The following is a 57,671-nucleotide window of genomic DNA, read 5'->3' on the forward strand; positions in this document are numbered from 1 at the left end:
ATGAAAGATGAGATCCTTGATCATTATGCCAGAGCAGTCTCTGATCTTAACGAGTTGGAACGATTTCAGAAGGTCATCCAGGAAATCATGGATCTTCTGGGGCAGGCTGGCGAAGTCTATACTGTTCATCAATTCAAAAATCAAATGCAATCCCTGCTGACACAAATTGACAGCTTTATTGACGCTTCCTCAGTGCATATTGATGAAATAATTGATGCGAACACTCAAGCCTATCATAAGGCAATACAAGAGGAACAAAATTTACCCTTCTGGAAAAATTGGTTGACTAATGAAAAAGAGAAACTAAAGATTTTTATTAAAAATCAGGACACTCTCTCTCAATTTCCATCCAGTTCTTCTGATCTCAAAAAAACAAACAAGGCTTTAAAAAACCGGGTCAATGAAGTCGTTAGCCATTTAAATCAGCCTAAATTAAAAGAAACGTCCTTTGAAGCAATAGCTGGACAAACTCAAGCACTTAATAAATTGATGTTATCAATGCATGACTGGATGAAAATCCAACATGAATTGAAAGGGCTTCCACCTCCCCAACCACCTGAACCCCTCAAGATAATGCCAACTCCTATACCAGCAGTTGATGTGTTCTCTTCTCCCCCGCCTCCACTCCATGCATATAAGCCTCTATTTATTGCCCTGCCTGGGAATACAACAGCTCCTTGTATGCCTGACAATAATCAATGCAAAACAACCCCCAGTTCACCCACACAAAATTCTTTAGGTTATTTAGGATTAATTGCCCTGATACCTATTGGTGTCATAGCCTTATATTTGGTTATTAATTGGATGAATAAAAAAGACACTCAAATACGAGTATCTGGCACAGAAGAAGAGTTCAATAAGATAAAAGAAAAATTTGAAGATCTATTAGCAGAACTTAAAGGTTTCGAGCATTCGGAGGAGATTGATCTCTCAGACGACTATTATTTCATTGTTCAAGACTATGAGGAATTGATAAAAAAGACAAAATCAAACCATTATGATGTAGAAGCATTACAAGATACTTATCAAGAATTGGAAGATCTCTATGAAGAGTATTGTAACCCCGAGAAGGAATCACTGAAATTTTAACTCCATTTTAAATATTATATTTCATATTGCCCCTCAATCTACCTCCAGGGGCAATAAGTTATGTTTTAACTATATGTTTTATATAAAAAATGACTCTCAGTTGAAGATAAAAATTCATTTAATTTTATTAAGTTACTGCCTGCAATCAAAGGAATTTTTTCGGTACTGGTCATATTTTGTTGAGGAAGCCAAGGATTATCAATGACCATATTTGAAGAAATCATATGGGTAGCGACATATCTAAAAAATCCTGCCATTTGATTTTTTTTCGCAACATGGGCATGAGATGATGATCTTTTTCTATCAACTATATCTCTGTCTTCCTTCCTTGTGTAATTGTCATTTATTTGATTGGATTGTAAATAAATTTTGAGTTTTTCTGTTTGATTTCTTAAAGAGGATAAATACTCACCAGCAAAAATTCCTTCGACAATAATGATATCAGCAGGAATAATTTTCATTTCCCCATTCAATACTCTGTCACTGCTTGCCATATCATAGGTCGGTCTGAATATGGTTTTACCAGCCTCTAAATCCTGCAAATGCTGTTGAATTAATGTTTGTTCCAGAGCTTCAGGGACATCAAAATTCTTTGGTTTGTCCGGATCCATCATACTTTGTGGCAAGTAGTAATGATCCAGACTTAATATCGTAACCGTGAAATTTTGTGCTTCTGCTATTGTCTTAATTTCTTCTGAAACAGTCGTTTTTCCAGTTCCAGTTCCTCCAATGACAAAGATAAATTTAGACACGTAATATTCTCTTGCGGTCAAAAAAGGCATTATAATAACTGGGGAGCAAATTACAAGAGAACCTATCAATCTGTACCTTGATAAGCTCTCGAGCCAAATCCAGTACTCCAAAGCTTACAAAGCAAACCATTTTAAATGGTTGTAAATAAAATGATTACGGCGAATGCTGGCATTAAAAACATTTATTTTAATAACCAATTGATAAAAAAGTATTTTTCTTTAAAACCAACCAAATTTCATCTAATTATATTATCCACAAAAACTGTGTATATCTTTGTGAATACCTTATAAAAGTGCTAGTAGAATCAGCATCAAATACCGATGATTTTTTACTTACCAATCTGATAAAACTCAAAAATGAGAGCGCAGTATATTGATTATAAATTCCTCACATAATCGTAATTGCTCTACTTCAACATATTCATTTGCTCTATGAGCTTGTTCGATACTACCTGGACCACACACAATAGTAGGAATTTCTGCCTGCTGAAATAGTCCGGCTTCTGTAGCGTAAGCTACTTTCATCAGCTTATCGCTCTGGCAAACTGTTTGAGCTGCTCTGACAAAAGGATCTGTAATCGGCATATCCAAACCAGGAGCTTTTGCTATGGTATCAAGATTAACATTAGAGTCAGGATGATCCTGATGCAGGTTAGGAACAAGCTGATCCTTAACATAAGAGATAATTTTCTGATTTAAATCCTCGGAGCTATCAGTAGACAGATTTCTAAATTCAAAAACAAACTCACACAAGTTTGGAATAGTATTATAAGCATTACCTCCTTTGATCAGATTGGTGGTAAGTGTTGTATATGGAACATCATAAGAAAAATCTCGATTTCCATATTTTTTAAATCCATTAGCCATCCCTCGAAGATAGCTTATAAAAGACGCGGCATGTTCGATCGCATTACATCCTTGATTCGTTAATGAAGAGTGGGCAGCTACACCATGTATTTGGCAGCGATAAGAATATTTGCCTTTATGACCTACAACTGGCTTCATTAAGGTTGGCTCACCTACAATGCAAGCACGCGGTTGATAATTAAGCTCCACTATTTTATCGATCAGAGAAGGCACACCAAGACAACCAATTTCCTCATCATAAGAAAATGCAAAATGAACTGGAAAATCCAGGTTCATTTCTTTCAATTGTGGGACTAAAGCCATCACGACTGCAATAAATCCTTTCATGTCACACGCGCCACGACCATACACTTTGTTATTTTTAAGAGTGGCTTGAAAAGGATCACTATCCCAAATTTGACCGTCAACAGGAACAACATCAGTATGACCAGACAGAATAATACCCCCTTCCAAACGCCCTTGTTTTCCTGGCAAAGTAGCTAACAGATTAGCTTTCTGCTCTTTACTATCGTGAATTAGGATAGGATTAACCTTGAAATCATTTAACCCATTCGCCAAATATTCAATCAATGATAAATTAGAGTTCCGCGAAGTAGTATCAAAAGAAATGAGTTGTTTTAACCAATCTAAAGTTGTCATATTCCTACCTTTTAAATTGCAACGAGATGTTCTGGCTGATTCTCAGATAGCTTCCTTTCCTCCTGATAAGCAAGGACTGCTAGCAAACTGATAAAGACTGTCGTCATTTGATAATAAGTAAAAACCATAGGGTTTTTAGTGTATTCAATCAACGCCGTTATAATAAATGGAGCAAAACCACCAAACAACAGGACAGCTGAATTATAACTGATGGCTAAACAAGTAGATCGTACTGATGCTGGAAATAAGGAGCTAACGGTAATGGTCAACACTCCAAAATAAGCGCCGATACACAAACCTAAAATGTTTTCAACCAAAATGAGAATAGTTACACCAGGGTATTGGTTGAGTAAGAAAAGTAAAGGATAAATTAATCCAAAATAACAAGCCAAAGCCCATAACATAACTATTTTTTTGCCTATTCTATCCGACAATGCGCCAAAAAAAGGAATAGTAAGAATACTGACTAATATTCCAGATGCAGTGCCTAAGTACGCCTCTGTCAGCGATAAATTCAAGTACAATTTACAATAGGTAGGCATATAGCTGAATAAGGTATAAATCGAGCCTGTACACCCGGCGACAAGACTAAAAGCTATCAACAGCGAACGTTTTTGTTGCTTTACCAAGATAAGTAGCTTTCCTGTGTCCTGTTGCTCTTTCTTCCAGGTAAATTCTCGTTGCAATCGACGTCTTAAAATCCATCCTAAAGGTAGAATCAACAGTCCTAAAGCAAAAGGTATTCTCCAGGCATATTGATATAGAGCTTCATTGGAAAAATAGAAAGTTAAAATAAGGCACGCTGAAGATCCCATTAATATTGCCAAAAGCTGGCCTACCATTTGTAAGGAAGTGTAAAACCCCTTTTTATCGCTTGGCGATAAGCTAACTAATAGAGCGCTGGATATGCCAAACTCGCCACCAGTAGCAAGCCCTTGCAACAATCTTGCAAATACAATGACACAAGTAGCAGCCAAACCTATTGTGGAGTAGGATGGTGTAAAAGTAATAAGCATGGTTGCGACAGCCATCAAATAAAAAACGAACATTAATGCTTTATGATGCCCATACTTATCTGCCCAAACTGCTAAAATAAAGCCACCAAGAGGCCGGACTACCAGAGCCACTCCAGAGCTTACCATTGTAGTCAAGAGGGAAGTCACAGGACTATGATTGGGAAAAAAAGCTTGGGCAATAAAAAGCAGCATGAAATTATAAATCATGAAATCATACCATTCCATAGCATTACCAATACATATTGCTCCCAATGTTTTAAAGGAGGTATTTAATGTATTCATGTTTCCTTACAAGGGTAAATTTAGAGCAAAGCACATACTAGTAGAATATAAAAAAAATTACCATGCTTTATAAGAAACTAATATCAATATTAATTTTACTGGTAATTCCCTATCAACTGATTTAAATTATTGACTTTTACAATAATAAACATGGAATGAGTTACTAAATCATGAAAAAATTTATCCTGTTCCCTTTAATTTCCGCCCTGTCCAGTACTTTTGTCCATGCTGGTGGTATGGGTGATTCCAACGCTTGTTGCTCTACTTTTGTGTCACTTGAGGGTGGATATACCTGGAGTTCCATTGATGGATACAATTTTACTATAGTCGGTACCAACAATACCCTCACCTCGACAGAAGATAAACAAGGTTATAGTGGCCGTCTCGCTGTCGGCGTGCTTAGTATGATAGATGATCAATATGGATTCACAGGCGAAGTAGGCTGGGGTTACTATGGTAGAACGACCATTAATCCAAGTGTCGCGGGAGCTTTAGGGCAGGTTCCAGCTGCCTTGACGATCAAGCATACCTTGAGCGGATTTGATGCCCTGCTAGGCGTTACCTATTTTCAAAACTATTTTAGCTGGTCTGTCAAGGCGGGTGCGCTCATTCAAAATATGCAAGTAGACACTAGTGCCTTTTTCACTCCCCAAATATTTCCTATAGTGGATAATTTCGATATGAAAACGAACAGGACTGCTGTTTTGCCAGCAGCGAAGCTGGGAGTTGCCTATAATTTTGATTCTAACTGGGCTATTACCGGCTCTTATTTGTTCGCGCTTGGAGCAAATCCAGGAACAACTGCAACTTTTAATCCTAACACATTAAGATCCAGTCTGAGCATTGACGATGAAAATCCAATGATGAATGCTATTTTATTTGGGGTTCAATATACCGCTTAGTTTAATATTATTTAAGAACGTCACCTTTTATATCGGGTCAAGTATTTACAAACTTATAAAAGTCTTTAATGCTTTTCAAGTTTGATAATAAAGACGTTGGCCCCAAAACTTTTTAACTTATTCCTTCAACAGGTCTTCACAGGACTCAAAAGAAAGGAGATAAAAGCTTCTGCCTTTCATTTTGTCATGGTTTGTTATTTGTTATTTGTTATTTGTTATTTGTTATTTTTAGAATTTTCTATCGTATACTTTTCCAAGTAAATATAATACTTCTTCATCCTCAGTCTGGGAGAAATCTTCATACCAAAGACCCACAGCGTTAAAAGACATGGGGGATATAAGACAAAGGTATTCATCCGCAACACTTTTCATTATCTCATTCATATCTTCAGGTGCTACAGGAACCGCTACTATAATTTTTTTAGGTGACTCCTTACGTAAAGCAAGAACAGCTGCACGCATACTAGCACCTGTTGCAATACCGTCATCTACCAGAATTACGATTTTATTTTTTAAATCAGGAAAAGGTTTGTCACCACGATAAGCTCTATTCCGCCTTGCTAATTCGTTTTCTTCTTGAGAAAGAACCTGATTAATGTCTTTTTGAGAAAGTTGCAAATATTGCAACAGCTCTTCATTATAAACTTTTATTTTATTAATGGCCAAAGCACCGAAAGCTAATTCTTCATGCCCAGGAACACCCAATTTGCGAACAATCATTAAATCTAATGGAGCATTTATAGCCTCAGAAATCATTGCAGCTACAGGCACTCCTCCACGAGGTAGTGCAAGCACTAAGACATCATTCCGGTTCGCGTAATGCTTAAGCTTCTCTCCTAATAATTGTCCAGCTTGATAACGATCTTGAAAGCGATCCATTTTCCTACTCAATTATCTGTCCTGCTACTTTTATTGTAGTTCAGATCTGGAAATTATCCTGCTGTCAGCAAGAGTTTATAATGATTAATCTTCTCTGAATTTAAGCTAATAATTATCAGTACACTATTTCATCATTTGAATCCATTTCAAATAAAGTGAATAGCTGTGTACATCAAAATAGTGCATCAAGGAATGTAAAGAATGAATTAATTGATAGAGTTTAAAGATCACCAACCAAAAATTATGATCATATTTTAGGCATAATTTAAAAATTGACTCTATACTTATGCTGTATGCTAAAAAATAATTGAAGCAATATAAGGAGAGTACAATGAATGTGCATACCATGTGTTTTACGAGGGTGTTACGTTATGCTGTTGTGACAAGCCTTCTGTTTATGGCTGTGTCTTTTACATCAGTGGCAAATGCGGCTCAGGGATGCGGGGAAGGTTATCACAGGGCCATTCATAATGGTACTTGTGTTCTAAACTATCCAGGCGCCTTTGCAACCCCTGCACCAGCTCATCCAGGCTGCTGGCGTAATATGTGGGGACAATTGCGTTGCTACAGATACTAATTCAAACTTGGAAATACAAACATAGCAAACCTTATTTCTTGCTGTTATATTTTTGATGTAACTAGCAAAAATAAGGTTTTATTCATAGAAAAATAGTCATTCTAAACACCTGAGAAACCCGAAGGTCTTTCTAAGACTTTGGTTTTCTCGGGAGCCTGCAATTTTCCTGTTAAAGCAACGTATATCCCTAACAAAATTAAACTTCCACCTATGATTTGCGAAATACCGGGAACTTCACCTAATATCAAATAGGAAAAAATAATAGACATCAGAGGAATTATTGATGAACTGATTGCAACCTCTGCAACTTTTGCATGTTTCATGCCCAGCATACTGAAATAATATCGCAAAGCAATAATAACACTCCCATAAAAGAGCATCCACTCCCATAAAAATGGGGAAAAAAGATCAGCAAAATGATGCCAGCCAAACATAGAAATCACTATAAAAAAGAATAAAACAAGACCCAATAACATTTTTAAAATACTAAACAGATAATGGGGTAATCTTCTAAGTGCATGAAAACCAATAATAGTTGAAGCAGTACTTGAAACTACTGCCAAAAAAATACAAATTTCACCTGAACGAGGAATAGAGCTGAGAAAAATAAAAAGAGGACCTGTTTTCATTTCAGGGTTTGGAGTTAAAGCACCTGCTCCCCCCAACCAATATTGAAGAATAACTATTGCAAATACTCCCAAGGTAGCTAAAAAAGCCCCTATGGTTACTCGAATATTAGGCACCTCTCCCAAGAAAATCCAGCCGGCTAATAAAGTCATAGGGATCTGTAAATTGGAAATAAGAACAACATTAATCACATTGGTGTACATTAATCCAAAAAAAAATAAGGTGGGCGTTAAAAAACCTGCGAATAAAGCAGCCAGAAAAATTAAGCACCAATTTTTCGCTGTTAAATGTTCTGGTTGAAATTCTTTTAGCTCTCTAAAATGAATTAAAATCAAAGTGAGCACTGCAATGAAGTTTCCGGCAAATAGGACATTACAAAACGAAATTGGATTACGACCATTGACCAAATGCTCATTCCCAAGCGTGATAAGTTTTGCTATGACAGGGTTAGCAGCACTTATTATGAGCGAACTCAGGAATAAATATAGTATTTCCTTATATCGAAACAGCATCTTAATTTCCAAAGGATTATATTTCCATTTACAATATTCCTCTCCTGAAGAAGATGTCGGTAATGGTTTAAATCGATTTAGCAGTTCTGCAGCATGCTCGGCATAAAACGAAAAAACCTTATTAAGCCAATACTAGCCTCTGACTAAAACTAAAAAACTATTCAAATTTCCCTTTTTCTAAAAAGCTCAGCACAAGTTTTTTTACTTTTGAATCATACATAATAAAAGTATGCGTATTGTTAATAATAACCTGCTCTGTTTGTCCTTGCAGACGAGCATAGTCTGGAGGAACTTTAGCGTCAAACCGCCCAGCGATTATCCCCATTTTGATATCAGGTACAGGAACTCGGTGCACATAAGATGTTTGCTCAGAACTTAATTCAGCCAAAGGTTTTATAAAGTAGGAAATCATCGGAAATAGTTTAACAGATAATTTTGCCAGCTTCGAACCTTGATTAGGAGGAGCCAGCATAATGAGATAACCTACTTGTTTTAATTGCTTTTGAGATAATTTGGATAATGCTTCCCTTACAATAATGCCACCAAGGCTATGGGTAACGAAATGAATTTTTATCGCCGGATTATTCTCAAGTATTGTTGTAATAAATTGATTTAAATAAACTCCATGCTCTTGAATATTGTATCTGGCGGAGGGGTATTTGTACAAATAGACCTGATATCCCTGAGCCTCCAGATAGGCTTTTAATGGCTTCATACTCACATAGGTACGCATTAGACCATGAATTAATACAATAACCTCTCCAGGATGCCTGGAGTTTACTTCTGTTAATGAACGGTTTATCTGAATTGGATTACTGGTATCAGGGGAATAAGCATAAGCCTTGACAAATGTGGATATTCCAATGAATATCATCAGAATTATTTTTATGCTTCGATTTTTATTGATAATGGAATAACCCATTATTATCTCTATTATTGATTTGAATAAAATTATTCTTTCTATAGATAAACTTAAAATGATTATTAATCAAGAATATCCATTCAATTATTGCATTGAGTTGAGTGCAAACTAATTCAGAATGAAAATAAAACCAGCAAATGAGCTTATGATCGCCTTATCAGATAAAATAAACTCCATATTTCCCAACTAAACGCTGAGAAATTTATTCAAGAAAAAAGGTGTTAATTTTGTTAATTTTGTAGTATATTTGCCCACGCTATTTTGGAGATAAAACACATGACAAGTAAATTGGTCATTTACAATATATAGAATAAATAACGAACTCTCCAAAATTATTTTTTAATGCATAGAATAATGTGCTTTGCCCATGAATCGATTCGGATTCTACAGTTATTTAGGAGTGTAAATGCTTGAATATTTGACATGGATTACTGCAAATATTGTATTAGTGAGTAATTCAATTTTCGGAACACCACATCCAGTTCATGCTCAATTACAAGTACCTCAATGTCTTGCTGCAAAAATGACGACTGCGCATGATGTCCTGGCTGAGAATGAGCAATTCAAAATCATTGATCTGCCTGGCAGCGATATTGAGAATGTAACTCTTTTAGCAGAACAAGTGAATTGTGGCGATTTTATCGACGTAACGGATAAGTTCTCGGATACCCTGTTGACCTCCAAAAGAAAGTCAGCAAAAAATATTCTGCAAAGCAGCGCATTAACGGCCCTTAAAAAATCCCAAGAAGACAAGAACATCTATGAGATTAAACACCAAAAAGAAGTCAATGCTGCAATAAAAGAGGTAGTTGCAGACAACATTTGGCAAACATTAAATCACTTGACCTCCTATAGTAATCGTTCAGCAACCAAAGACACAGGAGTTGCTGCAGCGAATTGGTTAAAGTCTGAATTCGAAACAATGGCAATGGAGTACAATCGCAGAGATACTGCCACATTCCTTGTGAAAGCAGGTTGGTATAAACAACCCTCCCTGGTGACAGTCATTGGTAAAGAACTGAAAACACCCGCCATAGTCATTGGTGCGCCAATGGATACTTTAGATGGGAACATGCCTGGCGCTGATGAAGGTAGCGGTGCTGCTGCCATTATGGAAAGCACTCGTATTTTGTTAGCCTCCAAGCTGAAATTCAAGCATCCGATTTATATTATCTGGTACGCTGCCAGCGATAGAAATTTGGCTGGGTCTCAATATGTAGTCCAATATTTTCAAGAAAAATCTATTCCTGTTAAAGCTGTACTGCAACTCAACAAGACAGGGTTTCGCGCTAACTCAGATGATTCAACCATGTGGGTATTTACCGACAATACAAACAAGGATCTGAACCAATATATTGCAAAATTAATAAAAAATTACATCCGTACACCAGTTAATTTTTCGCAGTGTAATTACGAATGCGGTGATCATATTTCCTGGAGTCAAGAAAATATACCCGTAACCTATGCAGTTGAATCTGATTTTAAAAACCTTAACCCCTATATCGGCAGTTCTTCAGATACAATGGATTTTTTGAATCTGGAACATTTAGCTAACTTTTCAAAGCTGGCCATTGCCTTCTCAATAGAGCTGGGCTCCAAATAAAAACACGTCAAATTATTAATATCAGGGTAGGCGATTCTTATAATTCCTACCCAAGATCTATCTACGAGGAGGACGGCTATTATAATTTGCCACTCTTGAGCCCCATTCCAACAAGTTTTTATTGCAATCATCCTTGTCCAGGAACACTTCAATAAAACAAAGCGCGTCTGTTTTTTCTGCCTGTTTAATTGCAGTGAGTAGTTCCTTGTTGGTTTTAATTACAAAAGATTTTGCATTACTCTGTTCCCCGCGGAATACATTAACCAGTTCAGCGTAACGCCAATTATTAATGACATTATAAGGACCATCATGAATTTGTACTTCAATAGTGTAACAAGCATTGTTCATTAAAAAAATAATTGGTTTATACCCGTAACGTATCATGGTTGATATTTCCTGGGCAGTCATTTGAAATGAGCCATCTCCTATGCAGGCAATCACTCTTTTTTGATTATGCAAAGCAGCTTGCATGCCTAGCAAAGCACCTACTGACCAACCAATAGAACCATACTGCATTTGAATTTCAAACGGACAACCTTCAGGCAAAGACAGGCGCATACAATTAAACCAGGAGTCCCCTGTTTCAGCCAACAAAGCTTTTTTGTCAGAAAGCATTTTCTGAATTTGGCCAAACAAATAACGGCTGCTTAATGGCGCGTCTGGTTGATCTAACTCAGGATAAACGACAGTTTCTTCAGCAATTCGTTTATAAGCTTTGTATGAAGCATCATTGAATTTTAATTTTTTACTTAATTCCCTGAGAAAATCATTCATGAAGATATTGGTATAAACTGTTTCACCAATAATAACCCCTCCCTTGGTGGTCTTTATTGATTTGTGGGGGTTGATTCCCCATACATACCCAACTGTAGTATAGTCATTCTCATTAGGCCCAATAAGCAGATAGGCATCACTGGAATCGATAATTTCGGCGCATCCAGAAGAGCTGACTGGTCCCCAATAGATACCTATAAAGTTAGGATGCTGTTCTGAGATAAATCCTTTCGCATCGGGCATAGCCGCCATAGCATATCCAGTACACTTTGCCAACTCGCTGACAGAATTGATTGCATTACAATGCCTAACCTTACTACCTACAATCAAGCTGGGCTTTAGAGCGGAGTTTAATTTTTCAGCAGCATGCTCTACTGCTGCAGCCAGAGACGAACTGTCGCTAATTTTATAGGTGTTGAATGCGCGTTGAGTAGGCTTGGAGATAGGATAGTTAGCAATATTACACGCTATTTCAATATAGACCGGCTTTTTTTTAGCGATTGCGATTGCTATAGCCTCGTCTATCTGCATGGCAGCCTGCTCTGGCTTTCGAATACAAACGACATGGGCAGTAATTCGAGAAAAAATGTCTCTTACATACAAATTATCTTCAGTCGCCAGCGTGTGATGGAGAATTTCAGCATCCTGTATGGAATTAGTATTTGGGCCACCCGATATAACCAAAATGGGGAGATTTTCGGCATACGCTCCTGCAACTGCATTAACAACACTAAGTCCACCCACACTATAAGTAACGAATAAGGCGGAGACCCCTTTTACCCGGGCATAGCCATCCGCAGCGTATCCTGCATTCAACTCATTACAGCAATTTATCATTTTTAATTTTTCGTTTTTCAGGACTTCATCGAGTAAAATAAGATTGTAATCACCCGGTATAGCAAAATATTCAGAAATATTTAATTCCTCCAGCCGCTTTGCCAAATACTCTCCAATTGAGCACATGTTAATCCCTTATTAAATAAGAACTTTTTAAATTATAGCACAGCCAAAAATCAGTAGGTGGCAAGTGAATACCTGCTAGAAAATAGAGTTCACAAAGCATCAAATTGCAAATGATAATTTAAATATTCTATCTTGGAGTCTGTTGACAATTCGATCCAGAAACTACATCCCGCGTCTTAGTCGCGGGATTAAGTGATGCTGTGAACAAAGAGGTAGGCATTTTTGTTAACATATCTTAAAGGCTAAGCACAAATTCACCATTTTTCGATGTCAAAATCTCATTTTGAATGTCCATTATTTTTGCCAAATACAATTTGATTTTGCTCTTTTCATCCTTCTCACAAAGCGCCTTTTCTTCTGATGTCATTCTAAGTAAAAGTTGGATGTAATCATCAGAAGCGCTTTGTGTGCTATCCGAAAATGTGGTTAATAACGTGCCATTAATAACCAAATCAACCAAGTTTGGGCTGATGAATTTTTTCCTTATCAATGAATTCTGCAATAGTACAGATTGATTTTCGCTTGCTGCTTCTTCTTTAAATTTTATTAAAATATCTTGCATCATTTTTAGGAAAAGGGTTAATCCTTCCATTGGATTGATTCTTCCAAGTGATACTTCATGCAGGATTTTCAAGCATTTTTTCCTGCAAGTCTTTTCCAGGATATCATCGAAATCATTCACAAAGGGAGGTAATTCTACCGTGGCATTTAGACTGTCCATGAAATGAGTTCCGGAAAGAAGACTTTTATGTTTTAATCTTCCCTTATTTTGATAGATAGTACTATCAAGCAATGATGGAATAAGACTGCTATGGCAGGCTTCAGTGATAGTTCTGCCCCTGGTGGTATTACGCCCCCTGCCATGCTGAAGATCGGTATACCCATTTGTTGGAACGATTTCTGTATTATAATAAGCTATCAATGTATAAAAAAATAAGTCAACACGACGGTTAGCATGTTCAATGACATACTTTTTCACCATTGACAGCAGTGTATCTTCTTCATCCCGATGTACATCTAATTCTTTTCTTGAGTAAGGTAGCGAGAGCGCTGCACTAAAATTCTTTTGATAATTAAATCGTTTACGTTTTCTGTGACTAAATTGATCCTGTTCTGCCAATTTTAATTTTGAAAAAAACCTTGAATCCGGTAATGTTTCAGTAAATTTACGCTCTTTTAACTCTTTATTTTTCACAGTGTTTTGAGAGTTAACAGTACTCTTAAGCAGCGGCGCCTGGAGTAAAGGGCGGGAAGTTAAAGAAAGATCTTTGCGCATTACTGCGTAAGGGTTTCTACGAACACTAAACATTCTCATCATGGTCTTCTCCCTTAATAGCCATTATGTCACCGTAGTACCTGCTCAAAGCATCAAGCGTCTGTTTTTCCATAAAGACACTTAAACTTACTTAGTGAGAGTTCACAGTCTGGATGATCTTCAAAGCCAGCTCCCTATCTAAGCCAGAACATATACTGTCTTTTTACAGTACATAATAATCTTTAAAAAAGCAAACATTAAAATAACTTAATATTGAATACCTCATGCAGACAAGTTAATTGCTATGCTGATTATTATTTACAAATATTGATACTTTTTTTAATATGCGCCAATTCAACAACAAGGATTTACTGTGCTATACCAGATTTTTTTTCTCGACTTGCTCATAGTTCAATCTTCTGAGATCGCATGCAGCAAAACTTACACAAGGTTTTAGTTAATCCATTCAGGCACATAAATAAAATAGCGATGTAGGAATAAAAGACATGCAAACCAAATTATTACAGGTTATTTGCATCAAAATATTGTGCAAACAAAAAACTTATCATAAATCAAAAATAAAATTTGCCAGTTTGCTTTTAGCAAAGAAACAAATTATCTGCACCATCGCATTACTCTCCATTATAAAATCGTCTTGGGCAGCTCATCATTATGACACAATAATTATCGGCGCAGGCGTATCCGGATTAACTGCAGCACATCATTTACATAAAGCGCAGCAAAAAGTACTGATTATCGAAGCAAAAAACCGTCTTGGAGGCAGAGTATATACCAGCTATGATTGGGGTTTCGCCACTGATTTGGGAGCATCCTGGATTCATGCGATTGAAAATAACCCGTTAATGCCATTGATTGGCAAACAATCGATTATTATCAATAGTTACAGTAACTCTGATCCAGTAGCCATGCTAACCAATTATGCCCTATATGAGAGCGAAGGAAAACCAGTATCAAAACAGACACAGGATTTGTTTTCAAGTTTAACCAGGGAATTCTTAAGATATTGTCAAACTCGCAGTGCAATGATCTCTTTTGCACAAAACCTCACCACCTTTGCAAAACAAAAAAAACTTAATGATGAACAACTTGCCTTACTACGTTATGCCTTGGAAAATATCTATACTTATGAATTTGCTGATAATTTGACTAAATTATCACGCAATGTCCATTCAGTATCCGAAGCATCCATCGCTTCTGGAAAGAATGCCGTTGTGCCTGAAGGTTATTTCCAACTTTTCCGCCGATTTACTCAGCATATTCCCATTCATTTAAACCAAATAGTGAGCCAAATTAATTACGGGCCTGATGGTGTCGACATCATAACTCAACATGATAACTACCATGCCAACCAGGTCATTATTACCGTACCCTTAGGCGTACTCAAAGCTAATACCATCCGATTTAATCCGGCTTTACCCAAGGATAAGTGCGCAGCAATCTCCCAGTTAGGGATGGGAAGTTATGAAAAATTGTATTTATTATTTGACAAGGTTTTTTGGGATAAAGACAAGGAATGGATTGGCATGCTCCCCCAAAATGAGCAAGAAGCATTCAATATTTTTAATTATTACAAATACACTAAAAAACCTGTACTCATCGTATTTACCAGTGGCAAACTAGCGCGCGATATGGAAAAAGAACATTTAACAGAGTGGGTAATGCAACATTTAAGACGAATTTATGGAAATGACATCCCTAAACCAATTAAAAATAAAAAAACTCATTGGGGTAGTGATCCATTCACACGTGGCAGTTATTCTTACTTGCCGGTAAAAGTTGATAAAAGTGTCATTGACACCCTTGCTCAACCTGTAGCTAAGCGACTCTATTTTGCTGGAGAGGCGACCTCAACCACAGATCCCAGTACTGTACATGGTGCTTATCTATCCGGGATACGCGCAGCAGAAGAAGTACTGGCCAGCATCAAGAACTCTGGAAAAAAATAAGAAAAGAGATAACGTGGTCAATTCACAAACTCGTTTTGATTTTGGAGGAAGTCATGTACACCAAAAGAGGTAATCATTTGTTAATTAATAACGAGCTAACGATATTTTTGCTTTTGTAGACAAAATTAGTCTATCAACCTTGATTATGCCGTCTTTCATGCTCAAGTAACCACTGTTTACGATTTATACCACCCCCATATCCTCCTAATTCACCATTAGTGTTGATAATCCGATGACAAGGAAGCACTATAGCTATTTGATTGGCGCCATTGGCATTAGCTACCGCTCTGTAAGCCGCTGGATTACCTATTACTTGTGCCTGTTGCATGTAACTTCTTATTTCTCCATAGGGGATATCGATTAACGCAAGCCATGCCTTTTTTTGAAAAGGGCTGCCAATTAAATGGACAGGCGTGTTAAATTGCCTTAGTTTTCCTGAAAAATAAAGCTCCAACTCGTTTTGTATAGACTTTAAGACCGGAGAATCTCCTGGGATAATTACTGCTTTGGTTTTATTTCTCAGCCTTTCAACTTCCCTTTCCAACCCTCTTCTATCGACGAATTCAAGTAAATATAAAGCGTGTTCATCTGCAACAGCAAGCATAGGGCCTAAAGGTGTATCTAACCAGGAAGCCTTAAGAACTTTGCGCTGTTCATTAAAATGAGAAGGAGCTGCTCCCATAATCTTCATAAAAGCATCTCTGAAACCACTTCCTGAATGATATCCAGCATCAATTTGCGCATTAATAACTAAATCACCTTCTCTGATTTGTTTCATTGCCATACCCATTCTTCTAGCACGAGCATAAGCTACAAATGTCATTCCGAATCTTTTCTTAAATTGGCGCCTTGCTGTTGCAACATCAATTGATAAGGCTGCAAAATCACTGTCTTTCCATCTTTTTTCAGGATTAGCCTCTACTGCTTCAACTAAATGTTTGACTAAATCAGATACTTGATTTGGATGTGACAGAGGTTGACAACGTCTACAGGGCCTGTAAGAGGCTAACAGAGCCTCTTGAGCGGTATGAAAAAATTCACAATTTTCCAATTTTGGTTTTCTTGCAGGACAAGTTGGTCGACAAAAAACACCTGTTGTTTTCACTCCGACATAAAAAATCCCTTCATAGCAGGTATTTTTACTCAGCAGAGCAGTATAATATTCCTTTTTTCTTTGATCGTTAATTTCAAACATCCCCATTCCTGGCAAACCTTCTTACTAATTATTATAAATCTTCTTTGAAATGGTGAAGCCGAAAATCAGACAGTGAATTTTTCAGAAGCCTGTTATGCATGAGAAACATTTCCACACCAATTTCAATTAGATATAAACCTATATCCACCTACTCTTGGTATTGAAATCGCATTCATGAAATAATGAATAATCAGATTACCCACCGCTGTTTTGATGTTTTGCCTGATGATAAACATAGGCTGGATAAAAGAAGTAAAAAGGCAATAATTTAACTAAACAATAAAAAAATAAAGGTAATCCTGCTATTAGAGTAATAATCTTTAAAATCGCATGCTCACCAGTAATCCCTATAATAACCCAGGGAAAGAGCAAGGACAGAAGAATCAAAAAACGTAAACCCCAAACCTTAGCAACCAATTTTTTATTATTAAGAGCGAATTGCAGGGACTCGAGTCCTTTTTTCATAGGTGATTCAGGATTATTTACACTTAAAATAGGCGTAAAAATAGCCAATACATAGGCTAACAGCACCAATGCTCGAAAAGGTTTAAATAAAGAGCCAGCGATCTCCATGATAATAATAGTCAATAAAATGGGGCCCATAGACATGCCCATTACTTTGGAAGTACCAGGGTTAATAAAATCGATATCCTCAGTATTCATGTTGATAGGTTTGCCATCCAGGTGGGCTTTAATCATCTGGTATAGTCCATCAAGAAAAGGGAAAAGAGCCAAATAAAGAAGCCCTGCTATTAGTAAAAGATAAGGATAATTAATCAACGCATGGTCAAAACTAATCCAACCCAACTGATTTAACCCTAATGGAATAATTAATCCAAAAACAATAAAGACAGCAAGCGGTGTTAATATAAGATAACTTAAAGGCCACCATAGGGAAGAGCGGCAAAGTGAGTAAGATTGCCATGCCTCATTAAACCAGGGGAAGTATTTTTGCACAGTCATGAAATGTCGGACACTATTTATATTAAATGATTTATATTAGCACGTTAATTCCATAGTTAAAAGAAAGCTCACAAATGCTGAATTGACATGTTGAAAGGTGTGTTAACAATTCATCTTCACCGCCTACGTACTGCTGATTGTCAGCGGTATCCATAAAATAAATTTATGACTGGTTTTTCTATGTTTTAGGACCGCTTGAACTCAACTTATCGGCCATGTCATTTGTGTTTCTCTCTCGCGTAGTGGGAGTGGGAAATAAAAGAGGACTGTTGATAGGCTTCTCGTACTTTTTCGAACATTCTTTAACAGGTTTACCCGCAGAGTCGGATTTTAAATCGATGCCTTGAATCTCGGTGTTACTCTCATGGGTTTTTATAATATTTAATGGAGTACTATTCCAAAATGCATTGGCTATGATACCTGATATCAACAAACCTGCTCCTGCACCAATAACATGCTCATGTCTACATAAAAAAGATCATTACATACCCGTGATAGAGAGCACAGCTTATATCTTTATTGTCAATACATCAGTTGGATGCAAAAACAATTGATTTTCTGCAATCACTTTTGCCCCGCCCTTTTCATAAAATCGATTCAAGCCAGGTTTTAAAGTATCCAACATAATGTATTCCGATTTTGAATGGCTTGCTAATTGTTTCGCCTCATCAATAACTTGCTTTCCAAAACCAAGTCCTCTATAAGGCTTATCAATATAGACATACATCAACTCACTTACTACCGGGGGTTTCAATCTTCCATGGTTAAATTCCGGACTCATGTCTTTGTCGAATAAAACGAACATGGCAATGGGTTGTCCATTAAAAGTTCCTATATAAGTATGTTCTTTCAAATCAGACAGGATTGTTTTACGAAAATCTACCCCTTTATTACGAATATATCCCCACTCTTCTTCAGCCCATGTTGCAGCAAGATCCAAATATTTCATGCAATCGGAAAGTTTAGTAAAAGTGAGTTTGTGTTTGGACATTGCTGAACTAAAAAATAACATCTGATAACCCTCTTAATTAAAATGATACAACCTGCAAATTTTATCCAAGGCCATCCCGTTTTATAAATACCTCTGTTTGATATGAGCCAAATAATATTCCGGGTTTAACTCTTCGCCTGTTGCTTGACGCAATAACTCTTGATAAGAAAATAACTTTGCTTTTTGATGAACATTTTCCCTAAGCCAAATTAACAACGATTGAAAGTCACCTGATTTGATTTGATCATTGATATCAGGGATTGCTTTTTTGGCTGCCGAAAACAATTGAGCGGCAATTAATGCACCAAAAGTATACGCTGGAAAATAGCCAAAACTTCCAGAAGGCCAATGCACATCTTGCATCACACCATTTTTGTCGTTCCCTTTTGTTGATAATCCTAAATATTTTCTCATGAAGTTGTCCCAGACCTCTGGTAAATCATCAATAGTAATCTCTGAAGAAAACAAAAGTTGTTCGATTTCGTAACGCAGTATTACATGTAGTGGATAAGTGACTTCGTCTGCCTCAACACGAATTAAATCGGGTTGTACTTTCGTACAATGAAAATAAAGATTTTCTTCAGTTATATTTTGAGCTTCTTTAAAATATTTTTTTGCGATAGGAACCAAAAAACTTATAAATTCCAAGCTTCGACAAATTTGCATCTCAATAAGCAACGATTGGCTCTCATGCACAGACATTCCCAATGAATGGCCAACAGGTTGCCGACTCCATTCTTTTAGCAAGCCTTGCTCATATAGAGCATGACCTGTTTCATGGGTAATTGCCATTAAGGAAGATATAAACTCCTGCTCGTTATATCGGGTTGTCATTCGAACATCATCTGAAATACCACCACAAAACGGATGGTGGCTAACATCTAATCGGCCGCGATTAAAGTCAAACCCCAATCGAGACATGATTTCAATCCCAAGTTGCTTTTGTTTTTCTGCAGAAAAATCACCTGCAATCACTTTAATATCTCGCGTTTTTTGTTTTTCGATAACGTTGGGAATAATGACTGGTATTTCTTGTTTCAAGATATTAAAAACTGGGGTGATGGTCTTACAATCCAAATCCGGAGAATATTCGTCAATTAAGACATCCAAACAAGGCTTATTAAATCTTTGTGATTTAATATCAGCAATCGTTTTTACTTTTTCAAATAACTTTTTTAAGTACGGTTTAAATGAGTGCCAATCATTTTTAGCTCGTAATTCTCGCCATGCCTGAACACATGTCAAAGATTCATTCGTTAACTCTTCTATCAGTTGCGCTGGAATACAGGTTGCTTGCTGATATTGATTATCAATCCAATAAACATTTCGTCGCTGCCATAATGATAAACCTGGTAAATCTTTTGCCTGTTTTATCCAGTCACCTATTTTCTTATTAGTTAACCATTCATGTTGTACAGCACTTAAAGTGGCCAACGCTTCTGCACGCGCCTGACCACCCCCGGCTGGCATCATCGTTGCTTCATCCCAGGAAACAATGGCTGCTAAATTTTCAAAATCGTAATATTTTTTAAAATGTTGTTCTAATTGTTGGTAGGCATTCATGAAAGACTCTTGGCTTATACTTTAAAAATATGGGCTCCACTCAGATCTGATAACTTTCAAAGCACCACATACAGAATAACATAGTTAAAATCCTTTCAAGAAATTTAAAAACTGACTCATGAAAAAATATTATAGACCAAAATCCGGGTTGCTATTGTTCTCTGGTGTCTGGTCATTTAATTTATTTAATACATAACTCACTTCCGTCAGATCCTTGAGAATAAACTCATATCTTCCCTGAACATTAATAATCTGGATATCTTTGGGAAAAAGATCTTTTACTTTATATTTAAATTCTCTATCCGATTTAGTATGAATACGGACTGAATTGTTTTCCAAAACAATTGTCGGAATATCTTTTTCTGTATAACCATGGGATTCTAAAAATTTAAGCAGTGTATTCATCTCATGATATTTATTCAGTAAATTATCTATGGAATCAGGGATTACTCCGATCGGCCTATGCAAAAAACAGTCATTTTGGGAGGAAAGTTCTTCCTGATGTTTGAAGAGACTCAGATTTTGAAGGGTGGATGACTTATCTTCTTTCCGGACTACGATATGGCAAGGTATCAGATGAGCCAGTTTTTTCTGTATCTCTTCTGGTAACACTACAAATAATCGTTGGGTTCGCTCAATATCTTCTGGTTTATCCGATGTACAATGCGATAAAATCAATTTGACTATGAAATCTTGATACTCCTTCTGAATATGTCTGGAATCAAACTTAATTTTCCTCTGAAAATCTTCAATTAACTCGAAACAAGCAACATTTCTATCATGAGCTGTAAATTCTTTGTATTGTCGACTCATTCTATCGATTAACTCTTCACTTAAAGAATCGCCTCTTGTCATAGCAAAAACACATAATAAACCGCGTATGGATTGTTTTGTGTTGACGTAGCCACAAGTTGCATAATTCTGTGCTGCAGCAAAAATAAAGTGGGGTAATACTCGGGCATCTTTAAGACATGTCCTGATGTCTTTTTCAAATGCTTTCTTCCCATATCTAAAAAGGCCCGATTTATTTTTCCCTATCTCAAAATGAGAGAAAAAGCCCTCGTCCAACTTACCATCTATCTCATAGATAACTGAACCTGCTTTCGGCTCCTCCTTCTTAATTAAACCCTTGGCATCAAGACATGAAGCGATTCCTCCTTGCCCTCGGTTAGAAAATACAAGATAAGTTTTATTTGATTCTTTATCCCATAATATGGATAAACCAACACCATGTTGAGTCCATCCCACCGTAAGCAATAAAGGTTCACCTTCCAAATACGTTTCATATAAAATTTTCCGCGCCACCTCCACATTCGCTACGCCGTTTAATAGCACCGTCTTTTGTAGCGCCATTAAAATAGTATTGAAGTCTTTACCATTGTCTGTTCGATTGACAAATCCAGCTACTGCATGTAACAAAAATCTATTCGCCTGTTCGGCACCAGCACTGTATTCGTTCAGCCCTAACCTGTGCGCATACCCCCCCAAACTCCTTGCTTCGGGTATAACAAATCCAGTACTTATAAAATGCTCTATTAGTAGCATACCGGCTTCAACAGAATTAGCCTTACCTAACATCAAGAACTTTAGATCAGGATTACAAACAGGTAATAGAAGTTGAATCATCTTGACATCATTCAACTCAATTGCTCGCGACAAACAATCTTCTATCAACGTCTCAGGAACTCTATCTATAGAGTCAGCGAGCGCTTTCCTTATTTTAACCAGTTTTTCTTCATTTTTATCTTCCATTGCTAAAATAGCTGCATTTACCAGCTCAATCAATCCAAGAATTTCTTTATCTTGAACTGATAAAATAACATCCTCTGCTCCCAATTCTTCAGGATTAAAGGAAAACCTCTTTTTCTTACTTTCCAAAATACAGTAAAAAAATGCTGTATGCCCGGCTTCATCGGTAATATTGATATTGGGTAAAAGCTTAAGTTCTATGATGGCTTTTACAGCCTGAATATGACCTTTTTTAGCTTCAGCCAAAAATATCTCCTCAATCAGCGCTTTTTCGCTAAAAATTTCCTTCTCATTTTTCAAATAATTATAAATTTCCACGATGTTATGAGAATATTTATTCCCTTCATAAGGACTGTGCAAAAATAGAAAATGAAATATTTTTTCCTCGGATAAGGAAACATGAAGTTCATCAATAAGGTATTTAATGATATCAAGACGTCCACAAGTAAGAGCCAATTCCAAATAATATTGAAGGATTTGTTCATGAGTGAAAGAGTCATGATTGTCCTTTCTCTGCATGAATAAACTTCCACTCTCAAACTTTTCTTTGAATATTACTAATCCATTGGCTATGACTGCGGCCTCAGCTGGAATTAAATAATTATCATTGACCAAATAATTATAATAATTTTCATCAAATCGTTTATCAATTTCCAAAATACTTTGGATCGATGATCTGGAATCAGCCAAAATGCCATCTCCTTTTGATTGTTATTTTTAAGTATAATCAAAAAATGACTAACGAGGGGCCTCTTTGTTATTTATACAATCATATAAAAATTATTAAATGCGTTTTTTATAATTTTCACACATATTGCAAAAATAATTTTGTTTTTTTATTCAATAAGAAAAATTTGTTTAATTACTCTACCAAGCTCTGTAAATTAATTGTAAACTTGTCGCCGAAAAGATAGATTCTTAATTAGATTATCTTTTTTGGGCAGTATTTTTTGGATTTAATTTTAGTTTAGGAGTAATGATTATGCCTTTAACCCCCAACGCTTCACCAAAAACTGAAAGACGTTCTGAAGAAGATAATCAACAACCAAATCAACAGGAAAACCAGCAAGGAAATCAACAACCAAGAAGCACTATATTGACTCTTTTTGGTTTTACTCCTAATGCTCGAATCTTCCTATGCCCTCATGGCGGCAGAGACCACTTCCATATTATGGATATTCAGGCAGATGATACATTAGTATTTGCTACTATGAATGGCAGCCCGGAAATAATGATTCTATTGGCGCTTCAATTCCTGATGCAAAATATCAACTTAAATCTTGATGATATGCTGGCGGCAGAAACAGATGCGAAAGAAGCGGAAGAAAAAGAAGAACCAGAACTGTCATCTTCTGAATCAGTGAATGAAGAAAAAGAAGAATCAGAATTTTCATCTTCTGAATCAGAAAATGAAGAAATGGAAGTAGAAGACGAAGAAAAAGAAGAGTCAAGCCGTTTTACAATCTGATATACTTGTCCCCTTTCAAGGGGATAGCGGCCCGTATTCACTCAGCGTAAATACGGGCTTATTCTTAACCCATTAACTCCCCCACTTACAATCTTTGTCTGAGTAAATACTCATATAATCAAGCGAAAACAAAAAGTCTCGGTAACAAACCATATACCAATTGATTAGCTCTCTTATTTTCTGAACAAATTTTTTGCGCTTTCAATAAACCAGTTAATAATTTGGAGAATCGAAAATAGATCTCTTGCATAACCTGCCTCTCTCATTTTATTACTGCGCTGCTCATTTCCGCATGTACCCCTGAATCTTCATAATCAACTTATGCAAGAGGTCTAAATAAATAAAAAGACTATAATCAGATTATCGCTGTAAAAAAATATGAGTATAGGGACATGGCGAAGATGGATAAAAAAATAGTGGTGGTCACAGGTTGTTCAAAAACATCCGGTATGGGATATAATCTTATATGTGAAATGCTAAAGCGTGGGCATCAAGTCATTGCAACGGTAAGAAATCTTAATACGAGTCAGATTGACAAAGCAAACATTATAAATTCCAGCAATTTGGATGTAAAAATTTTGGATCTTTGCGATGAAAATTCAATTAACTGCTTTATTAAAGAAGTGTTAACTCAATACCAATACATTGACGTATTAGTTAATAATGCTGCTAATGTGGCTATTGGCCCTGTTGAAAGCACAACCACTCAAGATGTCTTAACAACCTTTCAAACCAAAGTATTTGGCCCATTGTCTTTAATCAGGGGATTCATACCTGTAATGAGGGAGAGGAAAAAAGGTTTATTAACAACGACATCCACGATCTTTACCTCTGTTCCCGTTAGTATTCCAGGTGTCGCAATCTACTTTTCAGCACTTGCAGCATTTGAAAGATTACAAGAATCCTTGGCGATTGAGCTAGCTCCGTGGAATATCAAAGTAATTAATTTCCAACCTGGGCCAATTGCGACAGAATTGACCCGATTTGAAGGCTCTCGCTCTGATATTGTTGAGAAATACTATAAAAACTTTACTGAACAAGCTTATCAATGGTTCCATCAGAATACTGTTTTTCAAAATGCAGCGGAAGTAGCCAAAGTATTTGCTGAAGTCATTGATATGGAGAATCCCGATTTATATTACCAAAGCAATCTTTTTGGAAAACAGTTTGTTGCAAAAAACAAAAAAGATACAACAGGGCGTGAGGGAATCAATGAACTACTGGAACATTTTAAAAATTTATCTCATGACAATCCTGATGATTGGAAAATTCAATAAATGACCTACTGGATAAAGTCATACTATCCGCCGCGAAATCTCTGTGCATAAGCAAAAAATTAGTTATGCCACGCGCTAGGGTTGGAAACCATTCTTAGCATACCATATAAACAAGATGAAGTAAATCGCTGATATACAATAAAAATCATATAATCTCGATCGCAAAATTGCGGCAGGTTATAGCAACCAACCAGGATGAATAATGGAAGAGAAACAATATGTTGTTTATATATTAGCTAGTAAGGCATATGGGGCCCTTTATACCGGGATTACCAGTAATCTTGTGCAACGAATATATCAGCACAAAAAAGGTTTGACCGAAGGATTTACTAAAAGATACAACGTACATCGGTTAGTTTATTATGAAATTCACACCGATGTTTATGAAGCAATAACCAGAGAAAAACGTATCAAGAAATGGAACAGGCAATGGAAAATAAACTTGATCGAACAAAAAAATCCTCAGTAGCTTGACCTGAGCATTGGATTATGTTGATAGATGGCTGCCTGCCTATGCGGGCATGACTGATTTTTTTGCTCATGTACTAAACACAAAAATAGACAATAGTTGACTAATTTTTTAATATTGGGAACAAAGTTTGTGATTGACTGGACAAGATAAGTCACAGCACACATAATTGCAGTTTTTTATTTAATAAAGCAGATGACAACACCGCTCATTGAAATCCGTCAGATTTATAAATCATACGGCAATACACCAATTTTGAATAATGTTTCGCTAAACGTCAATCACGGTGAATTTTTAACCTTACTGGGCCCCTCAGGTTGTGGAAAAACAACCCTTCTTCGGCTTATATCTGGTTTTGAACAACCAACGCAAGGTGAGATTTTCATTAATGGCCAATGTGTTAATCAGTTACCACCTCAAAAACGGGATGTACACACGGTCTTTCAAAGTTATGCCCTTTTCCCCCATTTATCCGTTTTCGAAAATGTCGCATTTGCCTTGCGCTGCAAAAAAACATCCAACCAGGAAATCAAGGAGCGAGTCTTTGATGCGTTGAAACTTGTACAACTTGAATCGTTAGCTGATAGAAATGTGAAGCAGTTAAGTGGCGGCCAACAACAACGTGTTGCGATTGCACGAGCAATCATCAACAGACCTCAAGTACTGTTGTTAGATGAGCCATTGAGTTCCCTTGACTATAGGCTTAGGAAAGCCATGCAATCCGAATTGAAGCAATTACAAAAAACCTTGAATATGACGTTTATTTTTGTAACGCATGATCAGGAAGAAGCCTTATCAATGTCTGACCGTATTGTCGTCTTTAATCATGGCCACATTGAACAAATTGGAACGCCTAAGGCTGTCTATGAAACCCCTGCCAACCTGCATGTTGCCAAGTTTATTGGCGAAGCGAATATATTCGATACTCAGGTTCACACAGTAAAGGATCAAGACATCGTAACGAACATTGAAGGAATCCAACTATCCTGTAAAAACACTGGCAATTATCACGTCAACGACCGGCTTCATTTGATCGTTCGTCCAGAGGACATTCGAGTTTGGAGCTTATCCGAAGTAGAAAAAACAGAAGGAATGTTGCCTGGTCGTATTGTTGATATCATTTATAAAGGCTCTACGGTTGATCTCAAAGTGGAATTGTCATCAGGCAAAATCATCAATGCTTCAGAGTTTTTTGATGAAGACGATGATAAGCTGGAATACACTCTCCATGAAACCGTTTGGGTACAATGGCTGCGTGGCTGGGAGGTTTTATTACCTTATGAAGGCTAAATCATCCGCACTGTATTTATTGTATTTTTGGTTAATTATTTTTGGCTTCATTCCCTTGTTGATGGTGCTGGTTGCCAGCTTTTTATCACAAGACAGTATTCATCTTGTTACCTTGCCATTGACATTGGAAAATTATTTTGACTTGTTTACTCCTGTTTTTGCAAAAATCCTTTTCCGATCCTTACTGATAGCCTGCGTCACCACCCTGCTTTGTCTGCTCATCGCATACCCCTTTAGCTATCTAATGATTAAATCAAAACACCAATCTATTTTATTGCTGTTGATTATCATACCTTTCTGGACAAGCTCATTGATAAGAACTTATGCTTTGATTGCTATCCTTAAATACAAAGGCGTGATAAATGCCCTATTGCTGAAATTACACTTGATTGATGTTCCCTTGTCACTACTTTATACCAATTTTGCGGTCGTTATTGGCTTGGTTTACAATCTTTTCCCTTTCATGGTTCTACCGATTTTTACTAATATGGAACGGTTCGATTTCAGGTTAATTGAGGCATCTAAAGATTTAGGGGCAAACAAGTGGTCGATATTTACACGAGTATTTTTGCCTAACACAGCCCCTGGAATCTTATCAGGTTGTTTGCTGGTCTTGTTACCAGCAATGACTTTATTTTACATTCCTAATGTATTAGGTGGCGCTCGTTCCATTTTATTGGGAAATTTAATCCAAAATCAATTCCTTGTCCTGAGCGATTGGCCTCAGGGAGGCGCTACTAGTGTGCTATTAACTTCCATTCTGCTTATTTTAATGTTCATTTTTCGGCGACAGAACAATGAGGTCATTCGATGAAAACAATGACACAGCGCCTGTTTCTTTCTTTAGTTTATGCTTTTCTTTATATCCCCATTGCAATACTGGTGCTCTATTCAGTAAATGATGCCAAATTTTCATTACAATGGCATGGGTTTTCTTTGCGATGGTACAAAGAACTATTTCATGATCGGGGCTTGTGGTCTGCTGTTTTAAATTCTATCACCCTGGGCCTAACATCCTCTCTTATCGCTACAACAATGGGGCTATTGGCCTCAATCAACTTATTTTTATTTCGTACAAGACACCGCCAGATCCTGTATACCTTATTGCTATTGCTTATTATTATTCCTGACATAGTCCTGGGTGTCGCCTTATTAATTTTCTTTAATATTACCCAAGTACCGCTTGGCTTCTTGAGCCTTTTAGTTGCCCATATTACATTCTCTATTCCTTTTGTTATCTTGACCATTAATTCACGAATAAACACTTTAAATCCCAACATTTATTTTGGCGCCCTCGATCTTGGCGCCAGTCGTTATTTTGCTTTAACGAGAGTCTTGCTTCCTTTATTGTGGCCTGCGGTTTTAAGCGCTTTTTTATTAAGTTTCACCTTGTCATTTGATGACGTCATTATCAGCTATTTTGTGGCAGGCCCTGATTTTACTATCCTGCCTTTGACCATCTACTCTTTAGTCCGAGCTGGCGTCACGCCTGAACTCAATGCATTGTGTTCAATTACGTTCGGTTTATCGATGATTCTCGTTATTATCTCTCATCGCTTGTCAGGTAAATTGATATGAAAATTTTTTCATTGCTGCTCGCTCTTCTTACATTTAAGGCATTCTCCAATCCAGTAGTCAATGTCTACGCCTGGGGAGGTGAAATCCCTAAAAAAATAATTCATCAATTCGAACAAGAGTCAGGAATTAAAGTCAATTTTTCGACTTATGATAGCAATGAAACCATGTATGCCAAGCTAAGAGCCAGTCAAAAGACCATTTACGATGTCATCCTCCCTTCCGCTTATTTTGTAGAGCGCATGCAAAAACAAGGCATGTTGCAATTACTCGATCATAAACTGCTTCCGAATCTTCATAATCTGGATGAACAATTTGTTAAAAATGATTATGATCCAGGTAACCGTTATAGTATACCCATCATCTGGGGAGCAACCGGGATTTTCTTTAATCATAATTCCGTATCGAACCCGCCAAAAAACTGGCAAGGCTTATGGGATAAAAAGTGGCGTAATCAGCTAATGTTACTTGATGATTCACGCGAAATATTTGCCATAGCTCTGATGAGTTTAGGGTTTGATCCCAATGATACCAATCCAAACCACATAAAAGCAGCCTATGAACACTTATTGCAATTGGTACCTAATATTAAGTTATTTGCCAGTGATAGTATTCAAGCCATCATGATAGATGAGGATGCTTTTATTGGATCAGCATGGAATGGCGATGCCTTCAAAGCACATACAGAAAATAAAGCCATTGAGTTTATTTATCCTCAAGATGGCTTTGTGATTTGGATAGATTGTTTGGCTATCCCTAAAAACCCCCCACACCTGAAAGAAGCTTATCAATTCATTAATTTTATTCTGAAACCGGAAACAAGTGCTCAAATTGCACTAAAGGAAGGACATGCGATTACCAATGGCGCAGGAAGAGCTTTATTGCCATTATCTATAAAAAATAACCCTGTGGCTTATCCGCCAGACAAAACACTAAAGAAGGGTTATTTCCAACGCGACATCGGCGAAGAAACACTAGCGCTTTATAATCAATATTGGGAACAGTTAAAACTTGCTTTTTAGTTTTCTCTTGTGAATTAGTGCTAAATATCCAGATGAACTACTTCATTAACTTAACGAATTAAAATTCAAAAAGCAAGGTTTATTGCATGTTTTACATGCAAAAAGAAAATAATTATGCTTAATTTGTATAAATTCAATCTATTTTGTGGTCTTATTAGACTCACATTTTACACATTATTTCCATGCTTAATATTTTTTTCTCACATAAGTTAATATTTACTTAATAATAAATTGTTATCATCACAAAACATTGATTTAAGTGATTCAAAGAGGATTTACAATGCAAGAACGTAGAGAGAAACAGGGTAATAATTCACCATATCTGTTGACACCCTATGAAATGGCCAATTTAGTTTTTAAAACAGGAGCTATTTCTTTCACTGTTTCTGCTGGAACTCAACCATTTCAATACTTGCTAAACAAATTACAATTTTCAGAATCTGGAACTCCATCTGGATTGAGCGGAGGACTTTTCCGAGGCATATACCGTGGATTCCTTCCTTACGCTATTGCAGGTCAAAAGCGCGGCGCTGTGGCTGTCACCCACAAACAAACGAATAAAGCAACAGAGGAAGAAGAATTTGAAGCCCCATTCCGCCAACGTTGGTGGGGAACAGTATTATTTTCTCAGGCTGATCTGTTGGTTAGTAATGGTTTCAGTGGAAAGGCAAAATTGCAAAATGTCGGCGTGATTAATGCTGAAAACTTTAAATGGTCCCTCTCCAATTTTTGGAAATTAACTTCAGTCAACTGGGGTTCTCGCTCTTTTGCCGGTGGGGTCAATTTCGCATTGATAGGATTTGCAGGAGACTATGTCAGTTCATTTTATAAGTTTGATAAAGAATTATACAACAAAATATTAGGTGGCGCTACTTCTGGCGTCATTGCGACATTATTTACAACCGTCCCTAACGCTTATGCTGATAGTAAATTGTTGCAAACTAAAGTGGCTGAAAATAACCGTTTAATTACTGTGTCACCCTATACCATGTTTAGTCAAATGAAATCACATGTAAAAGAAGTTGGTCTTAAAGAAGCCTTCATGACCTTTTTCAAAGTTGGCTATTTGCAACAAGTAGCGGTAAGAGCTCCTCAAACAGCCATCACTTTTGCCCTCATTTTTGGTATGGATGAATATATGGGCCCTCAACCTTTGAAAAAGGTTTGGCCTGTACGAGTGGAAGAGCTTGAGTCAGAGAATCCATCCCCATCCCCTACCAAGAAATAATTAAGAGTAACAAGGATGTTATTTTTCATCATTGTGCCCTAACAACCAACAATGTGTTTTACAGTATAAATTGTACTTATTTAATCAATACTATAGTAAAACAATTTTTTTTGATTTAATTTTATTCATAAAATAGGTGGATGTGTTGCATTAGACGGAAATTCATTTAGAATAAATGATGAATAATTAGCAGGATTATTATTAACTAATCAGGACGAAAAATATGTTGTCATTTTTTGGGAAATCTATGTTAAAGACCTTGGGCGGAGCAGCCAAGACTGCAGGATATGATACAGCGAGAGTAACAGCAACAACAATGGTGACCTTGGGTGGCATGTATTTATGGGACAGAGTAGGTAAAAATTATGGGCCACATGACAAGGAAAATTCCAAACCAATAAGCCTTGATCTGGGTAATGACGAATATATGCGCCCTAAATTTTAAACTAAAAGATTATTTTCGCTCCCAACTATACCGTTGGGAGTATTTAGCTCTCTCTTAAACCAAAATCTGAGATACACTGTAAATCCTATTGTTTAAAACGGGAATAAACGGCCCTACCTATCCAAAATACTAATAAAGCTATAATCCCCCACAATAAAATCATTGGGACAAATAAGATAACGAATTCAATGAATCCGTAGGTAAACTGTCTTAAGTGCTCTATTAATGCCTGGTAAGATTTTCTAACAACTTCTGATATTTGCCATGTTGAATTTTGTGCATTTTTTATTGCCGGATTGATCTGCAAGTAAATTGTAATGAGAGAATAGGCAACAGATTCTTTATAGTACTTTATCTGCCCTTCTATAACATCAATTTTTCTCTGCGTTTCACTCAGTTGTTGATAAACAGCAAGCACATCTGAAGTGTTTTTGGCGCCTTGCATAATCTTATTTAATTGATCTTTAGCAACCCTGTAATTTTTCAGCTCACTTTCAAGATCAACATATTGCCGGGTGATGTCTTCACTCGTAATTGATTCCTCAATCACTTTAACAGCTAAAGATTTTAAATTTTGCAATACATTGTTTAAACGATTACTTGGTATTCTGATGCTGATTTGAGCTATATTGCCACCAACATAGAAACTATCCTGTCTTAAATTAGAGTTAACCGCATATCCTCCCTCTCGCTCGGCCATCTGCATAATTTCATCAATAACTTTAGCCGGATCATTGACCTCCAGAGTGATATTAGCATTACGAATTATCATTCCTTTCATGACTTGATCTGAAGCAGAAGGATTATTGTTGCTATCACCAGAACCACCTGGTACCGCATTGACTTTTTCAACAGTGGGATAGGCACTCCCCATTGCTGGAGCGCCCCCATATAATGTTTGTCCAGCTCGATTTATCAGCATGTTGTACGCAAATAGAAGGACAGCGTAAACTCCAATAGCGACAAACAAGTATAAAATGATTTTCTTCATTTTTAATTCAATACTCCGATATTATAAAAATAAGTGTGGCATAGACTAATTGAAATAACCAATAGCATTTTTTGATTTAACTTATAGTTAATTTAACTACCAAAACCATCAAAAATTAATCCTGATCATAAAATTAGTAATAAACTAATAAGAGACAGGGAGGTGTTTCATGAAAAAAATAGCACCAACACTAAAAAATGAGATTATCAATACAGCAATAGACATTGCCCAGGATACCTCTTGGGAAAAAGTGAGGTTGATTGATATCGCTAAAGCATTAAATATCGATTTAAATACGATCCGATATTTTTTTGCGGAAAAAGAGCAAATCATTGATGGCTGTTTTGATCGTGCTGATGAAGCCATGCTCAATGCGTCTTCCAGACCAAAATTTGATTTACTCACTGCCAAAGAAAAACTGCATGATCTATTAATGACATGGTTAAGTACTTTCGAAGGCCAGCAAAAAGTAATCCGGCAAATGATATTTCATAAATTAGAGCCTGGTCATCTTCATCTTCAATTGCCTGCAATCAAACGCATCAGCCAAACTGTTCAATGGTGGCGTGAAGCAGCTGGTCTTCGAGAAACCTTTATTCAACGTGCGATCCAGGAAACCGGATTAACCGTCATTTATCTAGCCACCTTTAGTTATTGGTTATTAGATAATTCCACAGAACATCTTGCAACTCGTCTTTTTTTGGAAAACAAATTAAATATGGCAAAAAATTTATCCAATTTTTGGGGTTTTACTTACTATGCGCCATCTAAAATTAGCTGAGAGGCTTGGTATTCAATTTCCTATCATTCAAGCACCTATGGCCGGAGGAGCTACTACTCCTGAGTTGGTTGCAGCGGTTTCTAACAGTGGTGGTTTGGGCTCTCTGGGCGCAGGGTATATGAGACCTGATGAGATCAGACAAGCCATTATAAAAATTCGTCAATTAACAAGTAAACCTTTTGCTGTGAATCTTTTTATACCCGAAGCACATCATGCAACACCAGAACAAATTCAAAGCGCTTGTGATGATATCAATTTGTGCTGCACTGAACTAAATATTGAAATCAGCCCCGTGAGTAAACCCTACTCCCTACCTTTTGTTGACCAAATGCAAATCCTGATAGAAGAAAAAATCCCTGTCTTTAGCTATGCATTCGGTACATTAGAACCAATGTGGATCAAACAATTGAAGAAAAATGGAACCTTTCTGATAGGAACGGCAACCACTATACACGAAGCAAGAATACTTGAAGCAAGTGGGATTGATGCCATTGTTGCACAAGGAAGTGAAGCAGGAGGGCATCGAGGTACTTTTATCGGCAATGCTGAGGAAGCTTTGACTCAACTATCTGAACTGATACCTCAACTAGTTGAGACAATAAGAGTGCCAGTGATAGCTGCTGGGGGAATCATGAATGGTAAAGGCATTATCTCTGCCATACATTCAAGTGCCTCTGGTGTACAAATGGGAACCGCTTTTTTAAGTTGCTTTGAAGCTGGTATCTCCTATAAATATAAACAAACCCTATTATCACAACAACAAGATAATACTGTGCTAACACGTGCTTTTTCTGGAAAGCTTGCTCGTGGAATTCGAAATAAATTCATTACTTGCATGGATAATCGGAAAATAAATATCCTTGACTACCCCATTCAAAATGCATTAACCCAGGTAATGAGACAAAAAGCCAGAGAAAACGATAATATTGATTTTATGTCGTTATGGGCTGGACAATCGGCTCATTTATGCCGATCTATGTCGGCAAGTGACTTAATAAGTACTTTAGTTATTGAGGCAGAAATGAAGTAAAAGAGAGGTGAATGATTACAAAAATTCTTTAATCCAGCTCCCAGGCTTGGCTTATAATAAACATTATAAACAACTTAACAGGGTTCGAATGTTTAAACATCCTTAGAAAAAGGGAGTTTGATATGGATATTAAAAAAAACAAAGCAAAAACATTTGTCAATTACATGCTTCAGCTAGCCAATATCAATATCAATGGCCAAACAGCTTGGGATATACAAATTTATAATGATGAGTTCTATTCCAGATTATTGCGTGATGCCGATTTGGGTCTGGGTGAAAGTTACATGGAAGGTTGGTGGGATTGTCAACGAATTGATTTATTTATTTCAAAACTGATTAACGCAAATCTTGAGTCCAAAATTAAAATTAATTTTAAATTGGCATTTAATGTCTTTTTATCAAAAATATTGAACCTGCAAACCCCAAAACGTTCTCTACATGTTGGTAGACAACATTATGATAGAGGAAATGATCTGTTTCAGATTATGCTTGATAGCAACATGAACTACACTTGCGGTTATTGGAGAAAGGCTGAAAATTTGGAGCAAGCCCAACTCGACAAGCTCGATCTGGTCTGCAGAAAAATCTGCCTTAAACCCGGTATGAAATTGCTGGATATCGGATGTGGATGGGGAGGACTGGCAAAATATGCTGCTGAAAACTATGGGGTGTCAGTAGTTGGCATAACGATATCACAGCAACAATACGACTTAGCTAAAACGCGCTGTGCTCATTTGCCGGTTGAAATCCGATTTCAGGATTATAGAGACTTAAATGAAAAATTCGATCGTATAGTCTCGCTTGGGATGTTTGAGCATGTTGGTTACAAGAATTACCGAAAATACATGGAGATTGTCCATCAATGTTTAAATGATGATGGTTTGTTCTTATTACACACTATAGGTTCCAATGAAAGTGTCACAAAAGCCACACCCTGGATTTCAAAATATATTTTTCCCAATGGAATGATTCCATCCATCATGCAAATAGGCCAAGCTTCCGAAAAATTATTCGTTATGGAGGATTGGCATAATTTTGGAGCTGATTATTACAAAACATTAATGGCATGGCATGAGAATTTCAATCAGGGATGGGACGAAATTAAATCCCAATATAGCGAAAAATTCTTTCGTATGTGGAATTATTATTTGCTCTCTTGTGCTGGAGCTTTTGATGCCAGAATGCTGCAATTATGGCAGATTGTTTTTTCAAAGAAAGGAATCCAAGGAGGTTACTCTGCGCTGAGGTAAATGGTTTAAAAGATTTATTCCGCATCGTAATACCTTCACCAACAAACCTGGTTTTCCATGCCATGAAGTTGGCAAGATTATTCATATATCCCGTTAATTTTGCTTGCAATTTTTATTATCTGGAATATAGTTTGAACTGAAATTTTGTCTAAAAAGGAATTAATATGCCAAAAAATAATGAACCAAGTGGAGAAGAGCTCAAAAAAGCAGGGATAGTGGTAGGAATAACAAACCTGCTTTTATGGCCATTTTATTATGCCGACTCGAGATGGGGGTTGTTTGCATCCATATTCGCTACTTCCGCAGTACTTTATGCTTCTCATGAAGTCGGAGAAAGTAAACGGCCCGTTGAAAACTCAGTGACGCGACTTGGTCTCTTTCAGCAGCGTGGAACCAGTAATGCTGAAATTGAAAATGCTTTTAATAATACAGTCACAGGTGCCGCTGCGATATATGATTGGCTTGTTCCTGGCTCCAATGGCCCCAAATAATAAGTATGTTGTCTTATAATAAATTATATTTTTGGGAAGTATTATTTTATCCAAAACCACATCGTTCTGGAGATTGGTAAAGATCTCCAGAAATCTGTTGTCTTTACTTCTCACTGCCTTTATCCAATACTTATAATTAATCTGCTAATGGTGGATAAATAATGAAATTTCGTACTAAGTTATTTCTTGGCCTACTTCTCATAGTAATCACTACTAACGGCATATTTCTGTTTTTATCTTATCAATATGGTAAAGAAACCGTATACAAAGAAGTAGGCTCATCTGCTTTATCCATAGCTGCGGCAACAGCTGTCCTGATGAATCCGGAAGATATTCAGAAATTTAATCTGGATACGTCTGCAAACTCACCTATTTACAAAGATCTTGAAAAAAAACTTCTTGAAGTACGTAACGCAAATCGTCGCAAAGATGTGTATGTGAATTTCATATATAGTTTATTTCCCGACTCTAATAATCCCAAGGTACTTCGCTTTGCCGTAGATCCCGAAGAAAACATTATAGATAAAACTGAATTGGGAACTGTCATGAAACTTAAGACTGAATCAGGGCAGACAATTAATGTAAATTATGAATTGCCTACCATTCTGCCTGAATTTGTTGAAGACCTCTGGGGTACATGGCTGACCGCTTTATACCCAATAAAAGACGCACAAGGGAAATACCTTGGAAATATCCGAGTGGACGTAAACGCCGATTCGGTTAACCAAAGATTTCATTTCTTGCTGTACTCAGGTATTGCAGTCTTTATCTCAACATTTTTATTTGCCATGTTTTTAGGCTGGCTACTTTTTCAGTGGTTCAATAAACCCTTATTAAAAATTACAACCGCACTCAAAAATATTGCCCAAGGTGATCTTGAGCAACATCTCGACATTAGGACAAAAGATGAATTCGCGGAAGTGGGTCGAGTAATCAATGAAATGACTGAAGGATTGAGACAGCGTAACATGTTGCAAGTGAGCTTAACACGTTTTATTTCTCATGCTTTAGCAGAAAAAATTGTGAAATCCGGTGAGTTACCGCAAGTATTTAGCGAGAGACGTAAAGTCACAATTATGGTCTGTGATATACGCGATTTCACAACCATTTCGGAGCGTATAAAACCTGAATTGGTAGTCGATTTTTTAAATCATTTTTTTGAGAAAATGATAGAAGCCATTACCTCGCAACATGGAATATTGGATAAATATCTTGGAGATGGTTTTTTGGCGATTTTCGGTTCACCTGATGATGATGCCTATCAAGAAGACCATGCTATCCATACCGCATTAAAAATGCGAGAAGCGATGAAATCACTCAATGCCGATTGGGCAAAAATATTAGGTACTGAAATACAAATTGGTATTGGTATCAATACAGGCAGTGCCATTGTCGGGAATATTGGAACTGATATACATATGGAATACACAGCTATTGGCGATACTGTCAATTTGGCGTCACGAATAGAAAATGCCACCAAAAAACTCAATACAGATATTCTAATCAGTGAATATACTTATATTGCGACAGATCATACGGCATTTCAATTTGTAGAGTTAGGAGAAATTTCTATCAAAGGAAGAGTTCATAAAGTAAAAGTTTATACTCTTTAAAATTAATTGTCTCCTGACTGCATAATCACCAGCTCCTTTAAAGGCAAAAAGCACCCACAGCTGCCTATTTAAGATAGAAAATATGTATAACGTATCAGCTACTAACTTGTGGTTTGATGTAACGTAGTTTTGATGAACATCCAACAAGACTATACTGACCAGCTAAGCCCCTTTGGTTGGATTTTGCGAGTGCAATGTCGTTTTATCCTTTTCTGTTTTATGCTCATCTGGATTTTTTGGGGAATCACTAAAGAACTCGTGCCTACGACCCTGAGGTCGTTTTCTCTGTACAACAGGTATTCGTTGCCTTTTACTCAAATCCATTTTTGGCTCTTCATTTTCTCCAGAATTTTTTTTTGGTTTAGATATAGGCCTACTTATTTTCTCATTACCGTTAGTCTCTCCATCATCCAATCTGTTTTTTACCTCATGTTTTTTCTTCATCGTTTTTCCATGAGAGTTAAACAATTCCTGGACTTGCAACGGTGTAACAAACATTAAGAAATCCTGATTTTCTTGGGTTGACCGCCCTGGAGAAGCACGCACCTTGCTTGAGAGAATATCTGTTTGAACGGATTTTAATGGTTCTTTCTCGCCTTTAAAAAGAAGCAATTCAGTATGATCTGATTTTTTACGTTTCAATCCATGTTTTAGTCTTGGACTGGGAGTCATTTGTGCTCCTTTTTCATGGAGCGCTTTCTCTATCAATTCTTTATTTTGAGTAATATGTTGCGTCAAAGTAGCCATTACACCCTGTGGCAAAATATCAATTGGCGTAACTTTATTGCTAGTCGTATTTATTGAAAAAAGCTCTCCATTCTTATTTATTCCATATCGAATGCTATGAATACCATCAGCAGCTTGAAAAGATGCTGCAATGAAGACATACTTATTTTCAGTATCAGTCTCATTGGCCGAACTCCAACGCAGTATAAACTCTATCTTAGACTTGGAAAAATATTGTTTCACTTCCTCTCCAGTTCTGATATTTTCCTTGTAGTGCCTATCAACAAATATTTCCTCCATGATTTTATATATTTTTTCGCTTTCCAGGGATTCCAATTGTTTAGGACTGTATAAGTTATATCCTTCAATTCCATTATTGGTAACATAAAGACGCCCTTTATTTTTCCATTCAATCGTTTCTTCCTCAGAAAAATCAAAAATGCGGATATCTTTGCTACCATTCTCTGTTATAAATGCCATAGCTAGCGTTCCATCTGGAGTTGGAGAATAGTGACCATCAAATCGCATAGTAGTTGCTGCTGAAGCAATAACTCTTGTATTAATTTGTTTTTCCCTGAATAAGCGCCCCAATAAGCCTGCCCCACTACTCAAACCTCCCTCACCTGCATTACATGCCCAAAGAACGACGGTTATCGTATCACCTGCCTTGAGGTTTCCATTCTTCAGAATCAGATCTCTAAACTGTTTATATGTCCAGTCGGTACTCATTGGCTGAACCGGAGTCGCTAATGGAGGAACGTAATCGCCAGTAAGATGATCCAAAGCAGTATTGCTATGTCCGGTAATGAAAACCAAGCTGCCATCTTTAATTTGATTAAAGTGCATTCGCTCGTCAGGACGAGCCTGAGCGTCTCTATGCATTTTAATAACAGGAAAACCAGTCACATGGTTTATTCCAGCAGCAGTACCTCCTCGACGAGGAAAAGAAGTTGTGGCTTCAGGGGATTGTGAACTTAATATGATTCCAGTAGGCATTAGTCATACTCAATTAGTTTATCTTGAAAATTTGAGCAAAATTATATGCAATCAGATTTTTATTGGAACTTCAAAGTTGTTTTGCTTTGCTCAATTACGGGTGCTTTATAATGATCAACGGGAATCATCTTGATTTTGAAGGAAACTTTCCATTAACTTCGTGCTGTCTAATATAAAACCAGCATAGTTTATTATAAAAACATTAAGATTATATTAATGACAATCAGCATTGAAATAAAAAATACATTTGAGATGTTTTAACATTTTTAAGATGTGCTCAAAGGTTAGGATGGAAGCCATTTGGCTAACCGTCTGCAGAACCCCTGATTTGACTCAAAAATCCTGTATTGGCAAATCGGTGAATGGAGTAACATTACGCCTTGTAAACGCAGCTGGAGAAGACGTACGTTGTGTTGAAACAGGAGAAATACAGGTAAAAGGTGATATGGTGATGCAAAGTTATTGGAATAATCCTGAAGGAACCCGCAAAGCATTTATAAAAGGTTAGTTTAAAACAGGAGATTGCGGAATTCAGGATGAACAAGGTTATTTTTATTATAAAGGCCGGATTAAAAACATTATTATCCGCAATACATCGAATATTATGCCTGGTGAAGTAGAAGCAGCCATTTATAAACATCCAGCAATCAGCGCAGCGCCTGTGATTGGTGTCCCTGACGAAGCAGAAGGAGAAACACATAGCGGCAAAATAAAAAAGCCCAGTTATGCAAAGGGGCTACTTTAATAGAGGGACACAGTTTAAACCCTCCAATTGCTTTACTGGTTTTCGTGAAAAAAAAGTTCCAAAATAGCTTAGGACAGATCTGTTAGTACTTGTAACTCCTTCTTCCTCAACTTCGGTTACTTCCTCCTGAGGGTACAAGCTGTCCTGAACCATTCTAAAACCTGAGAAAATACTCTTTAGTATTAGAGGCAAAAAACTCAACATAATCAGCATACTGGTCAAGTTCGTAGATTCATTAAACAGAGTATAATTAGCAAGGGATTGAAAAACAGCGATTATTAAGGCAATCCCCATGGTATTGGAAATCAATCTTGAAGCATTGATGTTCCGATTATCCATTGGCAAATCGGAGCTTTCATTTATTTCATAAAAAGCAATCCACAACCATAATAAGTCAAAAACAACGCTATACCAATGCTGCTGATTCATTTCTGTGACATCTGATCCAACTGTTTTAGCCAAATCAAACGTCATTTTTCCACTTTTGAGTGCCAAGGCCATGGTTGGCTTTTCCTGTGAGTTGGCTAGAGGAGCAAATTTTTGAGCGAACAGACTTTTGGGTAGATTAATGTCAAACAGTTCATAAAAAGTTTTATGGGAACCAAACAACCGTCTTAGCTGCTCCTCACTAATATTGGATAAGCCATCCACTCCTGGAGCAAAAGTTCCATCATCTGAATGATGCGCTATCACCACATTGGAATTTTTCATCATCATAACATCATTGGTACCATCCCCGTTGGCAACAACAAAATATTGATGGTCCTTAAGATAACGAGCTAAAACACCTTTCCCCTCAGTACTCATTTCAGCAAAAATAACGACGGGGCGTTTTGCCCCTTCTCTATCCATCAGTTTTTGGAATCTGTTCAATATCGCTTCATTAATACCTGAAAATATAACTGTAGAGTCAGAGGGATAATTTTCTTCATTTAAAAATTCAACACCTTTTTCGTCAATCTGATCAGCGCGCAGGGTAAAAATTTTTCCTGCATTAGCCGGGCACAATACTTTAGCAATATTTTCTGCTGCCTTGGTCGTATCTCCTGTTGCTACAAAAACTGGAACTGATATTTCACGACATTGGGCAATAAATGTTTCTGCTCCTTTTTTTACAGGATTATCAATAATAAAAGTACCGTAATACATCAAATTTTCGAGCAATAATTTATTTTGTAAAATAAAATGCTCAATCTGCTTTTTATCATCCTTGCTAAATAATTCTTTCAAAATAGTAAACTCGCGTTCACTGAGTTTACCTCGAGCCAAACACCAATCACGAGATAACACTCCAGTACGACTTTGCATAGTCGTATAGGCTTTTAGCAAAGGAGTCTCCTTAAAAGCCTCCTGTTTGGGCACTCCACAAAAGACCAGATAATGTTCACAACCATCCTGAACCAAAGTAAAGCGCCCGCCAAACGTACGATATAAACCCAAATGAAAAGTTTCAATTTCTCTCTTAATGTCTTTAGAGATCATTTCTTTTTTAAAATGATTATTCCCTAAAGTAATCACTTCCAGACACTGTCGATTATCGAGTAAGGATTGAAATAACTCTAAAATAGCATGTTCCTCAGGTTCCAATTCTTTTTTATTGTTAGTAAATGCATTGCAAAAAACTTCAAAAGTTTGCAGGCATTGTGTTTCTTCTGGCAGGAGCAAACCCTCTTTTTCCTTTAATGTCTTCTGAACCTCAGGAGCCATATCATTAGTCCATAACCCTAATACATCCATTCTTGTAGTTGTAAGAGTTCCAGTTTTATCTGAAATAATTGCGACACCATTGGGAAATCTGTCATGATAATAACCGCCAAGAGCATTACATAAATCAACCACACGAAGAGCATCTATGGTTCCAAAAGGCTGATCCCCAAGATTGCTATTCAATTTTTTCATCAAACGGCTATTCACAGTTTCTCGTAAAAAAGCTTCAGAAAAAGGAATCATAGTCTGAAAGAGTGTGAACATGAGCCTTAGGGTTTCTGCAGGCATTGCAGTAATATCCCTTTGTAAAAAAGCAGCCATGATAATGGAGCCTAAAATAGAATATAAAACACTTCTTTGTTTTCGTTCAGCAATAATCTCATTAATGACTGCTTTTTTTTCATAGTTACTGCTTAATAAAAGCTCTTTCTCGGGTTTGATTTGAATAAAAATATTATCATTACCATATAAATTTAATTTATCGCCTACCAATACGCCTGCCTGTTTGCCATCTCTAACAGCGTGTAAATCCACCTTTTTATAATGCGAGGTAAAATCAGGCTTGGTTTCATGTTCTATCCAAACATCTTCCCCATTTTGAGCTTTCAGGTTAACGCTAAATTTTTTTTGTTCCAGGGTTTGAGTAAACTCTCCTTTTAAATCTCGCTTTAAAGCAACCAGCTCCCCAGAAACCGGTACACAAGCCAAATCGATGCTGCTATCACAATAAACCAGATCCCCTGTGCATAATTGATACCTTGGGATACTTATAAACATTGAGCCGTCTGCTGTAAATCTTAAAACCTGATGTAGCTTATGATTGTATTCGTAATCATGCTCAAGCTTTTGTTGCTGGATACGCATTTTTTTTATCGTCGATGGTGCCAAATCCGCTAATAATGCAGGCAAGTTACGAAATTTCTGCATTATTCTATCCGCGTAGCGAATATTGTGTGAAATGAGTCCCAGCTGAAATGCGCGTGAACTAATCATCAGTTCGCTGGCAATAAAATGATTGACTTGAAAATAAAGATTGGATATGGGTGTGAGTCCGCTTGAAATCACTGCAGTATCTGAGCGTTGCGCACCCTTATTGTATTGGATTCGCACTAAAAACTCTTGTATTTTTTGTGTTAGATAAGAAATTCCGCTAGGAACCAGTAGCGCGCTGGTTCCTAGCCCGGCAATTAATGAATATTCATCAGAAATACTATCATGCAATAAATAATTGGTGCCTTTGAAAACCGAACTATACATGTAGGTTATTGCCATGACTTCACTGGCTACTGCTGCAGATAATTCAACCTGGGAAGTAAATTTTCTGTCAGTTATCCGATTTAAAGCACAGTACCCTAATATCGCTGTACCAAAAAGAAATTTAAAAATAAAATCATATTCCGGGCTTCCCGTTTGATATTCACTCATGGATCGGGTTAGATAATCACCAAGCAGCAATGCTGCTCCAGAGGATATCGTTGGCCAAATGTATTTTTTGAAACTGCCCCAATCCATAGAGTCTAAAGAAAAAGTCATGGCTAAAGTGTTATAAAGTTCCCTTACACGGGTAGAAAGAAAACTCCCTATGCCTTCTACAGTACTTCTCAGATAATACGTTCGATCCGGCTCAGTATTTTGTACCAATTGAAGCGGTAAAGCTCTGTACTCTTTAGGAGTAGGTTTTCGCGATTTTTTTTCGGTCGTCTTTAATATCTTCATGTTATAAATCCTTTTGTACTCCAATAACACTCTATTGGATCTTTAGAGCTCAGCCTGATAATTAACTTATCTGTATAAAAGTTCAAGAGGATTTGAAAAATAATTACAGAACGATTCAAGAAAAATAAGATTCCTTAAATAAGGTTATTTCTTGAGTTGAAACTGACATTGGCCTAATTTACCCTAGGTTGTACTTATCCACTTATGTTGCAGGCGACTTAAAGTACCATTTTGCATAAGATCGACCAAAATAAGATTGACTTTATCCCGGAGTTTAAAATTATCTTTAGCAACCGCAATACCAAGTTTTTCATGTGTTTCAGCCTGCAAAGGAACAGCTAGTTTTGTATAGTTTCGAATTAAACAGGAAATAACAGGATATAATTTAAGGACCAAACCAATTTTACCGGCAGACAGATCCTGTATGGCTAATTCTATTTCATTGTATTCATAATATTTAATATCACTGAGTATGTTCTTACGTAATAAATCCTGAGCAACTTCGTCTGAGGTGTTGGCTTTCTGTATACCAGCCACCAATAATTTTCTCGGCTTTAGAATCATAGATATAACTATTGTTTGGAATCGATTCACTAAAAGTATAGATTAATCAGAAAAAATTCAGCCAAATATTTTTATGCCATTGATTTAAATGAATAATTTACCCATGATTACACGAGTAATATATCCAGGATTGGTTATGCAATTAACAGCTAAAATTATAAAAACCAAAAAGAATATAAAAAAATCACTATGTTTATTTATCTATCTAATGCATTATTATATAATGCTGAATTTTAATCATTTAGATTTAAATTAAATCTAAATCAACCAGAGATCACGTCATGCGTATGAAAATGTTTTCTAAAACAATTCCATTAACCAGCCAGGAAGCCTTTGAAATATTATGTACTACAGATTATCTTAAAAAAATTTCAAAGATTATCTTTAATTTTCAACAATTGTTTAATGTTGAAAGAAGTACTCTTGTTTCTAATTACAAGTTCAACCCCAAAATAAGTAACAATCGAGAATTCCTTCAAGATCTGGAAGCTCGTTATGATCGCCTCAATCATGCAGTACAAAATAATGAACCTTACCCTTTTTTATACGGCGATGTGTGTTTATTGAAAGAATACCTCCAAGTCATTCTACGCTACTACCAGGAGCAACTTAAAGAAGAGCAACCGGTAGCGAAAAAAAATTTAAGAAGGATCAGAGGAAGCCATAAATTTTCAACTCTAATGTCTGATATCTCAAAAGGGGAGCATCCTGAGCTTGGCAAAAAGGATTCAGAAATTTTAATCAAGTACACCATTAATTTCTGTGCAGAAAGCACTATGTGGAATGATCTAAAAACAATTAGTGACATTGTAATAAAACCATTTTTATTTGATCACAAAGACGAAGAAGGTTTTTCTTATTGCAATCCATAAGATGGAGAATAGATGAGAGGGCAGTGACCTGAATTTGACGACATCTCTAAATCGGACACTGCCCCATACCCTCCAAGCCCAACCTTAGAAAGAGTCTTGATCGCTTAGCTAGCAGTATTTTATTTGACTCGCATGGATCCTGAAAAACAGATCCAAAATGAAAACTATTGCCCTATAATTAAAAAAGATTACTTCTCTTATTAAAAATATGGACCATATTAAGAAGAGACCCAATTTATGAAACGGATAGTATTTATACTGTTGTTTATAAGCAATGTTCTAGTTCATAGTGAATCACTCAAGGTGGGTGTCTTACAATTTGCTCCTCCTTTCTCATCTATATCAGACAAAGCGAATCACTATTATGGTTTCGTTGTTGCCCTCATGAATATAATATGCGACCGATTGCAAGAAAAATGCGAATACATCCCTATTCCTAAAGAAGGGGAGTTAAAAGGCCTGGATAAAGGTGTTTATCATATTGTTTTTAGCTCAACCCCTATCACGACATCATTACCTGCCAACTATCGGTATAGCTTGCCCTACTTACCCAGTGACGGCCAATTTCTGACATTAAAAAACAACTCGATTGATACCTTGAACGATATCAATTTTAAAAAAGTTGGTTTCTTTAAGATTAATTTTCAGCAATCACCTCTTTTAAAAAAATACGAAACCACCAATACGCTTATAGAGTACACAGATCCGGCAGAACTAGTTAATGCACTAACAACCAAAAAAATTGATGCGATTTTAATCAATTATCAAGCGTCACGATTCATCGTGAATAATCTCAACCCCACTGAAGACGATCAATTACAATTGATTGGCGATAAAATACCGATAGGAAGCGGATATGCGATCGTAGCCCTTAAAACCCAATCGGCATTGATTGATAAAATTAATCACATTTTGCTGGAAATGGAAAAAGATGGCTCCTACCTCCGTATCTACAACGAATATTTTGGTGCAAACCCAGCACATAATCTTCATCATTAGTAGGTTAGTGTGAAAATCGCCACATATGAGAAATTTAACCAAATTTATTAATAAGTTATCGAATAGGCAAGCGTGAAACTTTGACCGAACACGGATTATGTTTAGAATGCAGGATTGCCGGAAACTTAAGGTTTTTTGAAAGTTCTGTTCCATTCAAGATTGCTTGACTTTTTCCAAATAATTAACTGTCGCCCTTTTGCCAACGCTTCTCTCGGGCCAATATGATTCCATTTCATAATATCCTGAGCTGTAACTTTATAAAGTCGCTCAAGAGTATTATACGTTTCATTGGCTTGGACAATATGTATGACCCTGTATACTTTACCTTTTGTTGGTGTCTGGCTTAAGAATTTTGACTTTGAAATTTCGTGGAAAGGCAATGCTGGAGTACTTTTGGCGCTCGGAATTAATAAGATCTGATTGGGTCTTATCGAGTGATCTGACAGACGATTTAATTTTTTTATTAATGAAACAGTCGTATGATATTTTCTAGCAATACTTTTTAAACTATCACTCGGAAGGACGAGATATTTTCTCCAGCTCACTCGTTTATCAACAGGTGAATGTGATAAATTGAAATAAAATTGAGTCACTTTTGCTATAGGGATAAGCAAAGTGAAGGGTTTATAGGGTGCGGTAGCCCATCTATTATAACCCGGATTTAATTTGGTTAATTCACTAACCGAAATTCCTGCTAAACTAGCCGCATGATTCAAGTCAATTTGACTGCCAATATTCACCTCTTCAAAATAAGGTCGAAATGGCATTGCAGGAAGATTTATTTTATAAGCCCGAGGGTTGCTCATGATTTCAGCCAGAGCTAAAAATCGAGGAACATAAATTTGAGTTTCTTTAGGCACATCCAGATTCCAAAAACTGACACTACCTACGTTAGTGTTATTTGCTTTTACAGCTCTGCCTATGGCTCCTTCGCCAGCATCGTAAGCTGCGATGGAAAGTATCCAGCTTCCGTTAAACACTTTATTTAAATGCATCAAGTGAGTCAGAGCTGCATCAGTTGAATGATTAATGCTTCGTCTTCCATCAAACCACCAATCCTGAATTAAACCTAACTGATTCCCCGTAACCGGCATTATTTGCCATAAACCTGCAGCACCAACTTTTGAGTAAGCAAAAGGATCGTAAGCGCTTTCTATCATAGGGAGTAATGCCAACTCACCGGGTAAATTTCTTCTTTGTATTTCTCGAGTTACATGATAAAGATAAGGCTCAGCCTGTTTACAGGCCTTAGTCACAAACCCTGGATGATCCAGTAGCCAGCGAATTTGATCTTGAACCTCTGGGCGATAGGCTTCATGATTCATCTTGAATTCACCGCGCAAAACATCCCATACATCAGGTGTTTCAAATGATTTAGCATGAGTACTGAAGATAAAAAAAATAAGGCAACCGAATAGCAGCTGTATTTTTTTATCGATGAAAGTCTTAATCAAATTACTATTCCTGCTCTATAAAGCTTCTCTGGAGCCCGTTTATAATGTATTGTTTCTCTTCGCCTGAACCGGCCCTGAGTGCGTCTTATAAAATATACTCCTCTTAGTATCTTGTATAAAGCACTTCCTGCAATATAAGGCCATGATAATTTAACACCCTGTCTATTTAACGTTTTTTATTAATATTGCTCTAACATTTGTTTCAATATATGCTGATGGATCCTCCAGCAATTATTTATGACAAACTGATTTTTATCAGCGCGGTTAGGGTTTATTTTCATATGGAAATGGGATGGCCGGTTGTGTGTATCAGGCATCAAGGTTGGTGGGTAGATATTTAGTAGCATTGCATTTTGCACGATATGCAAACTCCAAAGCATTTTTCGAGAATTATCCAGAACCTGGCCTTGATCAGTCTGTTCTTAGCCATTAAATAAGCTTAACTATTTCTAAAAATCAATAATTTAAAAACCCAGATAAAAAGATACGCTTTTAAATCGAATCCCGTTAAACGATTTTCATACATCAGGAATTTTGCCTAAGATGCCGGATCATTGATCCGGCATCGGATGGCTTGATGAGATAAGATAAGTATTTCAGATGAACAGGAAAACTCCTGTTCAAATATGAGTTTTTAAATTGTATTCACATTATCGGTTTTTATCGATAGCAAGTCTTTCAATTCATTACCAATATGCTCATCTTCTAACAACGGCTTGATGGTAGCGCCAAGAACTCCTGTAGTTAGTATATCTCTATCTGTATCATTGAGTGGCTCAGCGCCATCCCCCTCAAGATTTTGGAACAATTTAGTGATAGCGTTTAGTTTGTCCGTTTTACTGTAACCTGCCGCTCCAAAAAAACTGAGTAGTGTCCCAGCCATTCCATAATAGTGTTCATATGTCCTTTCTTGAGTAGAATCGATATAAGGTTGCAACGCTTCTCTTAATCGTTGAATAGCCACAGACCTTGTGTCAAGCTCACTGATATGCTCTTGATGAGTAACGGTGACAGGAACAACAGTCTCCTCATTAATACCGTTATCGTAATCAACGCTTTCAGAATCCGAATTGGATTCATCAAGGGTTTCCTCAGTTTCAGCAGCCAATTGGCTCTCGAGCAAACGTATCTTTTTTTGCAGGTTTTCTATTTTTTCAGGTAAAGTCTTTGTAGCAAGTATGATTAAGCTCACAATGGGATGCTCAGGGTCAATAAAAATCCGCAAATTATCTTTGTTTTGTATTAATTCTGAATTTTCAAATTGAGATAATGCTCTTCTTTTAACCTCTATTGACTGACTCAACAGGGCCTGATCAAGAATGAGAGCCAGTTCATTCGCTTCTTTTTCCAATGCTCTTAGTTTAGACATAACTATTCCCAATTTAGTGATAATTTTTTAAACAGTGACTAATTATAAAACAAAAACATTAAGATAATATTAAGTTATGAAAAAATGGGCTATTTCCCGAATGCCTCAAACCAGCAGCTGTTGCTCTCTTGCAACAACAGATAGTCTGAGATGGTTAGGATTACTCACCTAAGCCAAATAGCTACAGGATAAGTGATTACACTGAATTTTTAGAATCGTGTACCAAATTTATAAGCTGTTGTAACTCACATACTGAGCCACCGCAAGCAGGAATAAGTACGGGATTACCATTATAGGTAATTTTTACTGTGTAATAATTTGCTCCATTATCATAGAGAGAAAAATTAACATTTGAGGCATAAGGCGGGGATTTTTCCAAAGGAGCACCTAAAAAACTTAATACACTGGTTATTGTAGTATCATGAGCAGATAGTAAAACATATTTCAGTTTAGATTTTTTCATGCTTCCGGAATTCAGATAATCAGCTATGTTAGTCATCAGCTTTGAACTATAAACATTCGCTATTTGCTGAGGTTTTTCTTGTGCCATAAAAGCCCACTCAGCAGAATTGATAATTGTTTCAATATCGTTAGAAGCTAATCCTTCCGGCATAGGAACATTATGGATTTGATGAATATATAAGGTATGACCAACTGTTTCCAGATCCTCCAGATTATCAATATTAATACCAGTCAGACGGCTCCATAATGGGTATTTGTCTTTCAATTCATTATTTTTTTGTTGCCACTCCCTGGTAGAAAAAACATATTGCTCCATTAGCTTTTCCCGTTCCTTACGATCTACCTGCTGAATGATAACCTCGTCGTATTTAGACGGTGCGCTAAATACGGGAATAGGCTGAAAAGCATGAGGTAAAGCGGAAGTTCCTGCAGGAATTGTTGGTCCAGTTCCAGGTGGATATAGCCCCATTAACAATGACTGGGCGCTCATCAGAGTACGTGCATAATCCGTAGAGCGGACATAGATGGTTCCGTATTCATAGTGTTCAGGTAACAAATGCAACTCTTCAATATATTTCTTGCGAAATGCCACACCCATTTTGTATTCTTGTTGCATACCTTCTGCCGTAAGCTGGCCAAGCCCCTCTTGCCATTGGTAATTTACAGTAGGCAAAGCAACAATCGGCGTTCTGTCGCCATGACGAATAATGTCCACAGCAAAAATAAGTTTGTCTTGTGCTAATAAAATGGAGGGTACGCTAATTAATAGTGCGAAACTCAGGCAAATCTTGTTGACCATGTATTCATACTCCTTGAGTTAAAGTAAAAAAGTAAACATGAGGCTTCGTAAAAAATTCTTGTTGTATCTTGCCACCGTTGGTTGATCTCGGTTTCGCACTATGACGAAGACACAAACAAAAATCAAGACATCGGCTTTTGTATTCCTTGATTCATTTTGAACCTGGAGGAGCAATCTATTTTATACAGGAAGTAAAGAAATTATCCTGAAATCGACTAGAATTAAGATATAGCTCATTTGGTGGGTGAGAAAACCCTTGCCACATTGGAGTTGCAATGAGCCGTTATGTATGCAAGTGGAAATTGATTTATACGTTTTTCATTTTTATTGTCTTGAATAATTGCCCACTTGCCTTTGCGAGCCCTTCCTTAACTAAGCAATTACATACCATATTAAAAGACAATCTCGCAGACTCATTAACCCCTGGAGCAGTATTACTGATATCAAGTACTGATTTAGGCACAATTTCCGTCGCGGCAGGGTTAGCAGATAAGGAAAATGATATTTCAATGAATATTACCGACAGTTTTCGTCTTGCGAGCATGAGTAAAAAGTGGTTGACGTAACAGACCATGATGATGGTTTTGGCTTGGCTGATGGTGGAATAGTTAGTACTGCTGAAGATATTAATATCTTTGTCCAAGTATTGTTAAAAGATAAAATAGTTTTATCTCCAAACTATTTAACAATGATGCTTACTTTTCCAGATGATTATGGTTTTGGAATAGGACGCGAAAAAATTAATGGGGAAATAGCCTGGTCCCATAATGGAGCAAACTCAGGATACCAAGGCCAGTATTACTATTTTCCAGATAGGCAATTGACAGTTGTCATTTTAACCAACTATTTTGACAGCGATATCATCGAAAACGTGGCATCTTAGACACTCAGTGCGATTGACAATTCTGAATAACTGCTTAGCTGTACTCATCTAATGGAAGCCCGCAAAATAGATTATATGTTATACTAAGTGAAAGTTATCTGAGCTTTTATGGGGCAAAATATGGCTATTTACAAATTTGAAATCTCAACTCTGCAAAACGGCAATATACAGATATCAGCAAAGCACAAATCAACAGGAGAGATACACGGCTATGTTCAACTCGCCTCATCGGATAGGTTAGAAAGCAAAAAATTGGTAGAAATAGACCAGCTTTTTGTTAACAATAATGCCAGAGGGCATGGACTGGGAAGTGAACTTGCATCAAGAGCCATTAAGTATGCTCTTAAAATGGATAAAGGCATTCATATGATGATTCAACCAGGCTCGGATATGTTTTGGAAAAAATATTTTAATTCTCGTTTTGATGGAAAACGCATTACCCTATTTGGTGGAAAAACTTTAAATGCAAATTTAGCTGATGGAAAAGTATTTGAAATTTCTAAAGAAAGTCTGGTTGCCAATTACAAGTTTCCTCAAGATAAACACTTGCGTGATCGTGATATGGAAAAAATCTGCACTAAGCTCTCTCGTTAAACGAATGATTATAAAATGTTAAAATATATTGGTTCAAAGATATAATATATGATAAGCCAAATTTCAAGATTTAAGTGTCAGGCTCAAAGAGCCTGACCCGGTCGTATTAATTAGTTACAGAGGCCATTAATAACACAATTTTTCAATTCTGTTGCAAATTTGAATTGATTGTTTTTATCATAAGTCACTTCCCAATTAAATACGCCACCGATGTTTCCATAAGCTCTAGGTGGGATGTAGGTACCACAACTGGTATTACTGGCAATTGCTGTTTTAAGGCATTGAATAGCCCGTTTAATTGTAGTTGTCGGAGTAACTGGTGAACCGTCACTGCCACCATTAGCATTTGGAGAGGGATAACCAATGGCAACTTGAGAAGGTTTTAAATGGCTAATATAAGGTTGAAACCCGGTAGGCCTTCCATTGACCGTTGCTGGCCAATTCTCTAATAAATTGGTAGCCATGGCAACCGAAAAATCAGGCGTACTGGTTGGTGTAGGACCATAGCATACCTGATCAATACCGAAAGCACATCCTGTATTGTAAAGCTGGATACCTACCCAAGCTAAAGACTGATGGGTTTGCATAGTTAAAGAAGCATAATTACCCCAAGTTTGGTCGAAACCACTTGTTGCAGCAATATTGGCAACTTGAGGTGTCAGAGTAATTAACAAAGAAGGATTTTGACTGTACATCGTATTAATAATGCTTGCTAACACAGCAATGTCACCTTGTGGTTGAGAAAAAGTACCGCCACCATTAATTCCATGCTCAATATCAATATCAAAACCATCAAAACCATATTGGGAAATTAATCCTTTTAAAGAGTTGATAAATGTTTGTTTAAATACCTCCGGTGAAGAAGATGCCGCTAAAACCTGGTGAAAGTCTACCGTTGTATTGGGAATACTGGTTAACGCACCACCTAAAGAAAGAATGACTTTAATCCCTGCTTGATGAAGGGATTGAATATATTCTTTGGTAACTGTTTCAAATGCAGGAACAATGACACCAGGAGAGCTTGTGCTAAATACACCAAAAGCAATCATGACGTGAGTATAACCTGCATTAGCCAATTCCTGAGCGGTGGGTGGCGTTTTCCAACCGGGTACGTAACCAATAATACGCCCTTTTTCAGAGGTTATCTGAGATAAAGTAATATTTACTGTTGCATTTTCTGTTGCTGTTAAAGGTTGGGGCGAAAATTGTACTGTATAACCGGGAACAGCTTCACTTGAAAGGGTATAAATAACCCCATCGGTTAAAGAAAGCACAGCCGAACCAACCCCATTGGCCAAATCAACTGTCTGCTCTACTGTTTGCGAACCATCGTTGGGAGTTAAAATAATTTTCAATGAGGATAGAGAAGCTGGAGCACCACTTACATTAAGTGTCACAGCCTCTTTGACAACCTGGACACATTGATAGGTTAAATTAGTAGTCGGGACATTTGTAGTACTTGCGACCAATGAAGACGGCGTGAAAGTGGGCCAGCAATTGTAATCGTTATAATGAATTGAAGGAGTTGAGAATTGATAAGTACTTCCTGTCTTCAATTCAGCAACAGTTGTTGTATTGCCCCAAACCACAGGTTGTGAACGTGAATTTCCAGATTGACTCTGGGTAAGCAGAACGGTTGGAGTTTCATTGTAGTTATTTAATTCGCTAGGAAGATTCTGCACATGGATCATAATCTTGCCTGTCTGTTGTACCAGCGTGTAGTTAATAGTTGAATTCGTAGTTTGGTTTGCAAGCACGCTAACCATGCTGGGATTGGCTTGTCCCAGATAAAAATTCCCATTACTGTCAATAACAGTTTCAGCAGATATTGCATAATTGCCTACGGCAACTCCAGATAGCGTCTTTGAAGTTTGCCAAGGTAATTGTATATCACTAACTGGTTGCCCATTCATGGTGACATGCACTAATGCATAAGCTTGTGACACGTTTGTTGGTTTTGCAGACGCATTAGTTAATTGGATGCTTCCTGATTCAACCGTTGTGCTTAAATAAACATTAGCTGTTCCTTCGATATGACTATCCGTCGTTGCCCCATATTTAATTGAAATGGAACTTCCAACAGGTAACTTGCTATTGGCACCTGGATAGCTAGGAAAATGCAGGTTTAAAGTGGCTAGATAGTTTCCGCCAGATTGAGGTTGAGAAGAAATATTTAAAGCATTATCCGGGTAAGATAAAGGAGAAAAATCCCCCCAAAAAGAGGTATTTAAAGCCGCTGTTGTTTGAAAGGAGACAGTTGAATTTTGAAAATCGACTGCCTGATTGCAATTATTGGTTAACTTTAATACGATTGATTTCCAGTGTTGATTTCCCGTTGCTGTAAAAAGTGAGTTTACACAGGTTGTAGGTTGGGCAATTGAGGGTTTTAAATAGGTATTAGTATTGGCACTGACACTTGTCATAATTGCAGTTAAAGCACCCGACAGTAATAATGAATATCGCATCAAACCCTCCTCATTTATGATTGGAAAAAAAATTAATCTATCATGATTTTTTCTTATTTAACAATAAGCTATATGAAAATTGTCAATTTCTTTACAATGAGTTTTTCTAGCTTAAATGAAATAATCAAACTACTTAGGAATTAAGATGGTGAGTTCACAGATTTACTTTGCCATGTCACAAAATAGTATGTTGATAGATTAAAAGCAAAAACCTGTATTCTTTATTTAAACAATCCAACTCAAAACTCATCATAGAATGACTAGGTTAGTTCCCAGGGAACTTTTAGGGTAACCGAATGTGACATTTTTATGGAGTTACAGATGTGACAGATTCATGGAATTACGACAAAATTTGTTACGACTCTATCAAGACGAAATAATGGGTCTATAATTAAACAATCAGCATATTATTTATCACTCAAGCAATGGTGTCTTAAAGATATGCATCTGTTGCGAGGACAAAATGTGAATATCAATAAAACAAAAACAGGAATTAAGGGATTAGACGATGTTTTAAATGGTGGTTATTTAAAAAATAAACCAACCCTTCTCAAGGGCAGCCCTGGCACAGGAAAAACAATTTTCACCCTTTTTTTTACCTACCAACAACTTAAATCAAAAAGGAAAGTCATTTATGTCACCTGTGATGAGTCACCAGAGCAAATTATTTCTCATATGGATAGATTCAGCTTGGAAAGCAAGAAGTTTTTGCAAGAAGGCAAGCTTTTAATTCTTGACTTTACACCTATATTAACGGAGGAAGTAGCCGGGGAATTCAACATCAATGCACTTTTACTCCGTATAGAACAGGCGCAACAGAAAATCAAAGCCAATACACTAATTATTGATTCACTTCAGTCCATTCTTTTAGGCATCAAAAATTATGATCCCAACTACGAGTTGTTAAGATTATTTCAGTGGGCAAGAAAAACGAATCTTACCGTTCTTACAACTCTGGCCGAAACGCAAACGATTATGCAAACTGACATCTATGATGAATATGTCGTAGACTGTGCAATTGAACTGAAACAAAAAATCAAAAACAACCTCATGACACGCTATTTGCGAATTATTAAATATCGAGGTTCAGCTCATGGGACCAATGAGTATCCCTTCTCTATCACTAAGAACGGTATTTCATTGCTTCCGGTAACCAATACAAAATTAGATACTACCACTTCGGGCGAATTCCTCAGCACTGGTATAAAATCCTTGGATAAAATGTTAGGTGGCAAAGGATATCCAATTGGAGCACAGGCAATAATCACCGGGCGTTCAGGAACCGCAAAAACGCTTTTTGCAGCAAGCTTTGCCCAGTCTGCTGCTCGACATGGAAAGAAAGTATTGTTCATTTCATTTGAAGAGTCACCCAACGATTTAATACATCATACCAAATCCATCAACATTGATTTAATGAAATACATCACCAAAAAAAAACTACATATCCATTCAAGACGCTCAGTGGAAATGGGACTGGAAGATCATATTATTTCAATCATTGATTTAACTGAAGAAAAGCAATTTGATGTCCTGGTATTGGATCCCCTCTCTTCGCTTTTGGACCTGGGTAATCAGACAGAGGTTAAAAGATTATTCATTCGCTTTGTTTCTTACATGAAATCGCGCAATAAAACCCTGCTGTTTACTGAGTTGATACCTGATTACTGCGAAGAATTAAGCCAGCTTGGTTTATCCAGCTTAACAGAAATCTGGATTCGCTTGTCGAATGTGCAAAGCAATGGCGAATTCAATCGATTAATATATATTGCCAAAGCACGGGGTATAAAGACATCCAATCAAATCAAAGAGTTTTATGTGAGAGATAAAGGCATTCACATTGAAGATCCTTATATTGGTGATAAGCAAATGGTATTTGGCTCACAAAAATCAGCTTGTATCTTGAGAGAAGAACAAGAGCAAAATCAGAGACAACAGGAAATTCAATTTATTGAACGTGAAATGCAGGTTCTGGAAGAGGAGCTATATGCACAACACAAAATTCAGGAAATAAGTTATTTGGCTAAACGGAATGAATTGATATCTAAAAAAAATAAATTGCTTGCTCAGGAACAAGCAATTATTACACGAATGCAGTCCAATAAATTGCTAAGAGAGTAAATGAATGACTCGCATTAAGCTAAAACTATTTGTTATTGGAAATAGTGCTATATCAAAACGTGCCGTTATTAATCTGCAATCGATATGCTCAGATCCCAAGCTTGCTGATTTGTGTGATGTTGATGTGGTGGATCTCTGTAAAAACAAGGGGGTGGCAGAAGAAGAAAAAATTCTGGCCACTCCAATCTTAATTAAAAAAGAGCCTTTGCCTGAACGCCGGATCATTGGTGATTTATCTGATACGCAAAAGGTTATTTCCGCATTGGAAATGGATTAGGTAATATTATTATGTCAAACGACCACAATAGCATTCAAGACTTCTGGTACCAACTCGTTGAAAAAATGGCTATTGGGGTATTGGTGATTAATAATGAGGGTCAAATTCTTTATGCGAATGATTACGTGATTCAATTATTTGGCGTCATCCGTACAGAACTCATTGGCACTAATTTTTTATATCCGATGGCTGCAAATGAAACGCAGGAAGTTGAAATTTTAAAATCCAATAATGACGTTTTCACAGTACATATGACAGTCAGGAAAAGCATCTGGGAAAATCGCCTGGTATGGATTATTTCTCTCTTTGATATTACAGAGCTCAAGTTAAAAGAAAAACTTTTAAAAATTTCAAGCAAAGGCATCAGTTCAGCGTTTGAAGGTATTATCATCACCGATCTGGAAGGCATCATTATTGAAACCAATAACGCATTTATGAAAATGACAGGATATACAGAGCAGGAAGTCATAGGCCAAAAACCTGCTTTCTTGCATTCAAGGAAGCAAAACGAGAAATTTTACAAGGAGCTATGGAATATACTCATAGCGAAAGGTCAGTGGAGCGGTGAACTTTGGGCAAAAAAGAAAAATAAAAGGCTATTTCCTGCCTTTTTGGCAATCTCGGCCGTTAAAAATTCCGATGGTGATATCATCAACTACATTGGTTATTATCATGATCTCACGTTAATAAAAAAACAAGAACAACAAATTGAGAATTTCAAATATTATGATTATTTAACAGGGTTACCGAATAAATTTTTACTCACTCAAAGACTTCAGACGCTTATCAGCGGATTGTCCGAAGGAAATAAGGAACTCATCGTTTTTAATATTAGAGTATTTGACTCCAATAGCAAAAGCTCTCTGTTAGATTTACCCCCCAATACTCGCGATAAAATCATATTGGAAGCAGTTAACCGTATTGATCGAACAACACCTAAAAAAATGTTTTTCTCACGCATCGGTTTAAGTGAGTTTATTGTTATTTATTTTATCAAAAACAAAATTGAAGTGATGGCTTCGATTGCACAAAGAATGATAGAAAAACTCTCTTATCCTTACTACGTTCATCACCAAACTATCATTTTGCAAACGATCATTGGATTAACCGCCTATTATAAAAATAGCTCATTCAATGCCGAAGATTTGATACAACAATCTGAAATTGCCCGCCACAAAGCACACATCAGGGGTGTTAATATTTTTGAATTTTTTGATCCTCAGGTTGAAGAGCGAATTATAGAATTTAATAAGCGCGTTGAATCTGTCTCTAAAGCAATGCAGTTAAATGAACTGAAAGTTTATTATCAACCTATTGTAGAATTAAATACAGCTAAAGTGGTGGGTTTGGAAGCGCTACTTCGTTGGCAGCATCCAGAGAAAGGCTTATTGCTTCCCAAACAATTTTTATCCGACCTCAATAATCACCCTCTTTCTCTAGAGATTGGTGATTGGGTGCTTCATCAGGTATTACATCAAGTTAAGGAATTGCCAGGGCAAAATCATACTTTGCCCTGAATTTGCCCAATCAAGAGTTCACTTCTAAATTTATCAGACCACATAGCCTTTTTTAATTTTCCCTTCATGCTATTTTTCTGAGGATGAAGTCGAGCCAGATTGAGTGCAAACCTACGAAGCAAGGCTAGATTTTCTGCTGCATTGTCTCTGCGTATTCTTGAGTCATCTTCTTTGTAGGTCACATCCAACACCCAGTGAGCTTTGTTTTCGACTGCCCAATGCTCTCTGATAGCATCTGCAATTTGTTTAGGCTCTAAGGGCAAGGAACTGATATAGTATTGTACTTCAGTGCCGGTTTTTTCTTTTATTTCACGTGTTCGCGTTACTTCAATTACGGTTTGTAATCCTTGCCAGTCGGCGTAACCTTCAATCCATGGACTAATTACGATTT

Annotated in this window: 51 protein-coding genes and 2 pseudogenes (2 of these 53 only partly in view); 29 read left to right on the top strand and 24 right to left on the bottom strand. The window is 36.9% G+C overall.

Features of this window, described 5'->3' with window-relative positions:
• Nucleotides 1-1,089 carry the 3' portion of a Dot/Icm T4SS effector RavR gene (ravR, locus tag OQI99_RS06530; protein ID WP_265731514.1) on the top strand. Its footprint begins 924 nt before the window's first position, so the window shows 1,089 of its 2,013 coding nt (coding positions 925-2,013); its start codon lies off the left edge, out of view; the stop codon is at nt 1,087-1,089.
• A gap of 65 nt (nt 1,090-1,154) precedes the next feature.
• Here the strand turns inward: ravR and OQI99_RS06535 are convergent, their stop codons facing one another.
• From OQI99_RS06535 to OQI99_RS06545, 3 genes are all read right to left on the bottom strand, one after another.
• On the bottom strand, nt 1,155-1,841 hold the full coding sequence (locus OQI99_RS06535) for a uridine kinase (protein WP_265731515.1): 687 nt from the start codon (nt 1,839-1,841) through the stop codon (nt 1,155-1,157).
• A gap of 351 nt (nt 1,842-2,192) precedes the next feature.
• Nucleotides 2,193-3,347, bottom strand: coding sequence for an acetylornithine deacetylase (gene argE / locus OQI99_RS06540; protein ID WP_265731516.1), 1,155 nt, complete (start codon nt 3,345-3,347; stop codon nt 2,193-2,195).
• Nucleotides 3,348-3,358: 11 nt separating this feature from the next.
• Entirely contained in the window at nt 3,359-4,645 is a 1,287-nt protein-coding gene (locus OQI99_RS06545; protein WP_265731517.1) for an MFS transporter, read from the bottom strand.
• 170 nt (nt 4,646-4,815) lie between these two features.
• Here OQI99_RS06545 and OQI99_RS06550 point away from each other — a divergent pair, with 170 nt between their 5' ends.
• Nucleotides 4,816-5,547 carry a hypothetical protein gene (locus tag OQI99_RS06550; protein WP_265731518.1) on the top strand — a complete coding sequence of 244 codons (732 nt, stop codon included), beginning with the start codon at nt 4,816-4,818 and terminating at the stop codon, nt 5,545-5,547.
• Nucleotides 5,548-5,775: 228 nt separating this feature from the next.
• Here the strand turns inward: OQI99_RS06550 and OQI99_RS06555 are convergent, their stop codons facing one another.
• Nucleotides 5,776-6,426 (bottom strand): phosphoribosyltransferase, encoded by a 651-nt coding sequence (locus OQI99_RS06555; RefSeq protein WP_265731519.1) that lies wholly within the window; start codon nt 6,424-6,426, stop codon nt 5,776-5,778.
• A 331-nt stretch (nt 6,427-6,757) separates the two neighbouring features.
• On the opposite strand from OQI99_RS06555, the gene OQI99_RS06560 reads away from it, so the two are divergent.
• Entirely contained in the window at nt 6,758-7,003 is a 246-nt protein-coding gene (locus OQI99_RS06560) for a hypothetical protein (protein WP_014841398.1), read from the top strand.
• A 101-nt stretch (nt 7,004-7,104) separates the two neighbouring features.
• Here the strand turns inward: OQI99_RS06560 and OQI99_RS06565 are convergent, their stop codons facing one another.
• From OQI99_RS06565 to OQI99_RS06575, 3 genes and pseudogenes are all read right to left on the bottom strand, one after another.
• Complete coding sequence (locus tag OQI99_RS06565) at nt 7,105-8,142, bottom strand: DMT family transporter (RefSeq protein ID WP_265731520.1); 1,038 nt, start codon at nt 8,140-8,142, stop codon at nt 7,105-7,107.
• Nucleotides 8,143-8,151: 9 nt separating this feature from the next.
• Nucleotides 8,152-8,262: pseudogene (locus OQI99_RS06570) on the bottom strand (type IV secretion protein Dot); the annotation flags it as partial.
• A 37-nt stretch (nt 8,263-8,299) separates the two neighbouring features.
• On the bottom strand, nt 8,300-9,064 hold the full coding sequence (locus tag OQI99_RS06575; RefSeq protein ID WP_061513556.1) for a lipase family alpha/beta hydrolase: 765 nt from the start codon (nt 9,062-9,064) through the stop codon (nt 8,300-8,302).
• A 406-nt stretch (nt 9,065-9,470) separates the two neighbouring features.
• Here OQI99_RS06575 and lapA point away from each other — a divergent pair, with 406 nt between their 5' ends.
• A complete protein-coding gene (gene lapA, locus OQI99_RS06580; RefSeq protein ID WP_061513555.1) occupies nt 9,471-10,667 on the top strand; it encodes an aminopeptidase LapA in 1,197 nt (398 codons plus the stop codon).
• Nucleotides 10,668-10,724: 57 nt separating this feature from the next.
• Here the strand turns inward: lapA and OQI99_RS06585 are convergent, their stop codons facing one another.
• Both OQI99_RS06585 and ravQ read right to left on the bottom strand, forming a co-directional pair.
• Complete coding sequence (locus OQI99_RS06585; protein ID WP_061513554.1) at nt 10,725-12,404, bottom strand: thiamine pyrophosphate-binding protein; 1,680 nt, start codon at nt 12,402-12,404, stop codon at nt 10,725-10,727.
• A 235-nt stretch (nt 12,405-12,639) separates the two neighbouring features.
• Nucleotides 12,640-13,722: a Dot/Icm T4SS effector RavQ gene (ravQ, locus tag OQI99_RS06590; RefSeq protein ID WP_265731521.1), complete on the bottom strand. Its 1,083-nt coding sequence runs from the start codon at nt 13,720-13,722 to the stop codon at nt 12,640-12,642.
• A gap of 443 nt (nt 13,723-14,165) precedes the next feature.
• Here ravQ and OQI99_RS06595 point away from each other — a divergent pair, with 443 nt between their 5' ends.
• The gene (locus tag OQI99_RS06595; RefSeq protein WP_275477725.1) at nt 14,166-15,626 is read left to right on the top strand and encodes an FAD-dependent oxidoreductase; all 1,461 of its coding nucleotides are present in this window, start codon (nt 14,166-14,168) and stop codon (nt 15,624-15,626) included.
• A 133-nt stretch (nt 15,627-15,759) separates the two neighbouring features.
• Here OQI99_RS06595 and OQI99_RS06600 read toward each other — a convergent pair whose 3' ends face one another.
• From OQI99_RS06600 to OQI99_RS06625, 6 genes are all read right to left on the bottom strand, one after another.
• Nucleotides 15,760-16,821, bottom strand: a complete 1,062-nt coding sequence (locus OQI99_RS06600; RefSeq protein WP_265731522.1) for a bifunctional transcriptional activator/DNA repair enzyme AdaA — start codon at nt 16,819-16,821, stop codon at nt 15,760-15,762.
• 195 nt (nt 16,822-17,016) lie between these two features.
• Entirely contained in the window at nt 17,017-17,784 is a 768-nt protein-coding gene (locus OQI99_RS06605; protein WP_265731523.1) for a hypothetical protein, read from the bottom strand.
• 178 nt (nt 17,785-17,962) lie between these two features.
• Nucleotides 17,963-18,217, bottom strand: a complete 255-nt coding sequence (locus tag OQI99_RS06610; protein WP_322783694.1) for a hypothetical protein — start codon at nt 18,215-18,217, stop codon at nt 17,963-17,965.
• 75 nt (nt 18,218-18,292) lie between these two features.
• Entirely contained in the window at nt 18,293-18,796 is a 504-nt protein-coding gene (locus OQI99_RS06615; protein WP_265731524.1) for an Lpg1147 family Dot/Icm T4SS effector N-acetyltransferase, read from the bottom strand.
• 60 nt (nt 18,797-18,856) lie between these two features.
• Nucleotides 18,857-20,338, bottom strand: coding sequence for a carboxypeptidase M32 (locus OQI99_RS06620; protein ID WP_265731525.1), 1,482 nt, complete (start codon nt 20,336-20,338; stop codon nt 18,857-18,859).
• Between the two features lie 129 nt (nt 20,339-20,467).
• Nucleotides 20,468-22,777, bottom strand: coding sequence for a hypothetical protein (locus OQI99_RS06625; RefSeq protein ID WP_265731526.1), 2,310 nt, complete (start codon nt 22,775-22,777; stop codon nt 20,468-20,470).
• A 292-nt stretch (nt 22,778-23,069) separates the two neighbouring features.
• On the opposite strand from OQI99_RS06625, the gene OQI99_RS06630 reads away from it, so the two are divergent.
• The 9 genes from OQI99_RS06630 to OQI99_RS06670 all read left to right on the top strand — a co-directional run bounded on the left by OQI99_RS06630 (nt 23,070) and on the right by OQI99_RS06670 (nt 30,861).
• Nucleotides 23,070-23,555 carry a type IV secretion protein Dot gene (locus tag OQI99_RS06630; protein ID WP_265731527.1) on the top strand — a complete coding sequence of 162 codons (486 nt, stop codon included), beginning with the start codon at nt 23,070-23,072 and terminating at the stop codon, nt 23,553-23,555.
• A 401-nt stretch (nt 23,556-23,956) separates the two neighbouring features.
• Nucleotides 23,957-24,832: an SDR family oxidoreductase gene (locus tag OQI99_RS06635; protein ID WP_241495202.1), complete on the top strand. Its 876-nt coding sequence runs from the start codon at nt 23,957-23,959 to the stop codon at nt 24,830-24,832.
• Nucleotides 24,833-25,034: 202 nt separating this feature from the next.
• The gene (locus tag OQI99_RS06640) at nt 25,035-25,301 is read left to right on the top strand and encodes a GIY-YIG nuclease family protein (RefSeq protein WP_061513544.1); all 267 of its coding nucleotides are present in this window, start codon (nt 25,035-25,037) and stop codon (nt 25,299-25,301) included.
• 195 nt (nt 25,302-25,496) lie between these two features.
• On the top strand, nt 25,497-26,591 hold the full coding sequence (potA, locus tag OQI99_RS06645) for a spermidine/putrescine ABC transporter ATP-binding protein PotA (RefSeq protein WP_265731528.1): 1,095 nt from the start codon (nt 25,497-25,499) through the stop codon (nt 26,589-26,591).
• Nucleotides 26,581-27,405 (top strand): ABC transporter permease, encoded by an 825-nt coding sequence (locus OQI99_RS06650; protein WP_265731529.1) that lies wholly within the window; start codon nt 26,581-26,583, stop codon nt 27,403-27,405. Before potA ends, OQI99_RS06650 begins: the two co-directional genes overlap by 11 nt.
• Nucleotides 27,402-28,169: an ABC transporter permease subunit gene (locus tag OQI99_RS06655; protein ID WP_265731530.1), complete on the top strand. Its 768-nt coding sequence runs from the start codon at nt 27,402-27,404 to the stop codon at nt 28,167-28,169. Before OQI99_RS06650 ends, OQI99_RS06655 begins: the two co-directional genes overlap by 4 nt.
• A complete protein-coding gene (locus tag OQI99_RS06660; RefSeq protein WP_061513540.1) occupies nt 28,166-29,188 on the top strand; it encodes an ABC transporter substrate-binding protein in 1,023 nt (340 codons plus the stop codon). The genes OQI99_RS06655 and OQI99_RS06660 overlap by 4 nt, the downstream gene beginning before the upstream one ends.
• Nucleotides 29,189-29,447: 259 nt before the next feature.
• Nucleotides 29,448-30,416 (top strand): lpg1137 family Dot/Icm T4SS effector, encoded by a 969-nt coding sequence (locus tag OQI99_RS06665; RefSeq protein WP_265731531.1) that lies wholly within the window; start codon nt 29,448-29,450, stop codon nt 30,414-30,416.
• Nucleotides 30,417-30,663: 247 nt separating this feature from the next.
• Nucleotides 30,664-30,861 (top strand): hypothetical protein, encoded by a 198-nt coding sequence (locus tag OQI99_RS06670; protein ID WP_265731532.1) that lies wholly within the window; start codon nt 30,664-30,666, stop codon nt 30,859-30,861.
• An 85-nt stretch (nt 30,862-30,946) separates the two neighbouring features.
• Here the strand turns inward: OQI99_RS06670 and OQI99_RS06675 are convergent, their stop codons facing one another.
• Nucleotides 30,947-31,852: a DUF4349 domain-containing protein gene (locus tag OQI99_RS06675; RefSeq protein WP_027266935.1), complete on the bottom strand. Its 906-nt coding sequence runs from the start codon at nt 31,850-31,852 to the stop codon at nt 30,947-30,949.
• A gap of 169 nt (nt 31,853-32,021) precedes the next feature.
• Here OQI99_RS06675 and OQI99_RS06680 point away from each other — a divergent pair, with 169 nt between their 5' ends.
• From OQI99_RS06680 to OQI99_RS06700, 5 genes are all read left to right on the top strand, one after another.
• Nucleotides 32,022-32,633, top strand: coding sequence for a TetR/AcrR family transcriptional regulator (locus OQI99_RS06680; protein WP_265731533.1), 612 nt, complete (start codon nt 32,022-32,024; stop codon nt 32,631-32,633).
• Nucleotides 32,611-33,663 carry an NAD(P)H-dependent flavin oxidoreductase gene (locus OQI99_RS06685; protein WP_027268336.1) on the top strand — a complete coding sequence of 351 codons (1,053 nt, stop codon included), beginning with the start codon at nt 32,611-32,613 and terminating at the stop codon, nt 33,661-33,663. Before OQI99_RS06680 ends, OQI99_RS06685 begins: the two co-directional genes overlap by 23 nt.
• Nucleotides 33,664-33,785: 122 nt before the next feature.
• Nucleotides 33,786-34,913, top strand: a complete 1,128-nt coding sequence (gene cfa / locus OQI99_RS06690; protein WP_265731534.1) for a cyclopropane fatty acyl phospholipid synthase — start codon at nt 33,786-33,788, stop codon at nt 34,911-34,913.
• 164 nt (nt 34,914-35,077) lie between these two features.
• Nucleotides 35,078-35,404 carry a hypothetical protein gene (locus OQI99_RS06695; protein WP_265731535.1) on the top strand — a complete coding sequence of 109 codons (327 nt, stop codon included), beginning with the start codon at nt 35,078-35,080 and terminating at the stop codon, nt 35,402-35,404.
• A 161-nt stretch (nt 35,405-35,565) separates the two neighbouring features.
• Nucleotides 35,566-37,017, top strand: a complete 1,452-nt coding sequence (locus tag OQI99_RS06700; protein ID WP_265731536.1) for an adenylate/guanylate cyclase domain-containing protein — start codon at nt 35,566-35,568, stop codon at nt 37,015-37,017.
• Between the two features lie 162 nt (nt 37,018-37,179).
• On the opposite strand, the gene OQI99_RS06705 is transcribed toward OQI99_RS06700, so the two are convergent.
• Nucleotides 37,180-38,739: a hypothetical protein gene (locus tag OQI99_RS06705; protein WP_265731537.1), complete on the bottom strand. Its 1,560-nt coding sequence runs from the start codon at nt 38,737-38,739 to the stop codon at nt 37,180-37,182.
• A 271-nt stretch (nt 38,740-39,010) separates the two neighbouring features.
• On the opposite strand from OQI99_RS06705, the gene OQI99_RS06710 reads away from it, so the two are divergent.
• Nucleotides 39,011-39,247 carry an AMP-binding protein gene (locus OQI99_RS06710; RefSeq protein ID WP_265731538.1) on the top strand — a complete coding sequence of 79 codons (237 nt, stop codon included), beginning with the start codon at nt 39,011-39,013 and terminating at the stop codon, nt 39,245-39,247.
• 96 nt (nt 39,248-39,343) lie between these two features.
• On the top strand, nt 39,344-39,484 hold the full coding sequence (locus OQI99_RS06715; RefSeq protein ID WP_241495201.1) for an AMP-binding enzyme: 141 nt from the start codon (nt 39,344-39,346) through the stop codon (nt 39,482-39,484).
• On the opposite strand, the gene OQI99_RS06720 is transcribed toward OQI99_RS06715, so the two are convergent.
• The gene (locus tag OQI99_RS06720) at nt 39,476-42,907 is read right to left on the bottom strand and encodes an HAD family hydrolase (protein ID WP_265731539.1); all 3,432 of its coding nucleotides are present in this window, start codon (nt 42,905-42,907) and stop codon (nt 39,476-39,478) included. The genes OQI99_RS06715 and OQI99_RS06720 overlap by 9 nt on opposite strands.
• A gap of 183 nt (nt 42,908-43,090) precedes the next feature.
• Nucleotides 43,091-43,453 (bottom strand): annotated as a pseudogene (locus OQI99_RS06725) (amino acid ABC transporter substrate-binding protein); the annotation flags it as partial.
• A 299-nt stretch (nt 43,454-43,752) separates the two neighbouring features.
• On the opposite strand from OQI99_RS06725, the gene OQI99_RS06730 reads away from it, so the two are divergent.
• Together OQI99_RS06730 and OQI99_RS06735 are read left to right on the top strand one after the other, a co-directional pair.
• Complete coding sequence (locus tag OQI99_RS06730) at nt 43,753-44,343, top strand: lpg1124 family Dot/Icm T4SS effector (protein ID WP_061513529.1); 591 nt, start codon at nt 43,753-43,755, stop codon at nt 44,341-44,343.
• A gap of 237 nt (nt 44,344-44,580) precedes the next feature.
• Nucleotides 44,581-45,342, top strand: coding sequence for a transporter substrate-binding domain-containing protein (locus OQI99_RS06735; protein ID WP_265731541.1), 762 nt, complete (start codon nt 44,581-44,583; stop codon nt 45,340-45,342).
• Nucleotides 45,343-45,467: 125 nt separating this feature from the next.
• Here the strand turns inward: OQI99_RS06735 and OQI99_RS06740 are convergent, their stop codons facing one another.
• The 3 genes from OQI99_RS06740 to OQI99_RS06750 all read right to left on the bottom strand — a co-directional run bounded on the left by OQI99_RS06740 (nt 45,468) and on the right by OQI99_RS06750 (nt 49,426).
• A complete protein-coding gene (locus OQI99_RS06740) occupies nt 45,468-46,796 on the bottom strand; it encodes a transglycosylase SLT domain-containing protein (RefSeq protein ID WP_265731542.1) in 1,329 nt (442 codons plus the stop codon).
• Nucleotides 46,797-47,430: 634 nt separating this feature from the next.
• Complete coding sequence (gene ceg19 / locus OQI99_RS06745) at nt 47,431-48,165, bottom strand: Dot/Icm T4SS effector Ceg19 (protein WP_265731543.1); 735 nt, start codon at nt 48,163-48,165, stop codon at nt 47,431-47,433.
• A 196-nt stretch (nt 48,166-48,361) separates the two neighbouring features.
• Nucleotides 48,362-49,426, bottom strand: coding sequence for a histidine phosphatase family protein (locus OQI99_RS06750; protein WP_265731544.1), 1,065 nt, complete (start codon nt 49,424-49,426; stop codon nt 48,362-48,364).
• A 275-nt stretch (nt 49,427-49,701) separates the two neighbouring features.
• On the opposite strand from OQI99_RS06750, the gene OQI99_RS06755 reads away from it, so the two are divergent.
• The 3 genes from OQI99_RS06755 to OQI99_RS06765 all read left to right on the top strand — a co-directional run bounded on the left by OQI99_RS06755 (nt 49,702) and on the right by OQI99_RS06765 (nt 50,903).
• Nucleotides 49,702-49,992 carry a hypothetical protein gene (locus tag OQI99_RS06755; protein ID WP_265731545.1) on the top strand — a complete coding sequence of 97 codons (291 nt, stop codon included), beginning with the start codon at nt 49,702-49,704 and terminating at the stop codon, nt 49,990-49,992.
• A complete protein-coding gene (locus OQI99_RS06760; protein WP_265731546.1) occupies nt 49,980-50,309 on the top strand; it encodes a serine hydrolase in 330 nt (109 codons plus the stop codon). Before OQI99_RS06755 ends, OQI99_RS06760 begins: the two co-directional genes overlap by 13 nt.
• A gap of 120 nt (nt 50,310-50,429) precedes the next feature.
• Entirely contained in the window at nt 50,430-50,903 is a 474-nt protein-coding gene (locus tag OQI99_RS06765) for a GNAT family N-acetyltransferase (protein WP_265731547.1), read from the top strand.
• A gap of 110 nt (nt 50,904-51,013) precedes the next feature.
• Here OQI99_RS06765 and OQI99_RS06770 read toward each other — a convergent pair whose 3' ends face one another.
• A complete protein-coding gene (locus OQI99_RS06770) occupies nt 51,014-53,368 on the bottom strand; it encodes a glycosyl hydrolase family 18 protein (protein ID WP_265731548.1) in 2,355 nt (784 codons plus the stop codon).
• A gap of 465 nt (nt 53,369-53,833) precedes the next feature.
• Here OQI99_RS06770 and kaiC point away from each other — a divergent pair, with 465 nt between their 5' ends.
• From kaiC to OQI99_RS06785, 3 genes are read left to right on the top strand one after another with little or no spacing between them, the layout of a single operon-like run.
• Complete coding sequence (kaiC, locus tag OQI99_RS06775) at nt 53,834-55,486, top strand: circadian clock protein KaiC (protein ID WP_265731549.1); 1,653 nt, start codon at nt 53,834-53,836, stop codon at nt 55,484-55,486.
• Nucleotides 55,487-55,490: 4 nt separating this feature from the next.
• Nucleotides 55,491-55,763, top strand: coding sequence for a circadian clock KaiB family protein (locus tag OQI99_RS06780; protein WP_061513521.1), 273 nt, complete (start codon nt 55,491-55,493; stop codon nt 55,761-55,763).
• An 11-nt stretch (nt 55,764-55,774) separates the two neighbouring features.
• Nucleotides 55,775-57,280, top strand: coding sequence for a PAS domain S-box protein (locus OQI99_RS06785; protein WP_265731550.1), 1,506 nt, complete (start codon nt 55,775-55,777; stop codon nt 57,278-57,280).
• Here the strand turns inward: OQI99_RS06785 and OQI99_RS06790 are convergent.
• A protein-coding gene (locus tag OQI99_RS06790; protein ID WP_061514717.1) for an ISAs1 family transposase crosses the window boundary here: on the bottom strand, nt 57,265-57,671 show its final stretch. The gene runs 715 nt beyond the window's last position; only the last 407 of its 1,122 coding nucleotides appear in the window; the start codon falls outside the window, past its right edge; the stop codon is at nt 57,265-57,267. The genes OQI99_RS06785 and OQI99_RS06790 overlap by 16 nt on opposite strands.

Origin of the sequence: Legionella sp. PATHC039 (assembly GCF_026191275.1) — a bacterium.
Classification (GTDB): domain Bacteria; phylum Pseudomonadota; class Gammaproteobacteria; order Legionellales; family Legionellaceae; genus Legionella; species Legionella pneumophila.

Bases quoted from the DNA above. Each gene is read 5' to 3' on its own strand.
- argE (WP_265731516.1), bottom strand. From the start codon at position 3,347: ATGACAACTTTAGATTGGTTAAAACAACTCATTTCTTTTGATACTACT.
- OQI99_RS06545 (WP_265731517.1), bottom strand. From the start codon at position 4,645: ATGAATACATTAAATACCTCCTTTAAAACATTGGGAGCAATATGTATT.
- OQI99_RS06550 (WP_265731518.1), top strand. From the start codon at position 4,816: ATGAAAAAATTTATCCTGTTCCCTTTAATTTCCGCCCTGTCCAGTACT.
- OQI99_RS06555 (WP_265731519.1), bottom strand. From the start codon at position 6,426: ATGGATCGCTTTCAAGATCGTTATCAAGCTGGACAATTATTAGGAGAG.
- OQI99_RS06560 (WP_014841398.1), top strand. From the start codon at position 6,758: ATGAATGTGCATACCATGTGTTTTACGAGGGTGTTACGTTATGCTGTT.
- OQI99_RS06565 (WP_265731520.1), bottom strand. From the start codon at position 8,142: ATGCTGTTTCGATATAAGGAAATACTATATTTATTCCTGAGTTCGCTC.
- OQI99_RS06575 (WP_061513556.1), bottom strand. From the start codon at position 9,064: ATGGGTTATTCCATTATCAATAAAAATCGAAGCATAAAAATAATTCTG.
- lapA (WP_061513555.1), top strand. From the start codon at position 9,471: ATGCTTGAATATTTGACATGGATTACTGCAAATATTGTATTAGTGAGT.
- OQI99_RS06585 (WP_061513554.1), bottom strand. From the start codon at position 12,404: ATGTGCTCAATTGGAGAGTATTTGGCAAAGCGGCTGGAGGAATTAAAT.
- ravQ (WP_265731521.1), bottom strand. From the start codon at position 13,722: ATGATGAGAATGTTTAGTGTTCGTAGAAACCCTTACGCAGTAATGCGC.
- OQI99_RS06595 (WP_275477725.1), top strand. From the start codon at position 14,166: ATGCAAACCAAATTATTACAGGTTATTTGCATCAAAATATTGTGCAAA.
- OQI99_RS06600 (WP_265731522.1), bottom strand. From the start codon at position 16,821: ATGTTTGAAATTAACGATCAAAGAAAAAAGGAATATTATACTGCTCTG.
- OQI99_RS06605 (WP_265731523.1), bottom strand. From the start codon at position 17,784: ATGACTGTGCAAAAATACTTCCCCTGGTTTAATGAGGCATGGCAATCT.
- OQI99_RS06615 (WP_265731524.1), bottom strand. From the start codon at position 18,796: ATGTTATTTTTTAGTTCAGCAATGTCCAAACACAAACTCACTTTTACT.
- OQI99_RS06620 (WP_265731525.1), bottom strand. From the start codon at position 20,338: ATGAATGCCTACCAACAATTAGAACAACATTTTAAAAAATATTACGAT.
- OQI99_RS06630 (WP_265731527.1), top strand. From the start codon at position 23,070: ATGCCTTTAACCCCCAACGCTTCACCAAAAACTGAAAGACGTTCTGAA.
- OQI99_RS06635 (WP_241495202.1), top strand. From the start codon at position 23,957: ATGGATAAAAAAATAGTGGTGGTCACAGGTTGTTCAAAAACATCCGGT.
- OQI99_RS06640 (WP_061513544.1), top strand. From the start codon at position 25,035: ATGGAAGAGAAACAATATGTTGTTTATATATTAGCTAGTAAGGCATAT.
- potA (WP_265731528.1), top strand. From the start codon at position 25,497: ATGACAACACCGCTCATTGAAATCCGTCAGATTTATAAATCATACGGC.
- OQI99_RS06650 (WP_265731529.1), top strand. From the start codon at position 26,581: ATGAAGGCTAAATCATCCGCACTGTATTTATTGTATTTTTGGTTAATT.
- OQI99_RS06655 (WP_265731530.1), top strand. From the start codon at position 27,402: ATGAAAACAATGACACAGCGCCTGTTTCTTTCTTTAGTTTATGCTTTT.
- OQI99_RS06660 (WP_061513540.1), top strand. From the start codon at position 28,166: ATGAAAATTTTTTCATTGCTGCTCGCTCTTCTTACATTTAAGGCATTC.
- OQI99_RS06670 (WP_265731532.1), top strand. From the start codon at position 30,664: ATGTTAAAGACCTTGGGCGGAGCAGCCAAGACTGCAGGATATGATACA.
- OQI99_RS06675 (WP_027266935.1), bottom strand. From the start codon at position 31,852: ATGAAGAAAATCATTTTATACTTGTTTGTCGCTATTGGAGTTTACGCT.
- OQI99_RS06680 (WP_265731533.1), top strand. From the start codon at position 32,022: ATGAAAAAAATAGCACCAACACTAAAAAATGAGATTATCAATACAGCA.
- OQI99_RS06685 (WP_027268336.1), top strand. From the start codon at position 32,611: ATGCGCCATCTAAAATTAGCTGAGAGGCTTGGTATTCAATTTCCTATC.
- cfa (WP_265731534.1), top strand. From the start codon at position 33,786: ATGGATATTAAAAAAAACAAAGCAAAAACATTTGTCAATTACATGCTT.
- OQI99_RS06695 (WP_265731535.1), top strand. From the start codon at position 35,078: ATGCCAAAAAATAATGAACCAAGTGGAGAAGAGCTCAAAAAAGCAGGG.
- OQI99_RS06700 (WP_265731536.1), top strand. From the start codon at position 35,566: ATGAAATTTCGTACTAAGTTATTTCTTGGCCTACTTCTCATAGTAATC.
- OQI99_RS06705 (WP_265731537.1), bottom strand. From the start codon at position 38,739: ATGCCTACTGGAATCATATTAAGTTCACAATCCCCTGAAGCCACAACT.
- OQI99_RS06710 (WP_265731538.1), top strand. From the start codon at position 39,011: ATGTGCTCAAAGGTTAGGATGGAAGCCATTTGGCTAACCGTCTGCAGA.
- OQI99_RS06715 (WP_241495201.1), top strand. From the start codon at position 39,344: ATGCCTGGTGAAGTAGAAGCAGCCATTTATAAACATCCAGCAATCAGC.
- OQI99_RS06720 (WP_265731539.1), bottom strand. From the start codon at position 42,907: ATGAAGATATTAAAGACGACCGAAAAAAAATCGCGAAAACCTACTCCT.
- OQI99_RS06730 (WP_061513529.1), top strand. From the start codon at position 43,753: ATGCGTATGAAAATGTTTTCTAAAACAATTCCATTAACCAGCCAGGAA.
- OQI99_RS06735 (WP_265731541.1), top strand. From the start codon at position 44,581: ATGAAACGGATAGTATTTATACTGTTGTTTATAAGCAATGTTCTAGTT.
- ceg19 (WP_265731543.1), bottom strand. From the start codon at position 48,165: ATGTCTAAACTAAGAGCATTGGAAAAAGAAGCGAATGAACTGGCTCTC.
- OQI99_RS06750 (WP_265731544.1), bottom strand. From the start codon at position 49,426: ATGGTCAACAAGATTTGCCTGAGTTTCGCACTATTAATTAGCGTACCC.
- OQI99_RS06755 (WP_265731545.1), top strand. From the start codon at position 49,702: ATGAGCCGTTATGTATGCAAGTGGAAATTGATTTATACGTTTTTCATT.
- OQI99_RS06765 (WP_265731547.1), top strand. From the start codon at position 50,430: ATGGCTATTTACAAATTTGAAATCTCAACTCTGCAAAACGGCAATATA.
- OQI99_RS06770 (WP_265731548.1), bottom strand. From the start codon at position 53,368: ATGCGATATTCATTATTACTGTCGGGTGCTTTAACTGCAATTATGACA.
- OQI99_RS06780 (WP_061513521.1), top strand. From the start codon at position 55,491: ATGACTCGCATTAAGCTAAAACTATTTGTTATTGGAAATAGTGCTATA.
- OQI99_RS06785 (WP_265731550.1), top strand. From the start codon at position 55,775: ATGTCAAACGACCACAATAGCATTCAAGACTTCTGGTACCAACTCGTT.